The sequence below is a fragment of the Leptospira sarikeiensis genome, from assembly GCF_004769615.1.
Lineage (GTDB): Bacteria > Spirochaetota > Leptospiria > Leptospirales > Leptospiraceae > Leptospira_B > Leptospira_B sarikeiensis.
In genome coordinates this window covers 1-43,609 of sequence record NZ_RQGF01000004.1, presented here as the reverse complement: position 1 = coordinate 43,609, position 43,609 = coordinate 1, and the positions used below count along the sequence as shown (strand labels likewise).

The following is a 43,609-nucleotide window of genomic DNA, read 5'->3' as shown; positions in this document are numbered from 1 at the left end:
AGTTTTGATTACGTGACCACCACAACTCATAAGACACTTAGAGGGCCAAGAGGTGGATTGATCCTATCTAAATTAGAGAACGAAAAGATCTTAAATTCCAGAGTATTCCCTGGGATCCAAGGTGGGCCACTTATGCATGTGATCGCAGCTAAAGCGGTTGCATTCGGAGAAGCATTATCACCGGATTATAAAAAGTATATAGAAACCGTTCTTGCAAACGCGAAAACTCTCGCAGAAGTATTCGTAAAAAGAGGTTTCCGAGTAGTGAGCGGTGGAACAGACAACCACTTAGTATTATTGGATGTTTCCGTAAAAGGACTCACTGGAGCAAAGGCCGCAGACGGATTAGACGAGGTCGGAGTAACAGTAAATAAAAACGCGATCCCATTCGACAAGAATCCACCTGCTGTCGCTTCCGGGATCCGCTTAGGAACTCCTGCACTTACCACAAGAGGGCTCAAACCTTCCGATATAGAAAAAGTAGGACATTTGATCTGCGATTTCTTGGATAATCCTGACGACGAAAAAACGAAAGAGAAGGTTAGAGAGGGAGTGAAAGAGATCACTCAACAATTCCCGATGACTAACTTCCGATTAGATTAAATCATCCGAATATTTCAAGATAGATGAAGTTTTTACCTTTCCTTTTTGAAAAGCGGGAAGATGAACATCCTGCCCTAAACGGACTTAGGGCATTCTCTATCTTTTTAGTGATATTATTCCATATGGGAATAATATTCAAATCGGATGATCCTAGGATCATTTGGTTTCTTCAAAATCTTAGAACTGGCGTAGATCTATTCTTCATGTTGAGTGGATTTTTGATCTACGGAGGTCTATTAAACGAATACAAAAGAACATCCAAATTAGATCTAAAGAGTTTCTACTTAAAACGAACTCTTAGGATCATGCCTGCTTATTATTTCTGCATACTTATAAATTATATTCAGGCAAAGAGCGCATACAAACTCCTCGATAAGATACCTACCCCAACCCAAGCGGAGATCGTTGCACATCAAAAATTAGGCATTACTCTATCGAATACTTGGGGAGACGTTCTATATATCTCCAACTATTTTAAAGAAAGATTATTCCAATTCGGTTGGTCTCTCTCGGTCGAAGAACAATTCTACTTAATCGTTCCTTCTCTTTGTTTGTTCCTACTTTTTAAGGTCAAAGAAAACGTTAGGAGAACGATCTTAGTTATATTATTCTTTATACCTTTGATCATCCGCGTAGTCTATCATTTCATAGGGATCGATAGGATCCTAGTCGAAGTACATACAGAAACCCGTTTTGATTTTTTGATCTTAGGAATGTTGATCGCAGAGTTAACACGCTGGAAGCCCGAATTTTTTCAGAAGAGCACATATAAGACCGGCCTATTATTCAGCGTCGGACTTTTAGCAGTTCTAATATTTACTTTCCAATTAAAACGTACCGGCGCAAATTCCATCTTCATATTCACTCTGTTCCAATTAGGGTACGGATTATTATTTACGATCACCTTGGTAGAAGGAAGTTTTTGGAATAAGATTTTCAGTCTCTCCGTTTTCAGACCGGTAGCACGTACAAGTTATACGATGTATCTATGGCATGACCCATTTATCGGGCTGGCAATATTCACATTATTCGGAAAGAACTTTTCTCCACAGACAAGTATATGGGCGTTCTTGCTCATCGGGATCTATGCAACTGCATTGATATTCTTACTTTGTATTCCTATTTTTTATGCGATCGAAAGACCATTCTTGGCCTTAAAAGATTTTTTAATCAGAAGGTTAAAATCAAAGAAAGAGATAAATATTTAACAGGCCGCCCCCTCGCTTCGCTCGGGCCGGGCTGCTCCGGCTTCGCTAACGCTCATCCCGACAGATTTATACTCGAGATCCGGACCTATCCAGACCCGTCGGGACTAAAGGCCTGCGTATCCCTGGCGGATTTACAAGAATATTTTTCTGTAATCAGATACTTACTAAATTAAAAACAAATTTATAATCGAACAAACCGTTCAATTATAAATGAAAAAACTAGTTTTCAACGAACTCAGATTTTATTTTGTATTTCAAACCGGCAATCTTCCGCCTGTTTACAAAGAGAAAAGAGCAAGAGATTGAAATATTTACTTTCTAAGAATGAATCCGAATTACAGTCGTTAAACGGATTGAGGTCCATATCGATTTTTTTGGTGATAATATATCATTTCTGGCATAACGCAGAGATGAACCATCTTTTGAGCTATGAGAATCCATTAACTAAAATTATTTTTCATAACTTCAGGACCGGTGTGGATCTATTCTTTATATTGAGTGGATTTTTGATCTATAGCGGACTTTTAGCGGAAAAAGATAAAACCGATACGATAGACCTAAAAAAATTCTATCTAAAACGAACTCTTAGGATCATGCCCGCGTATTATATTTGTCTTCTTGTTTCTTATATTCATTCCAAGACATTATTAAAAGTATATACCGCAAATCCTGATATCGCACCAAACGGGGCAGATGGAATTAAAAGATTGGGATTGATGCTCTCCTATTCTTGGACTGATTTTGCATATATCTCCAATTATTTCAAATATCGTCTTTATCTATATGGTTGGTCTCTCTCTATCGAAGAACAATTTTACCTTGTGATTCCGGGATTATGCCTTCTGTTTTTTTTCAAAGTTTCAGATAGAATGCGGAGATATTCCTTACTTCTATTATTTATGGTCCCGTTTATTATACGAATTGTTTATATGCTTCGAAGTTTAGATGAAGGGATCATCTTATATCATACGGAAACTAGATTTGATACATTGATCTGCGGAATGTTGATCGCGGAATTTGTTCGTTGGAAACCTGAATTCTTTCAATCGGAAGATCGTAAACCTGCTTATTTCTTAGGGGCAATTTCCATTTTATTTTTAGGACTCGCATACTCCACAGAAAGGATCGGTTTAGGTTTGATATTCAATTTCACCGCTTTTCATATTGGATATTCCGCGTTATTTATATTAACCTTATGGAAAGGTGGGATCTTAAACCGGTTCTTTAGCCTACCGATCTTTCGCCCGACCGCAAGAACTAGTTATACGATGTATTTATGGCATACCCCCTGCACTGCGCTTGCGTTAGGGATTATTTTTGGGAATAAGGTTCCTGGAATTCTAAGCTGGGATAAATTCTGGCTTTACGGTTCTTTTGCGGTCTTAGTTTCCTTTTTAGTTTGTATTCCTATATTTTATATAACCGAAAAACCGTTTCTAACATTAAGAGACTATCTTACCAGAAGGCTCGGAAAGAAAGAATTGGTAAAAGTTTCCTAAATCAAAAGACCCCGAAAGATCGGGGTCTTCTATTATACGATCTTTCGTATCCTCAAGGGGCCTGAGATTTTATCCAAACTTCTCGATCCAGAACATATACCTTACAGTGATCCGTTCCGAATGTCCTGAATTCCAAAAAACGAAATCCGAATTTTTCATAAAATTTATGGGCCTTTAAATTTTCCAAAAGAGGATCTACAAGCACGGAATGAACGGATGAATTCGAAAAACATTTTCCGATTGCGTCCGCCATGATCTTTGTGCCGTAACCTTTTCCTAAATTCTCCTCATCTCCGAGCCAAATATCCACCGCCATAAAACCAGGACCGATCTCACCCCAATAATGAGAATCCTCCCTTTGAGGATCGATGATCTGAACGAATCCGATCGGGACTCCGTTTTTTTCTGCGATCAATTGTTCTCTCCAATCCGGAAAACGTAGTAGCTCGGTTTCCCAACCCCAGTCGTCGTTAGGGTCAGATTGGATCACATGTTCTTTTTCATCCCATTCTTGCAGGATTTGCAGATCGGAATAATTCGCAGGTCTAAGAGAAATTCCGGATTTCTCCATAAGAAATTTATAAAATTCCGTTAATCTCTAACACGATCATAAAGACGGAGGTAGTAAATCCCGCGAGAAAACATCTGTAACTCCATTTTAAATATCTATATTTCGTAAAGTACAAGGACTTTCCCATCTGATATAGATCCCTGCCCAATGCCTCGTACAAAGTAGAATCCTGTTCTGCGATCTGCTCCATCTTAGTTAAAAACTCCGCTTCTGTGTATGGAGCAAAATTCCCGAAAAACAAAGGATTGGTCTTTCCATTCTTCTTTTGTTTAAAGGTGGGCATAACTGCAAAGATCGCTAAAGTCGCAGCGATCACAATAAATACCATCAATGTCAAAAGACCGGCCCTATAAATCGGCTTTTGTACATAACCGAGAGAAAGAGAAAGCATTACAAACGATGCAGCAATCAGTATATTCGCCTTTTGGTCGGCCATTTGGCTAAGTTGAGAATGATGCTGATGAACGGTCCTAAAAAGATAGTCCACCGAAGAACGGGCCTTGACCGCTTTGAAATAATCGGATTCCATATATTTCCAAGGATTTGGGAAAAATTTTTTAGACAAGACTTAAATTCTTATCTAGGTATAAGAAATACGTTTAATAGGAATATGAGAGCGAAAAGTCTCCGTATTCACCTGGATCGACAGCTATACATCTAAACTGACCGTCGAAGGTATTGATTGTTACGGTCGCAGTTGCTACGTCCGCCGCATCTGCATCATATCGATTTGTAATTGTAGCCGATTTATAGTTTTGTTGGTCCAATATAACGTTTTGGTCTCCGACAAATAAACTAATTTGACCACCTTCTGCAGTCAGTGTAAGATCTATCGGATCCGAAATAAAATTCGTAGTAATCCTATAAAAGTAAACCGGCTTCACGACACCAGATCCGTAAATCGGGGGATCCATAAGAGTTAAATCCTGAACCGAAGGATGCGCGCAAGAAGTTGCAGGGGAAGCAATCACAATAGCAGCTAAAGTCATCACAACCATAGGACTGCCTCCTCCGTCATCCTTACATGCCTGTGTAGAAAATAATAGAAAGCAAAGAATAGATAGTATACCAATATAGCGCTTCAAAAAAAGCCTCTTATCTTAATTTCAAATCCATATCTTTAGGTATAATGCTTCCTGACAAATTCAAATTTAGCCATATGAATATCCCGTTTGGATGATCTATCCGATTCAATCTTTCTTTATAAATTTCAGCACCCTCTGCACCACCTCGTAGGAGTATCTTTATTTGCGAACCTCTATGTTTGAATTCCAACATAGAGAAATACTGTTTTGCATATTTAAACTTCGTTCAAAAGATCGTCCCATATAGCATATATTTTATCCGTAATAACGAACAATATCTTTTCTTATGCCAGGCAGGCAAAATAAGGGATTAAATCCCTCTCCCTTGAATAGGAGAAGGATCGCAAATTTGCGGAAGGTAAAAGTCCATGTCGGATCATAAAATGCAAAGAGGAAGCTTAAACGCTCCGAACGATGTTGTTCGTTTCGGTTTAATTAAAAAGGAAGAAGTAGTCTTGGATGGAGTAATCGTGCATAGAGTCACGTTTGATGTAGGAGCAAAATGGTCCAAGGACCTGAAACCGGTTGCGGGAACGGAAAGTTGCCTACTGCCTCATGTCGCTTATGTACAATCAGGACGATTACATGTAGTTATGGATGACGGAAGTGAGGATGAATTCGGCCCTAATGATATTATGCTTCTTCCCCCTGGGCATGATGCCTGGTCCGTGGGTGACGAGGCTTGCGTTTTTATAGAATTCTCCGCAGGCGGAGATATCTACGAACATAATCATTCTCATTAGAATTAAAACGGAATTTCGTTCATTTCGAAATTCCGACCCTATCTCTCTATTATAAATATATAATATATTTAAACATATTCTTTTCGATCTTACATTTCGGATCATAGATCGAGCAAATATAGGATCTTATTCTGTAGGAATTCCGACATAATTCGATTTCGGTCCGAAGTCTAAAATCCTCTTTTTAAGATCCGGCGCCAGCCAAATCACTTTACAATTTTTAACATATCGTATATATAGTATATATGCATTTAGGTCCTTTAGAAGGTTTCCAAGAGCAGTTATATAAACCTATCTTAAGTTGGAATAGGGAAAATATCGGACTTTTAACTGGGAGAGAGGGGATCTATAAATTGGCCTTGGGCTGGGAGTATGCATTTGCAGTTTCCGGATTCCAGGTATTCAATTTGGACTGCGCGATCCGTTTCGATGTATTCAGGATCACAGAAGAGACCAGAAAACACGGGATCTCTCCCGAGGAAATTTTAGAAAGGATCCTAGTCCAAAGAGCATTTACTCCATATCAAATTCTAGATTCGCTTCGAGAAATTTCGTCTTCTAAAAGAGAAAATACAGTCTATTTCATCTTAGCTCCTTGCAAACAATTCTTCGACGGAGATGTGCAAGAAGACGAAGGGCTTTTCCTTTTAGAAAAACTAGTATTACTTTTACAATATATACGAAGCCAACAGATCCCGATCCTTCTTGTGGAATCCACAAAATATCCTCACCCGAATTTTCAAAAAATTTTCCCTAAGCTGATCGAACTCTCGGAAGATCTTTGGGAATTAAGGATCGTAGAAGGTCATTCTTATCTGAAGGTCAGAAAAGCGAAACAGATCACAACTATAGATTCGAATATAGAAGAGGAGTTTACATGGGCAGGACAGTAATTCCTTATTCCAGACAAATGCAATATGTGGAGTCCAGCTTAGGACAATACAGAAGGGGTTTAAGAAAACCGGACCAAGAAATTTTCGATGAATTGATACGAACCGCAAAACTTCAGGTACAAGCTGGGGTAATGGCGTCCTCTCCATATCCTATAGACATTATGCTTCTCACCATGATGATTGATCTAAAAAAGGAAATATCCAGGCTAAAAAAAGAATTGGAAACTTTAAAGGGATCATAGTGAACCTTTTAAAAGCAAAAGGCCATTTGTTCGATGTGTATCATGCGGAAGATACGGTATATCTTTGGTTAAAAACGGAAGACGGGGCCCAATTATTATTTCTAGACAAATTTTATCCGATCATATACGTTAAAGGAGAAGATAAATACCTAAAAAAACTAGTCAAACGACTATACGAATTGGATGCAATCTACGAAGTTCCCAGATATGAGAACAGGACTTTATTCTATGAGAATAGATCTGTACCTGTCCTAAGGATCGTTATCTCCAGACCCTCTATCCTTCCCAAGATCAGCCGCAAACTATACGCTCTATACGGAAAATTCGAGATCTATCATTCGGACCTGGATCTACCTACGAGTTATATGTTTCATAAAGGTTTATTTCCATTATGCAAAATGGAAATCGATTATATCGAGGATCCTGGAGGAAGAAGGATCCAAAAAGTCCAGTCCAAAGATTCTCCCTCTGAAATGGACTATGAAGTCCCTAAATTCAGGATTATGAGATTAAAACTATCCAAAAGCCATAGGATCTCTCTCGAAAATAACCCTCTTATAATAAAAACTGATACTGACTATCATGAATTATCCGGAAAAAATCCCAGAATTTTATTAGAAAAACTTGATACACTTTTAAAACAAGAGGACCCGGATATCCTTCTTACTACTCATGGAGATCAGGTCATTCTACCTTATATCTTTTACCAATCTCAAAAAGCCGGGTTTTTGCCGGCATTGGACAGGGACAGAAGCACTCCTATCCGCAGGAATATCACTACCAAGGGAACCAGTTATTTTACTTACGGGAATATAGTGTTTAGAGCCCCTTCTTATCCGTTATTCGGAAGATGGCATATAGATTCTAAGAACAGCTTCGTATATAAAGAAGCGGATCTAATGGGAGTCATAGAACTAGCTAGATTATCCAGACTCCCCATGCAAAAAATGGCAAGAGCATCCACAGGAAAAGCGCTTACGTATATAGAAACGGACGTGGCATTAAGAAGAGGTTATCTAGTTCCTTGGCAAAAGAGCGCGGTAGAATCTCCAAAAACAGCATTACAATTATTAGAAGCGGATAAAGGAGGGTTGGTATTCCAACCGGATATTACTCAGGGAAAAACCGCCGAAAATGTAGCTCAACTAGACTTCGCACAAATGTATCCTAGCATCATGGCAAATCATAATATTTCTCCTGAATGTGTGAACTGCCTATGCTGCGAATCGGATAATTCAGTTCCTAAAGTCCCCGACATAGGTTATCGTATATGCGATAAACGTATAGGAGTAGTATCGGAAGCCCTCCAACATGTCTTACAGAGAAGAGCATATTATAAACAACAGTCCAAAGTTTCCGAAGGAAAGCGCCTTAAAGAATACGAATCTAAACAAGCTAGTTTAAAATGGATGCTTGTCACTTCATTCGGATATTTAGGATATAGAAATGCAAAATTCGGAAGATTAGAAAGCCATGAAAGTGTGAACGCTTTCGGAAGACAGATACTTCTACTCGCAAAAGAAACAGCTGAAAACTTCGGATACGAATTTGTACACGCGATCACTGATAGTATCTTTATCAAAAAATACGATTCCAGTCCTTTCAAAATAGATGAATTAGATTCTCTATGTATGGAGATCCAAAAACAAACGGGTATAAAGATGGAAGTGGATGGGGTTTATACTTGGTTACTTTTTCCCCCGTCTAGCCAAGATACGGAAATGCCTGTAGCAAATCGTTACATGGGACGATTTCAATCCGGAAAATTAAAATGTAGAGGGATAGGAGCAAGAAGAAAGGACCTACCCTACTTTATAACATATGCTCAAACCGAAATGTTGGAATGGATGCAATCCAAGGTAACGATCAAAGAACTAAAAGAAGGAGAAGAGGAGATTCTATCCATATATAAAAAATATGATTCTATGATCACCTTAAACTGCATCCCTCCCGAAAAACTATTACTTACTAAATCGAGCTCCAGAGATTTAGAAGAATACGAAGTAATGGGGGCGACTGCGCTCTCCATGCTAAAACTGAAAGAATTCGGAATGGGTGTGCAGGCAGGAGAAAAAATCAAATATTTGGTATTAAATCAAAGATCCAAAAATAAGGATAAACGTTACATGCCTGAAGAAGAACTGCAATTATATCCAAATAAGATCAAAGGATCCGGACCGGATACGGAATATTATAGAAAAATGTTAGTAGGCGTATTTAGGGAAGTATGGGCCGAATTTGCTTCTTTCAAGGATTTTGACGCACTTATAGATCCGCAAGGGAGATTTGATTTTTAGATCAAAGTGCTCCTTTCTGCATTAATTCTAAATTTTTAATATACCTTTCCCTTTCCCCAGGGTTATCCGACTTACTCTTAAACTCTAGTCCTAAGACCAAATGCCCGTCCTCATCCTTACTCCACCAACGGATCGTTCCGGAAACGGTAAGAGGAGCCTGCATTTTAAATAAGACATCAAACACAAAATCTTCCTGTTTTGGTAATGTATCTATCAAATTCGGATCATGGATCTTTACCTTGATCCCTTTTGCAGACGCATCTAAAACCCTAAATCTTTCCGTAGTTTTGATCGTATTAGATTCTTTGATCCGATCTACAACTTCTTTAGAAAGTTTTCCAAGCTCGGCAAGATACTCAGAGCTTAGTTTTTTATCCTTACTTTGGATCCAAATATATCCGATCGGGATCATCTCATTAGAATGATTTTTATAAATGATCGGCCGAATAAGTTCCGAAATGATCTTTTGGTCCTTAAACTTGCGGACAACAGTACCGATATCGTCATCGATCTCTTTGGTATAATTCAATCGATCAGGATCCATGGCAGTAGAATAGGACTCTGTATTTTGAGTATCTTCTAAGAGTAAGGATTTACGGGTTCGTTTTACGATCTCGAATTTCCTATCCAAACCGGGTTTAAAAGCATCGATTACTATATTATCCGAACTATTCTTCTTTAAACGATTTTTATAATCCTCGAAGTTGACTTTTACAAGGGTAGGAATATTGAACATATTCGCATCGATTACCGTTTTGGAAGAAATCACATTAGTCACAAAAGTTTTGCCGTTCGGCACTACAATCCTCGGAGCTTCACGATTCATTTTCGCGATCGCCAACCGTTCCACCTTAAGAAGATAAAGGCCCTTTTCTATTTTCTGAAGTAAGAGGCAATCTAACTCTATAAATTTAGCTAAGATCTTATATAGAGAGACCTTCTTGTCTCCGCTCTCATCCAAACCTTCCGGGACTTGGATCAGGACTTTTTCATCCTCTTCCATGTATTTTTTGATGATTGCTTTTTTATCAAAAGGATCTACCTTGAAAGTGAGTTCCTGATCTAAGAGATATTTAGTAATTACGTGTTTTTTTTGGTCCTTAGAACTGATATAGTCCAAAGCCCGAGGATTCTTTTCGAAATATTGCATAATCTGAGTAGACGGTAATTAATAAGCGAATTGTTTCTTTTGAAATAACTGATTCACAATTAGAGCAAAGAATGTCTCTCGTTTTTGTTTTTTTAGGACAAAATACCGAGCTCAGGAAAGAATATTTTGACCGGTCTCCATCCGTTAGGGGCCGATTTAGGATACAAATTATCCCCAAAATTGGGGAGTTACTAAAAAAATAGGAGCTTTTCCGAAGAAAAGGGTCACTAACCGACTCTCGGTCGCTATTTCATTTGATATCTAATCAAATACTAACGTAAGTCCATTCGATAATTAATATCTTGACTATATTTCATTTTGGAAATAAATTATTTATAAATCGAAAGATAATGAAAAAGCTAATTTTAGTCCTTCTATTTATTCTATCGATCCAATCATTCTACGAACTTTCCGCAGACGGTTGTTACTTCTGCGGTTCTGGATCCGGAACGATCTGCAGAGACTACTGCGGTTATTCAGGATCGGATACTTCCGAGAATCGAAAAAAAATGTGAAAAATTGGGCTGTAAGATCGGAGGAACTGCAAGCTGTCCTTCTGCGACCAATTACAAGATTTGTTTTACTGGCATTTTAAATTCTCCTATCCCTCAGAAGAATTTACAAGCATCCCTTCTCGCTAAATAGCTTCGCATCCCGGGGAGAGATCCCCGGGTGTCTTTTCTCATTTAAGAGTATTGATCAAATCACCTAGATCCGCGCTAATCTTATATGAGCTTGCTTCGAATACCATAGCAGGGTTCGTCCCGACAGTCGGACTAAACATTCCTAAACATTCTAGACTTCCTATCCCACATTCTTTAGGATTAGGGGATACCCATAATGCTCTCCATACTGAATAATTATTATCGTAGATCAGTTCTTTTATCGGATTTAGATTTTTATCATACACGATCACTTTGGTATTTGCAGTATATGCTTCATAAGAAGGTAAAATACCTAATGTAGCGACGCTGAATAAGCTGGAAAATATGGTCACAAAATTCAAACCCACATTTCTTGTTTTTTCAAAAACAGGATAATGAAGTCCCATGATATAATAGTCGTAGGGCAAATTTTTAAATGAGTAGATATAATTTTCTCCCGATTTAGAGATCTCTAAAAACTTCTCCAATTCCTTAATACCTGTCGGCCCGGTGACTTCTAAGAAAGATTTTACAAATTTGGAAACTTTCTCCGGATCCAAATCTTTTCGGATCCCATTCGGCTTATTTTCACCCTGGATCGGAAAACTTCCTCCAATCGGATCTTTGATCGTTCTGGAATACGGATCGGATAATGCCTCAAAATCAACAGTCCCGTCCGGGTTTTTTAATTTTGTGGATTTAAACGTATTAAATCCCAAATACGCGATCCTGAATTTTTTGGTTAACTTAGTAGGAGTTCCTACTTCAGTAGTTTGGCTTAGCGAATATCTAGAAGCGCAGGAAATGAATAATATAAGAACTGTTATTAGAAAACTGATCCTGAAAACCATTTGTCGGAAATTTGAACAAACTTTCCAGATTTTGCTACTATTATTTAGTAAAAAAATTTTCGAATTCACTCTACCATGAGGTTTTAAAAAACCTCATGGTAGTCTATATCTATTTGTCTGCCAAAAAACCGGAAAGATCAGATTCAACCTGAGGAATTAAATCCTTATACACTAATCCAGGAACAGCTCCGGACTGCTGTAATCCGCAAGCCCCTCCTTCGCATTCTTTTGGATACGAAGGGGCCCATAATGCTCGTAAAACAGTATAGGACGCGTCATATTCCTTTTCCCAAACTTGATTTAAGTTTTTATCATATACTTTGACTTCCATTTTCGCATTTCCCCATTGGAACGAAGGAAAAATTCCAAGGGACACTACCGAAAATAATGTACTGAACAGATGAGGAAAAACTGTTATAAAATTTGAACTCTGTAAAGCCGGAGATAAATTCCCAACCACATAATAATCCACATCTAAATTCTTTAATTGAGGAGTATAAGTATCTTTTCCGTCTGCGGTTTTCCCACCGTCTTTAACGGCTTCGACCACATGAATAATTTCTTCAGTTCCCGACTTTTTAGTGATCTCAAGATAGTCTGCTACAAACTTGATCACTTTCTCTTTTGGAATATCCTTACGCAAACCGTTGGCTTTTAATTTATAAGCAGGAGTTGCGATCCCTTCCGACAACACTAGGCGGTTCGATTGGTCGATAACTGCGGTATAAGTCCTACTTCTACCATAAGAAGCAGAAAGATAAGATTTGAATGGAACAAACCCGATGTATGCGATTTTCACAGGTTTCTTTAAAGTTACTGGCAGCGTAATGGCCGGATCTGAGGATTTCAGAAAATAATGAGTGTTACAACCGATGAACAATACCCCAATTAGGATAAATGAGCATACTTGAGAAATTCTGAATATTTTAATATTTATCATCAACGGTTCCCCTTGGATTTGCAGACAACAAATCGGTAAGGGGAAATTTTTAAAAGAATAAAAATTGAGATCCGGTCTAAGTTAGCCGGAATCCATCAAAATAACTTTAAACAGTATGTCTTTTTCCGGAAGCTAACACCAAACAGCATAATGCAATTATAATAGTCACGGGAGTAAAAACAATCTGTTCAGTCACGTTCTCCGAATATATATTTCCGACGGTATTTAAGCTAAAAATTAAAACCATAATCCATAACAATCCACGGATCCCAACCATAGGGATTGGAAGACGGATCAGATTTGCTTCTCCAAGTAGAATGATTAAAAAAATAGAATTCAAAACTAGAGATAGCGTTTCAAGAAGAACCATCGACTCCGGGTCGTGAACTCTTCCTCCCCAAACGATCGAATATGGAACCAATCCTGAAAGAACAGAAATATGAAAAAGAATCGATGCAGAAAAAAAGAAGAATAGGATTCCCCTGGCTATCTTATGGATCAGATTCGGTCGATTCATCCTTTCTCCTTTTAAAACTTAAGAACTTCTAAAAGAATTCCTATTACCTGGAAAGATCCAAACCTTTTCAAAAATTTTGGCAAAAAAAATCCCCCAACGAATCAGATTCGGAGGGGGTTTTGTGAATTTTGAAACGGATAAAAGAACTTTAATCTTTTACTTTTTCAGCTCCGGAGCAAGATCCGCAAGCGGAACCTTGTCTTTAGGAAGATTACGATACACATCGTATTCGTATCCGTCTGCAGAATTCCCTTTTGTATTCGGGCCAGCATTCGGATCGTTTTTATGATTGTATCTGTCTCTATCTTCTCTATCCAAGAAAGGTTTGTAATCTGAGCGATAAGCCCATTTGAAAACTGAATTATCAGGATTTTGAGCTACTACCAAACAAACCGGATCGACCCAACCTTCATTCTTTTCGGTTTTGATACGAACTAGTTTTTTAGCTATATAGTAGTGGTTTCTGTAATCGTAAACCTTTACTACTGCACCTACAGGTAAAGATTCCACAATAACCGAGTTAGATTGATCGTCGGAAAGAACTCCAACTTTCGGATCTAATTTACCTTTTTCTAAAGTAGGACAATTAATATTCCCTACCACTTGAGCGGTATTGGAGCAAGCTCCCAACATGAGAGCCGCAATTCCAAGGATCGTAATATTTAATGCTAATTTTCTCATGATCCCTTTCCTTATTGATGATGGTGGAGACAATCTTCTAATCTAGGATCTCCGACCGGAATCAAAGGCGCTTTTTCCAATCTTTTCAGAACTACAAGAGCGAATAAACCGATCACTCCTACTACGGATCCTAAAGATGCAAGGTATCCTCCGAAAGAGAAATCCACGAAATTCGCAGGATATACTAACCAGAAAATTTCAGTCGCTTGAGTGAAAAGGACCCAAACAGCCACTTTTACTAAGAAATCGATATCTCTTTTGTTCGGACGATTTAGCAATAACAAGAACGGAACCGCAAATTTGATCGCAGGTAATGCCAGAGTTAGGTATTGCCATCCGCCGGTAAGTCTTTGTTCGTAGAAGAAAGTTTCTTCCGGAATGGAAGCATACCAGATCAACATGAACTGAGAGAAACCTACATAAGCCCAGAATACTGTAAATCCGAGCATGAATTTTCCTAAGTCATGGATATGGTTTTCGTTAACCAAATTTCCTAAGAACCCTCGTTTCTTGAGGTAATAGGACATGATCACAAAGGAAGAAAGTGCCGCCTGATAAGCTCCTGCGAAACAATACACTCCGAACATAGTAGAGAACCAGTGAGGAGTCAAAGACATGATCAGCATGATCGAAACCAAAGAGAAGGAAAGCGCGAAGAAGATGATATATCCTCCGGCTAACTTCGCATTGAATTGTGTATGCTTAACGTCTTTGTCGCTATCCTGAGTTACGGATTTTTTATGGAAAATATATCCGAAAGTAGACCAAGCAGCGCCTAAAACGATCACCATTCCGGTGAAGAACCCAATGTTTAATAATGGTTTCTTATGTTTTAAGAGTTTATCTGCTTCTACTACTTCAGCGTGAGTCCACTCATATAGATCATGAGATCCTAAGATCAGGACCAGAAGTAAAACTGCAGCCACAGGTACGAATAATCCGTATGTTTCGGAAATTCTACGAAGAGTTACAGGCCAATGAGCTCCCGTAATATGAGCTAAAGATGTGAAAAAGATCCCAGTGAGAGTAATCCCTAAAATGAAGAATGCTCCCACAAGATATGCGGACCAAACAGGATTGGAATGGCCACCTTCATGACGAAGGTTTTCATGTCCAAGACCAAAGGCCGCAAACCCTAGGCTTGCTAAACCTACCAGGATCATCCCGACCAGAGCGTTTCTGGTTTTGGAATCCAGTTTAAAGTTGATTAGGTTTTGTTCTACCTTAACTTCCATTATTTACCAGCCGTTCTATTGGTCTTATTGTCGTATTCTTGTAGTTTACGAACATATAATATGATTTTCCAACGATCTTCGGAAGGAACTTGAGAAGCGTAACTTTTCATCGCTCCCTTTCCTTCAGTGATGATATGATAGATCTGTCCGTCGGAATAACCTTTTGCAGATGCAGAAGTAAGAGCAGCCATCGGGCTTCCATCGGATTGAGCCATGTTCAAACGAGGAGCGGGACCTACTACGGTTCCGTTTCCAAGTCCTCTCACTCCGTGGCAAGGGCTACAATAGGTTTGGTATTTGATCTCTCCTTTTTGAAGGGTAGCCAAATCACCTTTTAGAGGATTAGCTAAACCTTTATTTGGAAGAGCATCCAAACTCTGAGTCCAACCAGCATACTCGTAAGGGAAATATCCCTGAGGAACTGCTCCTACAGGAGGAAGGCGTAAGGAAGTATTGTTCGGAAAATTCGCATCCGCTTCCTGTGCCTCTCTTGCTGGAGAATCCGCCATGTCAGGCATATACTCCATAGGAGGAGTCTTAGACTCGCAGTTCCATAGGATCAAACCTGCGAGAGAAAGAGCAAAAATTCTTTGCAGTGAAATCATCAAGGTTCTCCTATTTCACCGTCTCGACATGTTTAGAGCCGAGGCCTTTGATAAAGTCGGTCACTGAACCTTCGGAATAATTCGCAGAGTTGGAAGGGATCCAAAGAGCGAATTTGTCCGAGGTGATATCCGGATGCAAAACTTTGCGTCCGGTTCTTGGAAGTTTAGCAAGGAAGAACAAAGCTGCAGCAGTAGAAAGTCCAGCCATGAACACTGTAAACTCGAATGTGATTGGAATATATGCAAACCAAGCGTTGAAACTTTTTCCGGAAATATTGATCGGCCAATCGTATTTATGAGTTAAATACTGCATGGAGAAACCGGTAATACATCCAAAAAGACCCATGAAAAAGGTCACCCAAGGAAGTCCGGAACGAGCAAGTCCCATCGCATCATCCAATCCGTGGACAGGATACGGAGTAAAACAATCGAAGTTGGTGTAACCCTTCTCCTTTGTTTTTTGAGCCGCGTCTATGATCTGCGCAGGAGTATCGAATAACCCGAATACTCCGTGCTCTGTCTCTTGGAAAGAATGGAATTGTTCTTTTTTAGGAGAATACATTAATGATGACCTCCGTCTTTATGAGGCATTACCGTTTTCACTTCGGCGATCGCCACAACCGGCAATAATCTACAGAAGAGAAGGAACATTGTGAAGAAGATACCGAAGGTTCCGAGTAACATCATGAAGTCGTAAACTGTTGGAATGTATTTATCCCAGCTGGAAGGTAAGAAGTCCGCGTGTAATGTCATTACGATCACGAAACGTTCGAACCACATCCCGATGTTAACGATGATGGAAACGATGAACATCACAGGGATATTGTTTCTGAGTTTTTTGGACCAGAAAACCTGAGGTGCAAATACGTTACAGCTAAACATGATGAAGTAAGCCCAACCGTAAGGACCGAAAGCTCTGTTTACGAAAGTAAATCCTTCGTATTCGTTTCCGGAATACCATGCCATGAAGAACTCTGTGGAGTAAGCAAGACCCACGATCAAACCGGTGACCATGATCACCTTGTTCATGTTCTCCAAGTGTTTCATAGTGATATAATCTTTCAGCTGGAAGACTTCCCTTGCGATCACCATTAGAGTGACCACCATCGCGAATCCGGAGAAGATCGCACCGGCAACGAAGTATGGAGGGAAGATTGTAGTATGCCATCCAGGAACGATGGAAACCGCGAAGTCGAAGGATACGATCGTGTGCACCGAAAGAACCAGAGGTGTAGAAAGTGCAGCGAGGATCATAGCAACAGTCTCTAAGTGGGACCATGCTTTATTGGATCCGACCCATCCGAAGGAAAGAATATCATATACTTTTCTACGAAGAGGGCTTGTAGCTCTATCTCTTACTGCAGCGATATCCGGGATCAAACCGATATACCAGAACACGAGAGAGATACTCAAGTAAGTGGAAACCGCGAAAGTATCCCAGATCAAAGGAGATCTGAAGTTTACCCAAAGTGGTCCTCTTTCATTCGGATAAGGGAATAACCAGAATCCCATCCAAGGTCGTCCGATGTGGATGATCAAGGTGGAAGCTGCGGTTAATACTGCAAAGATCGTCATCGCTTCTGCGGCACGGTTAATACCGGTTCTCCACTCTTGGCGGAACAGATAAAGAACCGCAGAGATCAGAGTTCCGGCGTGACCGATACCGATCCAGAATACGAAGTTAACGATGAAAAATCCCCAACCTACAGGATTGTTAATCCCGAGGATATAAAGACCTTCGTAAACCAGGTATCCAATGATACCTAAATCGATAACAGTAATGGTAAGAGCCAGAAGGAATGCCTTCCACCACAGAGAAGTGGGGAAAGCTTCTACCGGTCTTAGGATATCCTCGGTTACGTCACGGACGGACTTGCCGCCAGTGACTAAGGGTTGGATATCCAGGGCTTCTTTGATTGCGTTAGGTATAGACATAGCGCTTTAATTACTCCGGATTAAGCTCTTACCCTGGTCAGATATGCGACCTGGGGACCGACATTTAAATACTCAAGAACTCGGAAAGATCTAGGGTCTGCACTAAGTTTGGCAACCTTAGAAGTCTTATCGTTGGTGTTACCGAAGCTGATCGCGTCTGCTGCACAGCTTTGTTCACAAGCACAACGAACTTCTCCGTCTTTAAGAGTTCTACCTTCGTTCTTAGCTTGGATTTTCGCCTCTGCGATTTTGTGAGCGCAGAAGTTACATTTTTCCATAACCCCTCTACCGCGAACCGTAACTTCAGGATTGAGTCCAAGATATCTTGGAGTTCTGGATCCTTTTTCGGCTCCGGTCTCGTTATACCAGTGTTGAGCCCAGTTATAACGACGAACTTTGTAAGGACAGTTGTTAGAGCAGTAACGAGTTCCAACGCAACGGTTATATACCATGTCGTTGATCCCTTCCGAACTATGAACAGTTGCAGCAACCGGACAAACTGTCTCGCAAGGAGCGTTATCACATTGTTGGCACATCATAGGTTGGTGAGCGATCTGAAGATCTTCAGGTCTATCAGGGTCGCCGATATAGTAACGGTCGATACGAAGCCAATGCATCTCGCGACCCACTCTTACTTCGTCTCTTCCTACTACAGGAATATTGTTCTCTACTTGGCAAGCGATGACGCAAGAACCGCAACCGGTACAAGCAGTCAGGTCAATTGCCATACCCCATTTATAGCCAGGGTATTCGTGAACCGGATTGGCTCCGGTTGCGTAGACCATCTTACCGTCTTTTTTGATTTTAGGAATTTCGGATTCCTTCACACCGGAAGCAGGATTTTTCTTCCAATCTTCCAGAGAAGTGGACTGAACTAAAGGACGATCCTCATATCCGAATCCAGGAGATAATACGTGGTGATGTTGGGTGCAGGCAAGTTTGTAGGTTTTGCCGGTCTTTTCTAGAGAAGTAATAGAGATCCCTGAGAATACTCCATCTTCTGCCAGAACATACGCGTTCTTACCTACTTCATTTCCTATTTTTCCAGCAGCAGTTCTTCCGTAACCAACAGCGATCCCGATCGTATCCTTATGCACTCCAGGTTGAACCTGTGCAGGAAGTTCGATAGAACCTTTTGTAGTTTTTACGGAAACTACGTCGTTGGATTGGATCCCTTTCTCTTTTGCTAATGCAGGAGAAATAACTACGTAGTTGTCCCAAGTAACTTTAGTTACCGGGTCCGGAAGTTCTTGTAGAAGAGAGTTGTTTGCAACTTTACCGTCACCGATAGAGCTAGTCTCATACAGAGCTAAACGAAGTCCTGCAGGATAACTTGCAGGTCTTTTCAGAGCAGCTTTGTTGAAACCACGAGTAGCACTTGCAGTTTTTCTGCGATCTTTCGCTCTTACGGTAGTTCCAACTCTTAGAAGTTCTTCCCATTTCTGTTTAGAACCAAGTTTTTTAGTCCAAGAGTTCTTTACGTAATCGTAAAATAACTTCTCTCCGCCGAGTGATCCGCCTGCGAAAGCGATCAAGCTGTCCTCGAAAGAACGAGTGTTGAATAGAGGACGGATCGCAGGTTGTTGGATCGAGAAAATTCCCTTAGTTCCTTCCGAATCTCCCCAAGACTCTAAGAAATGAGTCGTAGAAGCCAGATAATTGGAAGCAAGAGCAGTCTCATCCGCTCTGTCGGAAAGACTTACAGTTAGAGCCGCGTTATGAAGGGAACTTTTCCAGGTTTCTCCAGCTTGGTAAACCAAGTTGGTATCATAAAGAAAAAGAACTCCTACCTTCTGCTGGTCTAAAGATTCACGAAGCTTCTTCAGGTTACCGGAGTAATCCGCTAAACCTTCTTTTTTAGGAGAAGCGTAATCGATGGTCTTACCGTCGTTTTCTAATGTAGAGTTTAAGAAGTTTACAAGGATTTGAAGATCTACAGCTTCTTTAGTAGCAGAAGAAACACCGCCCGCAACCACGAGAGATCTTCCTTTGTTTGACCAAAGAGCCTTAGCAGTTTTTCGAATTCCTTCCGCAGTAACACCAAGATCGTTTGCGAGACTTTCTACAGTAGAAGTTCCAGTAACGTCCTTAGTATTTGCTCCTAATTCTCCAAGACCTGCAGCGATCGCAAGAGCCAATTTAGTTTGGTCTCCAGGACGGATCGGAAGTCTTAGATCCGCGTTAGATCCGGACATAGTAGGAACGGATTCTGCAGCGATGAAGTAATTCAGATCTTTAGCGCCGTCTCTCAAGTTTCTGCGTTTCGCAAAATCTTTTTGATGCTCTTCAGGAGATAACCATCCACCCATGAAGTCGCAATCGATAGAGAGGATCGTATTCGCTAATTCGAAATTATAGTTTGGAACAAGGGCTTTTCCATAAGAAGCAACCTGTCCCTTGGAGATCGCGTCTTCTACAGAAGTGATGGAGATCTCTAAATGTTCTCCGCCACCAACTGCTTTTAAGAAGTCAGCGATAATTGCTTTTGTAGAAGGAGAATCTAAAGGTCTTGTTACGATAACAGTTTTACCTTTATTCTTTGCAAGAGCCTCTTGGACTTTAGAATCCAATGTGGACCATTGAAGATCTTCTACTTTTCCGCCGGAAATTGCAGCTGGGCCTTGTGCTCTATCTGGATCATAAAGATCAAAAATAGCAGCTTGGCCGGAAGCGCCTAGAGCACCTTGAGAAATAGGGTGATCTTCGTTTCCTTCTAATTTAAGAGGACGTCCGTCTTTACATCTTACTAAAAATCCGGTTCCGTTAAATACGGTCGCATAGTAATATGCATGTCCGTGTTTTACGTAATCGAAAGTTCCTTCTTCGGTTTTCAGATCCACATATGGAACGATTTTTTCGACAGGCTTGCGAACGCAGTTTAAGGAAGTCATTGCGACTCCCGCACCCATCAACTTTAAGAAGGTTTTACGATCGAACTCGCCGGATTTAATCCTTGCAATGACTGGATCCGGAGAAGTGAAAAATTCAGAGCGTGCTAGATCCTTCGTTTCTTTATCGTTATCTTTCAGTTCGAGGGAGAGCCAGTGAGCTTTCTTTTCTTTCTGGAAATTCTTTTTATCCATCTGTTATGCTATCTCCTGATTATCTGTGACAGGTGGAACAGTCGGTAGGAGCGTTGTTCTCCCGGTGGCAGTTGATACAGTATCCCATGTTCAGAGATGCTACCTGCTTGACCTTGACCATTTCAGCGACATTGCCGTGGCATTGAGAACAATCCACGCCTCTTGAGATATGGCGTGAGTGATTGAACTGAACATGATCCGGAAGGTCGTGGATCTTCACCCACTCGATCGGTTTGTTCTTCGAATAACTCTCGCTCAAAAATTTGATATCTGGGCTGTTCTTTGCAACAAGCGAGTGACAGTTCATACAAGTTGAAGTATTCGGAACCGTTGCGTGAGCGCTTGTTTCTACACCAGTATGACAATAACGACAATCTATCTTATTATCACCTGCGTGAATCTTGTGGTTAAAAGGTATAGGCTGATCCGGAGAGTAGCCTACATATTTGGAGGGAGAAAAAATCAGGTAAGCCACTGCTGCAATAGCAATAAGCGGAACCGAAAGTTTCAAAGCTTTCTTATTCATTCGTGAGAAGTCCCGTGGGTTCCAAAATAAGGTTTGGGAACAAGGATTTTGGCTTAGGTTAAAATTGCAAGTAAACGCGTAAAAACGTGGTTACTTTGGCGATTTCTTGCATTTTTCTTTGAGACTTAGTATCAATTAAGAAGCGTAACTTTATACTAAGTTCGACCCTTTTTATAACGTAAAAGTTCATGAATAGAGAACCTAAGTTTATTGCGGTTATGTTCAGAACGATCGTTCTTATCTATGTAAAAATTTCTGGATTCTACTTTCGTTCTTCTCTACAATATGAAACTAAATATCAAATTCGGAAAGAATGATGCACCGCGCACTGCTTCGATTTCTGGGAATTCCCTTCGCTTTCCTAGTAACAATTTCCATTATTGCGAAAAGTCCCATAAAAAAGCTAAAGATCACTAGCTTCAATTCCTACTTTCTATACGATGAGATTGGAGATTCGTATAAAACTCCTAAAGATAGAAAACATAGAACGGAAGAAGACTTTTCAAAACTGAAAAAAATAATCTTATCCAATCATCCGGATATCATCGGATTCCAAGAAATAGAAAATGAAGAAGCTTTAAAACATATTATAATAAATGAATATGATTGCAGGGCAACGATAACTCGTGGATATTCCCAGGAAGTTGGCCTTTGCTGGAAAAAAGAATTAGGACAGCCATCGATTCGGGAAATCGAAGAATTATCTCTTAGGCCAGGACTTCGAAAAGGACTTTTGGCAGAATTTGCTTTTGAAAATAAAAAGATCTCGGTCTTAGTCGTTCACTTAAAAGCAGGGCGTTCTCCCAAAGATAAAAAGGAAAGAAAAGAGCAGATCCAGGTCTTACATAAAATTTTACCGGACTTGGGCAAATTCGTTCTATTAGGGGATTTTAATGAAATCCTAGAGAGCCGGATCGATCTTTGGAGAATTTTACAAGGAGATCTAAGGCTCAAGTCCGCAAATTACAAACAACAATCAGACTGCTGGCAACACCAGGATGGATTTATAGATTATCTAATTACAAATCTGCATTGGGAAGAAGGTAGTTTTAAACAGATCAAATTCGGATCAGATGATGGGAATTTCGATGGAAATCCGATCGAGGAGAAAGGTCTTTCGGATCATTGCCCGATCACTGCGGATCTTTTGTTATGATTTGATTGAAAGAAACCGTAAAGGGCCGACTCCAAAGTGAAAAATCGAATTTAATTCTACCAAAGCATTTGTAGGCCATGGGCATCGTAATTTTCTAAATATCTATCTTTTGTAAGGAAAACCAAGCCGAAGTTTAAAGCCTGCCAAATCAAAAATCGATCAAATGGATCCGAATGTTTCACAACAGGTAATTTAAAATAATTCGCAAAAACTTCCGGAGAATCGTTTATAAACTCGAATCCGGATTCTCTGATCTTTCTTGGAAGTTGCTCTGGGGTAATACCATTTAGTTCTAACTTTTTTAAGGAGAATTTTAGTGAGATCTCCCATAGGGAAATACTACTGATAAAGATGCGATTTCTACGATTTAAGATTGTTGTCGCGACTCTATAAGATAGTTTTTCCGGCTGAAATAAGACCCAAAGAAGAGTATGTGTATCCAGAAGATAGGTCACAGATCCAAAAACTCTTCCATATTCATTTTAAAATCTTCGGAAATTTTGAAACTTGCCTTGCCTTTTAAGATCCCGAGCTTTCTCACTTTTGAATTATTAGATTTTTCTTTCTTGGGGTTTTTTTCCGAGGTTTGTCCCAACTCATTTCCTGATTTCTTTTCTAGTGAAAGAGGTTTTTGATTGATTCTTTGATTAATTTTCATGATCTTTATTACATAAAAATTTTGGAATATGTCAATGCGATTCTTAGCAAATCAATAAGGGATAAGCGGAATATTGATTCCAAAGGCGCATTACTCTAAATTCCAGAACTAACACGAACTGTAATTCGATCTTACAAATCGATCTTTCTAAAATTATAATTCTTTTTTCAAAACTGAGATATCAGAGTTCAACTCTTCAATCGAAGATCTCATTTTTCCATTATAAATCCCGCGCAACCGGAGCTGGGGGTCGAGCAGATACACATGATCGGAATGTAAAAAATCGTTTTCTGTTAGCTTTTTCTTTGCGTCTTCTTTGGGAATCGCAGTATCCGCGTTAAAGGAATCTCGAGCCAGATTATAAATTTCCTTTTGATTCCCGGTCAGAAGTTTCCATTTTTCATAGCGGATCTTTCTTTTAGCCCCATATTCCTTCAGTACAGTAGGAGAATCCAGATCAGGTGTCGCAGAAAAAGATAAAATTTGCACATTCGGATCTAACCCGAATTCTTTTTGCACAACACTCAGATTATTCGTGATCGTAGGACAGATCCCAGCGCAACGGGTGAAGAAAAAAGAAACAATCGTAATCTTACCCTTGCAGGAATCTTCGGATACATTTTGATTTTCTTGATCCTTCATTATAAATTTAGAAATCACTCTCGGCTGATCGGTGTTCTCCTGTTCCCAAACCGGCTGTAGATCTTTTCCGAAGTAAAGAGGAAGTTTATCTTTTTGAGGGATCGAAAAACTTGTAATCTCCTTAGAATACTCCTCTTGCGGATCTTTTTTACAATCTTGGAAGATCAGAAAACAAGGAAACAATAGATAACAAAACAATTTAAAATTGGATCGTATTTCCATCCTGGTCTCCTCGGACTTGGCTGCATAATTTTCCACCTGTCATTCCGTATGCTCTTCCTTGATGAATGACGAAATTCATATAGATCTGTCCGTTCTCTCTCCACATCTTCTTTCCGATCACTTTTCCATGATCGAATTTAGAATAAGAATACAAGGATCCTGAATTTCTCCATTCCCATTGGGATCCATGAAATTGACCGTCCAAGTATTCATTATGAAAACGTTTTTTTCCGTCCACAAACCAGCCGAGATGAGTTCCGACTTTTTTGCCTTCTGAAAATTCCCTTTCTGCTAAAACTTTACCGTTTGAGTGTATTTCCTTCTCGGCTCCATCCGGAAGTCCGTTTTTATAGGAAGTGATCCTAATGATCTCTAATTCTTCAAACTTAGATTCCAAAAGTCCGTGAAATTTCTCACCCTTATAAAAAACGACCCTTCCATTCCTAGAAACAAAAGGGTCGTCACTTGCGATCCGGATCGGATCACAAGCGGTCAGAAAGATACAAAATAGGAATATAAAAAATTTCAATCAAACTCTCGATCAGTCTACAGAACCTGGAGTTCCCTTAAAGTAACTTCCTATTATATATCCGTTCAACCCTGTATTGTTTTCTACATGATAACAATAGGTCCCGTCAGGGAACTGAGTAGGAGTACATGCTGTTGAATGTGTCGTAGAATCCAAAGTTGGATAAGATCCGGATTGGCTCTTCTTTCCATAAATCGGAAATCCGTCCAACATCAGCCCTATAAAATTACTATCGTCACTCGTGATTTTATAAGGTTCCGTATGATAATGATACTTTCCAGTGTTCTGAGGATGGCCCTGGGATTGATCCATCGTATAATATTCGGTCGCGAAAGAATCTCCAGGTGCCGCTTGGTTATTGAAGATCACAACTCCTAATGTAGTAACTCCTACAGAATCGGTTCCCGCATTCGATTGGGTACAATTCGTAACTGTCGGAGTAGTCGGGATCGTCATGGTGATATTTTGAGAAATGATACTATTCGGGTTTCCATGAAAACCTCCGCCAGTGTCCATTGCTTCGTAATAAGCGGAAGCTCCACCGTAATAATAACTTTTATGAGGAGGCTTATCATTCGTGGTGATCACATAATTAGAGCCTTCCACAGTTACGGTCACGCAGTGAAAATTATCTTTTATCCAACAAGGGGCCTCTGCTGCGATACTAGTTACGCATGTTGGACCTCCAAATCCGAGGTCATCGGTCGCATCGTTCACTGCTCCTGGGCAGGAAGAATTATCCGTAAGAGTGGTAGGCATTGTAGTGCTGCTCGTAGGCGTACACTGAGAAGCGCCTAATAAAACCGCCGCGGCAGAAAGATCCGTCCCTCCACCCGAGCTATCGCAATTCCAGATGAGAGCCGCAAAAAGAGTAAACGATATATATCGTAATCGAAGCATAAATACTCCAAACTTAGTAGTTCAGAATAATTTACGAAATGTTTCGCTTTAATTCGACCGTCCCAATCGGCTCGAACCATATTTTTATATCTTAACCGGAAGAAACTTTGGAAATTTCTTCTAGAAACTGTGTCGGTGTCTTTCCAGTGACTTTCTTAAAGGAAGTATTGAAAGTAGATTTGGAATTAAACCCATACTCAAGGGCTAATCTTAGGAAATTCGGCCTTTCTTCCGAGAGATTTTTTAATACGGAACTGATGTCTTTAATCCTATATTCGTTCACAAAATTATAGAAATTTGTTTCCAATGTTTCACTTAAGATTTGTGTAATATAGAATCTAGGAATTTCAGTATTTTCGGACAATAGATCGATAGAAAATTCTGAATCCTTATAAGGTTTTTCAGACTCCATATAGGCCCTAATCTTTGAAAGATATTCCGGGACCATATCTTCTCTTAATCCGGACTTTTCGTATTTTTTACGCTCTTCTATTTCCTCTTCTTCTAAAGACCTTTCCTTAAACGCATCTAGTTCTCGATGAGTGTATACAACTGTTTGTCGAACTCCAAACCAGCAGAAAAACGAGGAGAACAACATTACTGCGGTTCCTCGAACTATTCTAGGATCATATGCTTCGGGAGGAAGATCCGTAAAATGTAAACCTTCTAAAATAAAATGGACCAAGGTGGAGACTCCGAAAAGAACAAGGCTCCAATACATCCATCTCAAATCCTTAATACTATCTATATTCGAAAAATGATTTACTATATTCTTTCTATGCCTATTTAAAAGAACAAAAATCCAAATGGAATACACTAACATGGAAATAGAAAGTATACCTCCATTCGGATGAAATCCTCTACTCGGCCTATGCCATTCATGAGGAGAAAATTCCTCCGGAGTTTCCAAAAAGAATAATTTTATAAAAAGAATAAGCTGCAAACAGATGAACGGAAGAAAATGAAATATATCTGTTTTTCTAAAAACTTTGCCTTCCGTAGTTAGATTTCTAATATAAAGTAATAATAATGGTCCGTACGTATAAGTGAATAGGATCGCAAAATCCAAAAATTCCGGCCCCCATTCAAATCTATGGACCAACAAATGTCCTAAATGAGGAAATGCTAAAAATATAGCGAATATGGAATATATAGAATCGAAACGATATCTCGGCTGCTTGGTAAAGATCAAAAAACTGGAGAAGATACAGATCGTTAAAGAGATAATCGGAATCGCCGGAACCATATTAAGATTTACGCAAACCGTATCCGAGTCTAGGAAAATGAATATGCACTTTTCCTACCCGATCATTTTCGGAGGACAATATAATCTCGGAAGAAGTAGATCTAAGCAAGATACCCGAAATTGTCTCATGATCATAAAATTCAGGAGAAACAAGGACCTTATCCCCTTCTTTAAATCCGGTATCTAAAACTTCAGGATCTGAAATGGGCAAAGGTTCCGAATTTTTCGAGATCAACAACGCGTCTTCGCTCGTGATCAAACTCGATTCCTCTTGTCCGAATTCTTTCATACGAGAAAACCAGGCCAGGAGATTTTCCCTTCCGCCGGTCAAGGGCTTCATTTTACGGATCGTATTCAAAAACCAGAATATAGTATAGATCGTAAAATCTGCATATGCCGGAACTTCCCCACCGAAATATCGATTTGAAGAGAGAATGGATCCGAATTTCGGAAGATATTTGGATAAAAGCAAATGTAAGTATTCCACATCCTTTTCCAAATTCTCCCGAGTAAAAGGATAATGCGGATGCATTTTTGCACGATCATCGACCAAATCTTGGGGAAGTTTTTGTGCATAAGATCCCATTACGAATCTGGCGACCTTCACAAAAATTTCCGAATCGACTAAATACCCTATAAGTTCAGCACTTTCTGCATTTTGGTCTGAAGAAATAGCAGGATCCGGAAAAATAGAATGAAGTTTTTCTAATATACTTGAAGTATCACAATATATATCTGATCCGATCTGTAGGACAGGCGCCCTTCTGTATCCTCCGGTTAATGGGATCAGATCGGGTTTAGGAAGAATAGAAGGCATGACCACAGAGGACCAGGAAACCTTCTTAAATCCTAAAAATAGCCTGGCCTTTTCCGAATAGGGAGAAGCTGAATAATGATGAAGAATAATTTTTTCAGAAGATCCCATATATTATAAAGTCATTAAATTTAATAAAAGTTAACTAAACTTGCCCTGGAAAATCTCCGGGTTTTGTTCTCCATCTTCTATGTACCCAGAAGTATTGTTCCGGAAAAAGTTTCACTTCTTCCTCTAATGCTTTTGTCCAAACTTCCGTATAATGCCTGATCGCGGCCTCTCTATCCGAGAATGCAGATTTATCCACAAATCCCAGATCTTTGACCCGAACATTTACCTTTCCATTCTCTCCGCATAAAACAGAATACAATAACATTTTTGCTCCGGTAAGATAGGCCATAAGAGCTGGGCCTTGATAAGTGGAAGCCTTTCGATTGAAGAAATCCACGAAAATTCCAACCTTCCCTGCATTTTGGTCTGAACCGAATCCTACCCAATAACCTTGTTTTAACATTTTGGTTACTTGGCTAGACTCTTCAGTCGAAACCAATTTGATCCCGTTTTTACTTCTCAATCTATAAATGAGTTTATCCACGAAAGGATTTCGGACCTTCTTATAGATCCCTCCTCCCTTCATTCTAATTCCCATAAATTGGACTAAGATCTCCCAAGTCCCAAAATGTCCGGAGATCAAAACGACTCCCACTCCATCTTGGATTGTCTTTTGTTCGATGGCCAAAGACTCCGCATCGTATACTAGATACTTATCCATCCATTTGCGGCTTAAACGGGGAGCGAATAATGTTCCTGCGAGCAAGTTCCCGATATGAAGAAAACTTTTCCATACTAGATCTTTCTTTTGAGCTTCCGAATATTCCGGGAACGCATAAGAAATATTATCGTAAGCGATCTTGCGATGTTTCTTAGCTAATGGATAAAGGAGGCATACTAGAAATTTTCCATAAAAAAGACAGGCTCTATACGGAAGAAATCTAAATGGAAGATAAAACGAATATAAAAATAGGTAAGGAATAATATAGCGAACCAAGGTAGATCCAATTCTTGTTTTGGGCCATCGGACTATATCCAAAGCACATGACAAGCAAAAGAAAGACCCTGGTCTAAAGACCGCTTTGCAAAACAAAGCTGCAAAGAAAGAAGAATATAAAACTAACGATTGTTCTTAATTTCCTCGGGCTTTTCTAAGATCACAAACTTACTAATTATAGAATGTCCTTGAGTAGAAAAGATCGATCATTGGCCACACAAAAATCCAATGTAAAGATCCTGTAAGTTATGGCAGTTCCTACAAATTGTTTATAATAATTTCTGATTGCGAACAAGCTGATTTTTTGATATAGGAAAATCTCGCTCTCCCACAAGCCACTCCCCACCACCCGAAGTCGGGAGGGGGCGATCTTTAAATTACTGTAGGAGTTCCAACATAAGCGGATTTTTACGAAATAGATTTTTCCCCGAACGTGAATTTAAGATATAGGAAGTTTATCGTCAGATCTAAAAAACACTCTGCGTCTTTGCGCCTCTGCATTAAAAAATCCTAAGATCTCTTGCGCTTCTTCCATTACTCAATTCATCTGATGCAGGATCTCGAAAATGATCTGAGTTCCTAACTTAAGATTTTCCAAACTTAAACTTTCGTTCTTAGCATGAAGCATAGTAAGTTCTTTTTCGTTTAGAAGAACCGGGATGAGTCCATAACATTCCAATCCGATCTGACGAAAATATGCATTATCCGTTTTTCCGGGAGAGATAAATGGAGCCGCAACACTTCCTGGGATCTTTTTAGTCGCAACTGCGGCAACCGTTTGAAATAAGATAGAATCTAATCTAGATTTGTCCGAAGTTACCGTTGAAGCCGCTTCCACTTCAACATCATATTTTTTAGCGATCTTTCGGATCTCTTCCAAATATTCCAATGGGTCGAAACCGGGCAAAAGACGAACGTCCAGCTTAGCTTCAGCAAGAGAAGAAAGTACATTATGACCTTTTCCTTCTTCCGTTTTTAGCCCTGAAACCGCTTTTGTATTCCGAGTGATCGCGCTTAATTGCCTGTTTCCTCGGATCGGCCCGTATAATAATCTTTTTAAAATAGGAATATTCGAATTTTTTAAAATAAATGAATTCGGGAAAGGACTGATACTTCCCAATTGATAGAAAAATCCTTGGGTTTCTTCAGAGATCCGGATCTCAGTATCATATTCCAATACTTCTTCCAAAAATTTCAAAAGTCTAAGAGAAGGATAATTCTGGCTGGGAGTACTTCCGTGACCTTGGTCTCCTTTAGCTTTTACGTTCAGCCAAAGATTCCCCTTTTCCGCATATTGTACATTGAAGATTATACTTCCGGGGATCGCAACATCCTTAGTTCCGAAACTTCCCTCGTTCAACATATATCCGTATCCTTTGAATAGTTCAGGATGAGCCTTGATCAAAAATCTTGCTCCCCTTTCACTTCCGGACTCTTCGTCCGCAAGTCCAAGAAACATTATTTTTCTCTTAAGTGGAATTCCGGATCTTTTTAATTCTAAAAAGGAAATGATTTGCATCGCAATAAGCCCTTTACAATCCAAAGAACCTCTTCCGTGGATCCTTCCTTCTTTTACGATACCTCCGAAAGGATCTTCCGCCCAATCTTTAGGCTCCGCTTCTACCACATCTAAATGATTTCCTAAGATCAGGCCTTTTTCAGAACTAGGATTTGTAGGTTCCAACTCGGCGACTAGATTGATACGATCAGGATATCCCGGTTCATGAAAGAATCTGGTCTTTATTCCTTCCTTTTCGAAGATAGATTTGATATATTCAGCGACCAACTTTTCATTCCCTCTGACTGATTTAATCCGGATCAGATCAGTCAGGATTTTTACAGTTTCAGTTTCTCTTTTTTCCCAAGAAAAAAGTTTATTCTCTTCCTTTAATGCAGTTTGCTGAATAGGAGAAGTCACACATTGAAACAATACAAAGATCACATAGAGGAGCAGAGAACGGGAAAAATACATTTGTCATTTCTAATAAAAGAATGATCAAAAGTCGAGAATTACTTATGTGGTTTCGTAAAGTAGTTCACAGAGAACACTGAGGTTAGCGTCGCAGAGCTTGTGAAACTCCGTGCTCTCTGTGCGATAGAAATGATTGAAAACAAGTGGGAAAAGTAGCCCCAGGAGAATCCTGGGACCAAAACCAAACCAGGCTCATAACATAGCCTAATTAAAAATTCGGTGGGTTGTGGAAATTTCCCTTAAACTTTTTTTAATATTTTTTAAAAAAATACAGCAAACCCTATTTGCCCGTAATTTCTTTCCCAGGTTTAAACCGGATCTTACCCAAGTAAACCTTGGTAGTCAAAGAATCTCTTTTTGCCTTTAAGAAGAATCCTAACTCAGGAGTTGCTACCTTATAACTCTGGTATTCCGCGAAAATATCCAAATCTATACGATTTGCTGTAAACTCATCGAAATGAGGCAGATATTTTTCGGAGATCAGGATCATTCTTTCCTCATCCTTCTGCAGCGCTTCGAATAAAACTTCAGGATCGAATAGGGTTCTGGTTAAACGTTTAGAATAGAATGCATAGGATCTTTTGGATGCAGGAACTCCAAACATCAGAAACTTTTCTTTTCCTGGTTCAGCTTCTTGGATAATTTCCCCTACTTCTTTCGATGGCTGATAGGAAACCAGAAGAGGATACGCATACAAACTTACTAAGGTAAAGAAGAAGGAAACAGAAAGCACAAGTGTTCCAAGTGTCACTTCTAATTTAAAATAAAGAAGCAGGAACGCAGCCAAAGCGATATAAATCCCAACCCAAATATAATAAGAAACAGGAACATCCAAAACTAAGATCGGAAATAAGATCCCAGCAGATACAAAGCCGAAACTAGTCAGATAAACTAAAGCTCTTCCCCAGAAGGAGATCGTATCCGTTTGGTCTTCCACGAGTTTAAGTAAAAATCCGGAACCGATCACTGCACCCGCAGGCAAACACCAATAAATGTATTGAGGCAATTGATATTTGGAAAAACTGATCAGGAACAGAAATAAGAAAAGCCAGAATGCAGGAACAAAGTCTTTTTCCTTCCATTCATTTTTTCGAATGCTTGCAAATACTCCGAAACCTTTCTCTTTAAAAAACTTAGATAGGCTCGTCCCAATAAAAAGCAGAAGAGGAAGAATGAAAATCCCGAAAGCCCAGGAAAAATTAGAATAGAAGAATAGAGGATTGAACTTTTGGTCGTACATCTTCACATAAAAACGACCGAAAGATTGGACCCATAAAAAGAAATAAGGACCGTACGTATTGAATTCGGAATATAAAGGAATAGACCATAATAATGGAGGAAGGATCGCCAAAATCCCTCCCGGAAAAATTTTCATTCCGAGAAGACGTTTCCAATCCCTTCTAAAAAGAATATCTCCTCCGATCCCGATCCCTGGGATCACCACCGCAATCGGTCCCTTGGTAATAAACCCCAGTCCCATCGCGAGATACATCGCGTAATAATAGGCGGAATTTTTCTTAGTCCCCAAATAATAAAACGCAAACACAAGAATGATGTATGGTGTTACATAGACATCTATCTTAGGATCGACCACCATCGCATATAATCCGGGAGAAAGAGCATATAAAAAGACAGCGATCCAAGCACGTTTTATATTTCCTGAATATAATCTGGTGATCGTAAAAATTCCCCAAAGAGAGGCAAGAGTCATCAGGATCGCAGGTAAACGAAAAGCGTAATTATTCTGACCGAAAAGAGTAAAAGAAGAACTGATCTTCCAAAAAGTCAAGATCGGCTTATCCAAATATCTTCTACCATTATCACGGATAAAAAGCCAATTCCCGCTATCTGTCATCTCTCTGCCTATCTCGGCGTATTGAGAAGAATCGATATCGATCACATCCAAAGGAAATGTTAAAAATAAAGGCAGGATAGCAATCGCCAAAAGAAACCAGGTAGAATATTTCACTAAAGGGACGTTCTTTTCATCACGGACGAAATTCATATTTTTATAATGCTCCAAATTAAATCGAAAAACGAAAAGATCAGTCCATCAAACCGGATTCCATCAAACAACGAGTGAAACCGGTACATGTTTTTTCGGATTCGTAACAAGGCATTGCGTATCCTTGTTCCCTTAAACAACCGGATTCACATTCTATCTGCATGAAACTTTTTTGAGAAGGATCGATCGGACCTTTTGCCTGGAACTGCTTCTCCACACAAGAAGTGAAAAACCCGCAGATCTCTTGGCATTTTTGTTGGTAAGGGTCCTTACAATCGGTAATACCGATCAAAATAAAAAGGAATAAGAATAAGGTCGAAAAAAGAGAAGGCCTCATTCCAGCTAAATTATCCTAGGCGAATCTAGGGTCAACTTTTTGCGGCAAGCATTCCACAGGCCCCGTTGATGTCTTTTCCTGGGGATCTTCTGTTTAGGATTGGAACTCCTGCAGGTTCCAAATTCCGTAGGAACTCTTTGATTTCCAGATCTGTGGGTCTTCTCCATCCAAAAAACTCTGTGTTCAGAGGGATTACGTTAATTTTACAATCTAAACGTCTTGCGATCTTCACTAGTTTTTTAGCATCTTCCGGGCTCATATTTACTTCAGGGATCATTACATATTCGAAAGTGATCCTACGCTTCAGGACCTTGGTGTATTCCATTGCAGCATCCAATAATTCAGGAAGAGCAAACTTCTCCTCTATGTCCATGATCTCTTTTCTTCCATTCGGATCAGGGTGATTGAGAGAAATTGCGAGATTATAAGGTTCTTTGTTTTCTATAAATCTACGGATCCCATTTACAACTCCGGAAGTGGAGATGGTAATCCTTTTAGCTCCCATTCCTAAAGCTTCCTGGTCATGCAAAAGTTCTGCGGCACGCATAACGTTAAAATAATTATGCATCGGTTCGCCCATTCCCATGAAGACTATATTCGTAGCCCGATCTCCTACAATCTTCTCCACCTGAAGGATCTGATCTATGATCTCTCCTGCTTTTAAATTCCCTTGGTAAGGAAGTTTTGCAGTCGCACAGAATTTACAATTTAAGGTGCAACCTACTTGAGAAGAAATACAGATCGTCTTTCTTCCCCCATCTCCCGAAGGGATCCAAACGGACTCGAATTCTTTTCCGCTGCCTGGTACGGATTCGAAAGTGAATTTCTGGGTACCGTCTACTGATTTTAAATGTTTCGCCACATGGATTGTGGACAGAGAGAATTTTTCCTGGAGTTTTTCTTTTAGATCTTTTCCGATCGTAGAAAAATCATCCCAGGTCTCGTATCGATTTGCGTACAATCCGTTATAGATCTGCTTTGCTCTAAAAGGTTTTTCCCCTAACTCTAAAATAATTTGAGTAAGTTCCTCTAAAGTGTGTCCCTTGACCGGGATCTTTCCGGAGTGAGTCTCCAAAACTTCGGATTCGGAAAGGGTTTCTTTCACTTGCATAAATCCTTATATTCTTTTTCGGCAGGATCATATCCTAGATCCCAAGCCTTTTTATAATCCAGGCAGGCATTTGCCTTTTGTTTTAATATGGCATATCCTAAACCACGATTAAAATAAGAAATAGAATCATCAGGCAGTATCGCTAAAACCCTGGTATAAGCTCCGATACTCTCTCTATATTTTTTTGCAGAATAATATGCATAACCTTGGGAAAAGATCGCGCGAGCATATTTAGGAGCGAGCTCCACTGCCTTTTCCGCGTCTCGAACACCTTCTCTCGTTTTCCCCGAGGCACTTAACTGGATCGCCCTTTCTGCAAAAACATAGGATTTATTTAAACCGGAATCGATCGCTAGGTCCAGATCTTTGATACCTTCTTCCGATCTTTCCAAAGAGATCTTACTCAGACCTCTATAAGATAATGCATCTAAATTATTTGAATCTAAAGAATATGCGTAATCAAAATCCGTCTCCGCCTCTGCATATCGTTTCAAAGAATATTTCGCCAATCCTCTATTATAAAATGCTGAAGTATTCTTGGAATTGATCGCAATATATCGATCATATTGAGAAATACAGTCTTCATATTTTGCGGAATTATAAGAATCCAAACCTTGTTGAAAAAGTTCTTTTAGCTCTTCTTCCGAAAGAGATTCCGGAATAGCTTGAACTCCGGATTCTTTTTCCAATCCGTCCAACCAAGCGGTAAAGGATGCAAAAATAGAAGAATATTGAGAAGGAGGATCTTCTTGTTTCGTTTCTTCTTCTTTTGGTTCGGGATATGAAAGTTCCCCTGGGGAAAAAAGTTGATACCCCGCTAAAAGAATTCCAACCACAAGGAAGATGCCCAATACTTGCTGCATACGTTTTGTATGACCGGATTTCGGATCGAATGCCAGTCTTTTTCCGGTCAGGAAACCGAAGAATCCGAATGTTCGGAAATAACTTTCCCGTCCTCTAAGATCATTCTTATGAGCCTTGTCATCTCCACAGAGTATTCCACATTTAAGTGTTTCGTCACACCTTCGCAGAAACCGTTGATGATAAGAAGTTTCGCATCGTCTTCGGAAAGTCCTCTGGATTGAAGATAGAAGAGTTGGTCCTCGTCAATACGAGAAACTGTAGCCTCATAATTCAAGGTCCCGTTCTGACCGCTCACATCATTATAAGGATACGCATGGGATTGGGAACGATCATCCATCATAAGACCATCACATTTCACATGGCTATATGCGTTGGAAGAACCTGTCGTAAATTTAACAAGTCCTCTGTAAGAGTTGATCCCACCGTCGAGAGAAACACCTTTTGCAAGAATATTACTGCGAGTGTTTTTTCCCACATGAATGATACGAGCGCCTGTATCTTGGATCTGACCTGAACCGGCAAACGCAAGAGATAGAATATCTCCCGTAGAATTATCACCTTGTAAAACGATACCGGGATACTTGATCGTATTTGCACCGATATTCACATCTGTCCAGGTGATATGAGCAGCTTCATGACAAAGGCCTCGTTTCACTGTCCAGTTGTACATATTCTTTTTCCAGTTTTGGATGGTGGTGTAGAATATTTTGGAATTCTTATGAGCGATCAGTTCCACAACAGCAGTATGGAAATTCGTGCCCTTGTCTTGAACGGAAGAACATCCTTCCGAATATTCCAACTCTGCTCCGTCTTCCGCGATCAAAAGAGTTCTTTCATATTGACCGGAAGAAGCGGCACTGACTTTAAAGTAAGCCTGCAAAGGCATCGGAGTTTTCACACCCTTCGGAACGTAAGCGAATGATCCTCCGGAAAATACTGCTGAGTTTAATGCGGAGAATTTATTGTCCCCGATAGAAACTACTGTTCCTAAATATTTGCGCACGATATCCGGATATTCTCTGATCGCGGTATCAATATCGCAGAATATAATTCCTAGATCGGTAAGTTCCTTTTTAACGTTAGCGTAAACAGTTTCGGAATCTTCCATTGCTTCGATCCCGGCCAGATATTTTCTTTCGTGTTCCGGAATACCTAGTCTTTCAAAACTTTTTAATACTTCAGGATCTACTTCGTCCCAAGATTTTTTCTTTTTATGGTTCGCGCCTATATAATGAACGTATTCGTCTATATCAACTTGGAAGTTTGGAAAAAATCCCCAAGTAGGCATAGGCTTATTCTCATAAACTTTAAATGCTTCGAGGCGGAATTCGGTCAACCAAGCAGGCTCATTTTTAATATGGGAGATGGACTCCACAACTTTACGTGTAAGTCCTTTGGGAAAATTATCCGCACGATAGAATCTCTCTTCGTCTGAAATGATCTCGAGTGCTTGTGCCATACTATTTTCTCCCATATCTTAGACTTTATTAGAAAAGAATGCAATCCTTTCCGATCGTCTAAGTGCGAGTTTTGCCCGATATGAGCTATTATAACCAGATTTTAAGGATAGGGCCCCTTGGACCAGGAGAAATTCTAAGAAAGGAGAATCCGGCCCTAAGACCGGACTCAGTAAAGATTGGATTAGTTTACAGCAGAGAAGTATTCTTTGGACTTTTCTGGATCTGCCTTCATGGTTTTTTTGCCTTCGTCCCAGTTTGCAGGGCAAACTTCGCCGTGTTTTTCCACGTATTGGAAAGCTTTAACCAGACGGATTGCTTCATCAATGTTTCTTCCTACAGGAAGATCATTGATTGTAGACTGACGGATCACTCCAGCTGGATCGATGATGAAAGTTCCTCTTAAAGCCATTCCGCCTTCTAAAAGAACTCCGTAATCTCTAGCGATGGATTTAGTTATGTCCGCAATTAAAGGATACTTGATGTCTCCTAGTCCGCCTTGTTTACGTGGAGTATTTTTCCATGCAAGGTGGGTAAATGCGCTGTCTACGGAAACTCCCAGAACTTCCGCTCCGATTTTTTTGAATTCGTCCAATTTTGCGTCGTACTCGATGATTTCAGTTGGACAAACGAAAGTGAAGTCAAGAGGCCAGAAGAAGAGGACAACCCATTTCCCTTTATAATCGGAAAGTTTGATATCCTTGATTTGCTGGCCGATAACGGCTTCCGCTTTAAAGTCCGGTGCGAGTGAAGTAACTTGAGGCATTTGGCTCTCTCCTATTTAGAATCATTCTAAATTTAGACATCCAGAAAGGAAAGCAGTTTTTCTTTTTTTCCAAAAATCGAAATTTTTACCCAATCTCGATTTCCAGACAGAATTTCAGGTTTTAGGATTTTTTCGCACTGAGTTCACAGAGGGCACTGAGTAGCTTTGTGCGAAGGCAGTTTCCCTTACTCTGTTCTTAACTCTGTGTGCTCCGTGTTCTCTGTGCGAACCTTATCCTTTTGCCATTAGATATTTTTCCATGAACTCTGTGATGTCTTTAATGTTGCGGTTGATCATCTTTCTGAGTTCGGGAGGGATGTTCTGAGATTTAATTACACGATAATAGTTCAATGCATTCTTCAACATCTTTCTACGAGCGAATTCCTGGGCCTTGATCAGCATCGGTTTATACTTATAATATGAGTATTCCATAATACTGTAATTCTTCGAGAGTTTGAAAGAATGAGGGATCTTCCCAAAATCATAAGTTAAGGTCAAGAACGGAGCATCATCCACTTCCGGAGGTTTTAACTCCAGAATACCGTGGATCATCTTAGGCTCGTCGTCCTTATCCGATCCTCCTTGAGATTCAGGTCGATCCTGGTCTAAAGGTTCGAGACCTCCATCCAGAACTTCTATTTCAGGAGCTTCTTCCGCGCCTGGACTTGGAGCCGGAGCAGAAGAAGGAGCACCTGGTCCTGCGAGAGGAGGAATTTCCGGCTTATATTCTTCCTGCCTTTTTTCGTCGATCGCATCCGGAAGATCTATTTTAGGTAAATCTACTGGACCTGCAGGAGCTTGCGTAGCTTCTCCACTAGGTGCGGGTGCCTGTGCAGAACCTGGAGGAGGAGCAGGTTGTGATTCTAGATGTTCTCCTCTTAATAAACGATCTTCCGGATCAGGTAATCTGATCGGAACTAGATCGACTAGAGGTAAAGAAGCAGGAAGATAACCTGGGATCTGATCCGAAAGAGGATATTCAGGTCTCGGCCAATCCTCTGGTAAAGGTTCTTCTAATGCTTGCTCTTCTCTTTCTTGGCGTTTTTCTTCCGCCTTCTTCTTGAGATAATCATCTCTTTGTTGGAATAGATCTTCTTTCCTTCGATCGTCATCACTTCTACGATCCTTACGAGCTCCATCCCCTCCTCTTCTTTCTCCACTGGATCTTCTATCTTCTCCAGTCCTTCTATCTACTAGAGGAAGATCTTTAAACTTATCCCATTCATCCGTGAAGAAAGTATCTTCAGGAAGATCCATTTCGTTCGGATCTAAATGGTCAGGCTCACTAGGTTTTCTAGAAGAAGGTTCCGGAGGAGCAAAATCCTCAGGACCACGCGGGCCTCCACTTGGAGGAGCCCCAGGTCCAGGAGGAAATCCTCCAGGGGGTGGTGCAGTAGGAGCTCCTGCAGAATAAGAGATCGGTGCTCCAGGTGGAGGCGGCGGAAGAGGTCCGGAAGAAGGGGCATAGGAAATAATTTGATAAGAAACTGGACCTGGTGGGAGTTCCGACGGAAGTTTCGGAGCCTCAGTTCCTGGAGGAGCTTGGATCTGGATCGGATTCGAGAAACCTTGGGACATGCTGTTCCCGAGAGCTTGGCTGATATCTTTGATCGCTCTGACCAGGTCTCCCATAGGAATAGGAGGGCCTGTATAATTCGGATCATCCGGAGTATATGTTTCTTCTTCAGGAGGAGCGTTTAAATGATTTTCTATCGCCTCGATATTATCATCGATCTTCTCGTTGATATCCTGATCCGGAATACGAGCATTCGTTCTTTTTAATATTTCAAGAGCGCCTAGGAAATTTTCCTTATCCACCAACGCTTCAGAATGAAGCAATGGTCTTCTATGATGCGCATAACGTGAGTTATTTCGAATGATATCGTCGGTTGCATGAGGAAGTTCTAATTTTTCCTTCTTCTTTAAGCCCGGATAGTCAGGCTTTCCACCCTCTTCTGAAGGAGGACTCCATTCTTGTTTTCCTTTTTGATCCGGTGTAGGAGTTCCACCCCTTTGTGAAGGCGGGGAAGAAGGAGGTTCCTGATCTCCTACATTGACTAACTTCCCTCTATCTGAGGCTCCACTTCCTTCTCCCCCACCTGAACCTGGACCGGCTCCGGGAGAACGACCTCCACCAGGAGAAGGCGCGGGTGATCCGGAAGATCTGTTTGGATCCCGAAATAGTGTGTACGCACCTGCCCCAGCTGAAAGGAGACCTAGTAGTAAAAGAAGTGCCGTCATGGAAAAGATTCTTACCTATTATTTTCGACAGAGTATTACGTCGTTCTTAAACAGAACTCATTAGTAATTTAGGATTGACACCATGAATGTTAAGTAATAACTTGACATATATGAAATCAACGGTTCGGGAAAACCTGAGCTTCGGGTCTAGTCCTGATAATCCGGACGGTCTTCAGTTAAAGATCACCTTTGACGAGGACACCAAAACCGCTTACGGCGACTACACGGTACCTGAAAAGTTCCAAGGGTCACCGGATGTGATCCATCCCGGAATCATCGCTACTATTTTGGACGAAATCATGGCCAAAATCAATGAGGCGATGAATTTTAAAACGACAACCGGCGAATTAACGATCCGCTTTTTGCAGCCTGCCCAAGTGAATCAACCTTTGCATTTACGCGGCTGGTTCGTAAAAAAGAACAAAAAAGTGATCGAAAATAGAGCCGAAATCGAGAACGAGATCGGTAAGATCGTTGCCCGCGGTAAGGGCAAATACATCGAACTCGATTCCTGATCCATTAAGGAATTATTAAACCCGCCGATGTGGTGGAATTGGTAGACGCACTGGATTCAAAATCCAGCGGGGGCAACCCCGTGTCGGTTCGACTCCGACCGTCGGCAGGGTTATTTACCGGATGCTAAGGCGATCGCCTCTTCAAAAGCGTCCTTCTCCACTTGATCGATAGCTTCCAAAATCAGATCCATTTCTTTTCGATCCATTCCGCTAAAGAGCTCTTCTCCCTTTGTAAGAATTCCTGCTCCAAGTTTGATCCCTTCCACTTCTTCCGGGGTATACGTTTTAGGTTTGGATAACATCGTTTTAACTACCGCATCCATAAGTTGTTTAATCTTGGATAAAAGTTCCTTATCCGAAAGTGTAGAGAATAATTTCAGAATATCTTCCCTGAATCGGTCTGCGTCTTTTTTCGGAACGGATGCAAGTACTTTAGAAAATTCGAATGGATCCAAAAGATCTTTTCCTTGGCCGAGCAATTCTTTTGCCTTAGAGAACATTGTCTCTTCGAACCTATGAGCGGTTACATAAGAGTTTAAGGCTGCAAACCCTGCTTGAAATGCGGATTTAAGATGCCTGCCAAGTTTAAACACCGCCATACTAAGGGATCCGAGCAAACCGAAAACTTTGGGAGGAGAATGTACAAAACCGGCAAGAGACTCGAATGCTCCGTCTAATTTTTTTCTTCCTTCCCATTCAGGGTATAAGAGTTCCAAAAAATAACGAACAAGCAGATCCACTTTGTCTTTAGGTATAGAGGAAAATTTTGGATATTTGGAAAGATTTTCCTTAGAATATCTTCTTCTTAAAGCCTCTCTATAAGCGAGTATAAGTTTTGGAAATTCAGGTTCTTCTAATATGGATCCCATAATCTCGGACAATTGACCTGTCACTCAGCCTTGATCCTTTCTTCTTCCAAATCGATCTGGTGAAGAAATTTTCTGATCACAGCTTCTTCTATCTTTCTACCGCTCCGATTCTTTTTCAGCAATAAAGCTCGTTGTTTTTCTAGAACGTTTTTATATATGGACTTTATATGTTCCGGAAGCACCGGAGTTTCGCCCGGTTTTAATTGGATCTCCCATTGTTTAACCAATTTTTGTAAATGAAAACTAACCTTTAATTCTTCCTTATGATTCCCAGTTAAATGATCCAACGATTCTCTCGCTAATTCTTCTCGGATCAGATTCTCCGCTTCATTTTCAGGAAGATGATCGCCATAATCCGGTAATTGTATTTTTTTTATCATGTAAGGAAGAGTTAATCCCTGTAGAACCAAGGTTACTAAGATCACGACGAAAGTAATGAATAAGATCAGATTTCTATGAGGGAATGGAGTTCCATCTGCAAGGGCCACCGGGATGGATAATGCTGCTGCTAAAGAAACCACTCCTCTCATTCCGGCCCATCCGATTATAAGCGGAGCTTTTAATCCCGGATGTTCATCCGCTACTTCGATAAAATGGCTCATGATCCTTGTAGTCATTAACGCTCCGTATCCTACGAGAAGTCTTCCGAATATCAAGAATGCAGTGACTAATAATCCGTATCCTGTCGCTTGATCGAAACTAACTCCTTCTTCCTTTAAGCCGGAAACGATCTCCGGCAAATCTAAACCGATCAGCATAAACACGAGTCCGTTCAGTAGAAAAACAAGGCTTTGCCAAACATTCTCTCCTCTCAAACGAGAAGAACTTCCTAAAAAACGATGTCTATGATAAGATAAAAAAAGCCCTCCACTTACCACTGCTAACACACCCGAAGCGTGAGTTTCTTCCGCGGCTATGTACATTGCATAAGGCGTCACGAAAGTAAGAATTATATCCATGTCCACATCTGTAGGAAGAAGTTGATGTGCCTTCAAAAAAATAAATCCGATCACAAGACCGATCGCTACTCCTCCAATCACCATCCAAACAAAATGAAGTGCAGCTTGATGCCATACGAATTGTCCTGTTGCAACCGCGATCATTGCAAAACGGAAAATGATCAATGAAGAAGCGTCGTTCAAAAGACTTTCTCCTTCTATAATGGAGCTCATTCTTTCAGGTACTTTCACGAATTTCATGATCGCACTCGCGCTCACCGCGTCCGGAGGAGAAATAATTCCTCCCAACAGAAAACCCAATGCTAAAGAAAATCCAGGGATATAAGAATTCGCCACAAGAGCAACCGAGGTCGCAGTCAAAAATACAACGATAAATGCAAAACTCCCGATGATCCTACGCCAATACCAAAGTTCCTTCCATGAATTTGCCCAAGCCGATTCGTATAATAAAGGCGGAAGAAAAATGATAAAAATAAGTTCCGGATCGATTTTCAGGACCGGAATTCCGGGAACAAAACTGATCAAAAGTCCCGCAATCACTAGTAATACTGGATAAGCTACTTTGATCCTGTTACTCAACATGATCACGAGTATGATCAAAACGATCATAGCTAAATAAAAGGGAAAATGTTCCAACATGTCTTAGGCTCGATGCGGTTGTTTCAATTTGATACCAATCGATCCGGGAGGCGGTCCAAAAGTGATATCATTACTGGTTTTTGTGATCGGTATCGAATCTTCCGGTATTTGCAATATTTATTTTTGCTCGGAGTTTTTTATTTCAAGGCTTCCATTCTAAACGAGCAAATTCGTATTTGGAGGAGTTTGCTTCTTCCAAAGCTTTTTTTAAATACGGCAAAACCCAAGGTTTAGTATTTTCCGGAAATGTGTCCTTGAATTTCCAGTTATCTGCAAACATTCTTTTATAATATTCTTTCGGATCTACAGTTACTACGAACTGGATTTTTCGGATTTCCTGAAATTCTTGCCTGGTAAGTTTAGTTTTTAGAAGAGTGGCTTCCCCGGGAGAAAGTCTGGTATCGAAAATTTCAGTTTGTAGTTCTAGGTCCAACATCCATCCTAGAATCTTCTCTGAAATTTTATTTCTTTTGCCGGATTTGGTTTCTGCCCAAACTTCCAAATAAACTTTCGGAACGGAATAGCTAGGAAATAAATGCCCCACTCCACTATTCTTCAATTCGGCAACAACTTCAAAGTTTTCTCCGGATGCCAGAACATTCAAAGAGGTTTGGATCCCGCGGCTCACCATTTCCGGATCTGAGATACCCTTCCATTCATGGTTTCTATCCGGCATATGGCAATTTTGGCAATGGATCTTATTCTTCCCGAACTCGGATCTTTTCCATTGTCCATACGTATCCATCAGGAACTTTCCGTTTACAGGTTTTGCAGTATTTGGAGATTGATGGCAGTTCTTGCAGAATTCGGCCTCTTCGAATTCTTTTTTAGGTATAAAACCTTCGTGAGGAATATTCGAATTTTCTACTATTCTTTCCGATGTTCCATTTTTAGGGATCGGTCCGTAAATTTTCCCGTTCCTAAGATGACAGCTTGCACATTGGATCCCATTCTCTTCTATCCCGGGCTTCCATTTAGGATCTTGGATCTTTTCTTCCCAACCTAAACGGGATAATAATATATTTTTGGTCTCTAAATTAGGGCTATGGCAGTTTGTACATTTTTCGGTACTATGTTTTCCGAGCCTAGGCAATTGCCAAAGAAAGCCCGGGCCTAAGGCCCGGGAGTGAAGAGTCGACTTCCAGGAACCGAATTGTTTGGAATGGCAGCTCCCGCAAGAGGCCGGATCCGGTTCTACTGAAAGCGAGCCTTGGGATTCGAGGGGGAATGCCCAATGCCGTTGGTGAAATTCTTCTTCTTTGCAATATGTTAAGAAGGCATATGGCAATTTTGGCAATGGATCTTATTCTTCCCGAACTCGGATCTTTTCCATTGTCCATACGTATCCATC

41 protein-coding genes, 1 tRNA gene and 2 pseudogenes are annotated in these 43,609 nt (G+C 40.3%); 11 read left to right on the top strand and 33 right to left on the bottom strand.

Annotated features, from left to right (window positions below):
• The 3 genes and pseudogenes from glyA to EHQ64_RS00575 form a co-directional block, all read left to right on the top strand.
• A pseudogene (glyA, locus tag EHQ64_RS00585) lies at positions 1-603 on the top strand (serine hydroxymethyltransferase); the annotation flags it as partial.
• Between the two features lie 23 nt (positions 604-626).
• Positions 627-1,811 carry an acyltransferase family protein gene (locus EHQ64_RS00580; protein ID WP_135647536.1) on the top strand — a complete coding sequence of 395 codons (1,185 nt, stop codon included), beginning with the start codon at positions 627-629 and terminating at the stop codon, positions 1,809-1,811.
• Positions 1,812-2,113: 302 nt separating this feature from the next.
• Positions 2,114-3,310 carry an acyltransferase family protein gene (locus tag EHQ64_RS00575; RefSeq protein ID WP_135647534.1) on the top strand — a complete coding sequence of 399 codons (1,197 nt, stop codon included), beginning with the start codon at positions 2,114-2,116 and terminating at the stop codon, positions 3,308-3,310.
• Between the two features lie 52 nt (positions 3,311-3,362).
• Here the strand turns inward: EHQ64_RS00575 and EHQ64_RS00570 are convergent, their stop codons facing one another.
• The 3 genes from EHQ64_RS00570 to EHQ64_RS00560 all read right to left on the bottom strand — a co-directional run bounded on the left by EHQ64_RS00570 (position 3,363) and on the right by EHQ64_RS00560 (position 4,966).
• Complete coding sequence (locus EHQ64_RS00570) at positions 3,363-3,881, bottom strand: GNAT family N-acetyltransferase (RefSeq protein ID WP_135647532.1); 519 nt, start codon at positions 3,879-3,881, stop codon at positions 3,363-3,365.
• Between the two features lie 7 nt (positions 3,882-3,888).
• Complete coding sequence (locus EHQ64_RS00565; RefSeq protein ID WP_135647544.1) at positions 3,889-4,410, bottom strand: Pycsar system effector family protein; 522 nt, start codon at positions 4,408-4,410, stop codon at positions 3,889-3,891.
• A 70-nt stretch (positions 4,411-4,480) separates the two neighbouring features.
• On the bottom strand, positions 4,481-4,966 hold the full coding sequence (locus EHQ64_RS00560; RefSeq protein WP_135647530.1) for a hypothetical protein: 486 nt from the start codon (positions 4,964-4,966) through the stop codon (positions 4,481-4,483).
• A gap of 368 nt (positions 4,967-5,334) precedes the next feature.
• Here EHQ64_RS00560 and EHQ64_RS00555 point away from each other — a divergent pair, with 368 nt between their 5' ends.
• The 4 genes from EHQ64_RS00555 (at position 5,335) to EHQ64_RS00540 (ending at position 9,141) form a co-directional block, all read left to right on the top strand.
• The gene (locus EHQ64_RS00555) at positions 5,335-5,709 is read left to right on the top strand and encodes a cupin domain-containing protein (protein WP_135647528.1); all 375 of its coding nucleotides are present in this window, start codon (positions 5,335-5,337) and stop codon (positions 5,707-5,709) included.
• Positions 5,710-5,954: 245 nt separating this feature from the next.
• Complete coding sequence (locus tag EHQ64_RS00550) at positions 5,955-6,602, top strand: P-loop NTPase family protein (protein WP_135647526.1); 648 nt, start codon at positions 5,955-5,957, stop codon at positions 6,600-6,602.
• Positions 6,587-6,844 (top strand): DUF8156 family protein, encoded by a 258-nt coding sequence (locus EHQ64_RS00545; RefSeq protein ID WP_135647524.1) that lies wholly within the window; start codon positions 6,587-6,589, stop codon positions 6,842-6,844. Before EHQ64_RS00550 ends, EHQ64_RS00545 begins: the two co-directional genes overlap by 16 nt.
• On the top strand, positions 6,844-9,141 hold the full coding sequence (locus EHQ64_RS00540) for a DNA polymerase domain-containing protein (RefSeq protein ID WP_135647523.1): 2,298 nt from the start codon (positions 6,844-6,846) through the stop codon (positions 9,139-9,141). The genes EHQ64_RS00545 and EHQ64_RS00540 overlap by 1 nt, the downstream gene beginning before the upstream one ends.
• Before the next feature lies 1 nt (position 9,142).
• On the opposite strand, the gene EHQ64_RS00535 is transcribed toward EHQ64_RS00540, so the two are convergent.
• Positions 9,143-10,291, bottom strand: a complete 1,149-nt coding sequence (locus tag EHQ64_RS00535) for a DUF1577 domain-containing protein (RefSeq protein WP_135647521.1) — start codon at positions 10,289-10,291, stop codon at positions 9,143-9,145.
• Positions 10,292-10,641: 350 nt separating this feature from the next.
• Between EHQ64_RS00535 and EHQ64_RS00530 the strand changes: the two are divergent.
• Positions 10,642-10,936, top strand: a pseudogene (locus EHQ64_RS00530) (hypothetical protein).
• 37 nt (positions 10,937-10,973) lie between these two features.
• On the opposite strand, the gene EHQ64_RS00525 reads toward EHQ64_RS00530, so the two are convergent.
• The 10 genes from EHQ64_RS00525 to EHQ64_RS00480 form a co-directional block, all read right to left on the bottom strand.
• A complete protein-coding gene (locus EHQ64_RS00525) occupies positions 10,974-11,786 on the bottom strand; it encodes an Lp29 family lipoprotein (protein ID WP_135647519.1) in 813 nt (270 codons plus the stop codon).
• A gap of 109 nt (positions 11,787-11,895) precedes the next feature.
• Positions 11,896-12,726 (bottom strand): Lp29 family lipoprotein, encoded by an 831-nt coding sequence (locus EHQ64_RS00520; protein WP_425460375.1) that lies wholly within the window; start codon positions 12,724-12,726, stop codon positions 11,896-11,898.
• Positions 12,727-12,832: 106 nt separating this feature from the next.
• Positions 12,833-13,243 (bottom strand): hypothetical protein, encoded by a 411-nt coding sequence (locus EHQ64_RS00515; protein ID WP_135647517.1) that lies wholly within the window; start codon positions 13,241-13,243, stop codon positions 12,833-12,835.
• A gap of 156 nt (positions 13,244-13,399) precedes the next feature.
• A complete protein-coding gene (locus EHQ64_RS00510) occupies positions 13,400-13,924 on the bottom strand; it encodes an Lsa16 family lipoprotein adhesin (RefSeq protein ID WP_135647515.1) in 525 nt (174 codons plus the stop codon).
• 11 nt (positions 13,925-13,935) lie between these two features.
• Complete coding sequence (locus EHQ64_RS00505; RefSeq protein WP_135647513.1) at positions 13,936-15,159, bottom strand: hypothetical protein; 1,224 nt, start codon at positions 15,157-15,159, stop codon at positions 13,936-13,938.
• Entirely contained in the window at positions 15,159-15,764 is a 606-nt protein-coding gene (locus EHQ64_RS00500) for a c-type cytochrome (protein WP_135647511.1), read from the bottom strand. The genes EHQ64_RS00505 and EHQ64_RS00500 overlap by 1 nt, the downstream gene beginning before the upstream one ends.
• Positions 15,765-15,774: 10 nt before the next feature.
• Positions 15,775-16,326 carry a DUF3341 domain-containing protein gene (locus EHQ64_RS00495; RefSeq protein WP_135647509.1) on the bottom strand — a complete coding sequence of 184 codons (552 nt, stop codon included), beginning with the start codon at positions 16,324-16,326 and terminating at the stop codon, positions 15,775-15,777.
• Positions 16,326-17,693 (bottom strand): NrfD/PsrC family molybdoenzyme membrane anchor subunit, encoded by a 1,368-nt coding sequence (gene nrfD, locus EHQ64_RS00490; RefSeq protein WP_135647540.1) that lies wholly within the window; start codon positions 17,691-17,693, stop codon positions 16,326-16,328. The genes EHQ64_RS00495 and nrfD overlap by 1 nt, the downstream gene beginning before the upstream one ends.
• Positions 17,694-17,719: 26 nt before the next feature.
• Complete coding sequence (locus tag EHQ64_RS00485; protein ID WP_135647507.1) at positions 17,720-20,782, bottom strand: TAT-variant-translocated molybdopterin oxidoreductase; 3,063 nt, start codon at positions 20,780-20,782, stop codon at positions 17,720-17,722.
• Between the two features lie 19 nt (positions 20,783-20,801).
• Positions 20,802-21,308, bottom strand: coding sequence for a cytochrome c3 family protein (locus EHQ64_RS00480; protein WP_135647505.1), 507 nt, complete (start codon positions 21,306-21,308; stop codon positions 20,802-20,804).
• Positions 21,309-21,624: 316 nt separating this feature from the next.
• Here EHQ64_RS00480 and EHQ64_RS00475 point away from each other — a divergent pair, with 316 nt between their 5' ends.
• Positions 21,625-22,464 carry an endonuclease/exonuclease/phosphatase family protein gene (locus EHQ64_RS00475; protein WP_135647539.1) on the top strand — a complete coding sequence of 280 codons (840 nt, stop codon included), beginning with the start codon at positions 21,625-21,627 and terminating at the stop codon, positions 22,462-22,464.
• A 56-nt stretch (positions 22,465-22,520) separates the two neighbouring features.
• Here EHQ64_RS00475 and EHQ64_RS00470 read toward each other — a convergent pair whose 3' ends face one another.
• From EHQ64_RS00470 to EHQ64_RS00395, 16 genes are all read right to left on the bottom strand, one after another.
• On the bottom strand, positions 22,521-22,919 hold the full coding sequence (locus EHQ64_RS00470) for a type II toxin-antitoxin system VapC family toxin (protein WP_135647503.1): 399 nt from the start codon (positions 22,917-22,919) through the stop codon (positions 22,521-22,523).
• Positions 22,916-23,122 carry a hypothetical protein gene (locus EHQ64_RS00465; protein ID WP_135647502.1) on the bottom strand — a complete coding sequence of 69 codons (207 nt, stop codon included), beginning with the start codon at positions 23,120-23,122 and terminating at the stop codon, positions 22,916-22,918. The genes EHQ64_RS00470 and EHQ64_RS00465 overlap by 4 nt, the downstream gene beginning before the upstream one ends.
• Positions 23,123-23,275: 153 nt before the next feature.
• Positions 23,276-23,986 (bottom strand): SCO family protein, encoded by a 711-nt coding sequence (locus tag EHQ64_RS00460; RefSeq protein WP_135647500.1) that lies wholly within the window; start codon positions 23,984-23,986, stop codon positions 23,276-23,278.
• Positions 23,964-24,515, bottom strand: a complete 552-nt coding sequence (locus tag EHQ64_RS00455) for a toxin-antitoxin system YwqK family antitoxin (protein ID WP_135647498.1) — start codon at positions 24,513-24,515, stop codon at positions 23,964-23,966. Before EHQ64_RS00455 ends, EHQ64_RS00460 begins: the two co-directional genes overlap by 23 nt.
• Before the next feature lie 12 nt (positions 24,516-24,527).
• Positions 24,528-25,415, bottom strand: coding sequence for a YHYH protein (locus EHQ64_RS00450; RefSeq protein ID WP_135647496.1), 888 nt, complete (start codon positions 25,413-25,415; stop codon positions 24,528-24,530).
• Between the two features lie 91 nt (positions 25,416-25,506).
• Positions 25,507-26,661, bottom strand: a complete 1,155-nt coding sequence (locus EHQ64_RS00445; RefSeq protein ID WP_135647495.1) for a helix-turn-helix domain-containing protein — start codon at positions 26,659-26,661, stop codon at positions 25,507-25,509.
• Position 26,662: 1 nt separating this feature from the next.
• The gene (locus EHQ64_RS00440; RefSeq protein WP_135647493.1) at positions 26,663-27,586 is read right to left on the bottom strand and encodes a glutathione S-transferase; all 924 of its coding nucleotides are present in this window, start codon (positions 27,584-27,586) and stop codon (positions 26,663-26,665) included.
• Between the two features lie 34 nt (positions 27,587-27,620).
• On the bottom strand, positions 27,621-28,523 hold the full coding sequence (locus EHQ64_RS00435) for a lysophospholipid acyltransferase family protein (RefSeq protein ID WP_135647491.1): 903 nt from the start codon (positions 28,521-28,523) through the stop codon (positions 27,621-27,623).
• 538 nt (positions 28,524-29,061) lie between these two features.
• The gene (locus EHQ64_RS00430) at positions 29,062-30,495 is read right to left on the bottom strand and encodes a M20/M25/M40 family metallo-hydrolase (RefSeq protein ID WP_135647489.1); all 1,434 of its coding nucleotides are present in this window, start codon (positions 30,493-30,495) and stop codon (positions 29,062-29,064) included.
• Between the two features lie 280 nt (positions 30,496-30,775).
• The gene (locus tag EHQ64_RS00425) at positions 30,776-32,500 is read right to left on the bottom strand and encodes an ArnT family glycosyltransferase (protein ID WP_135647487.1); all 1,725 of its coding nucleotides are present in this window, start codon (positions 32,498-32,500) and stop codon (positions 30,776-30,778) included.
• A gap of 40 nt (positions 32,501-32,540) precedes the next feature.
• Positions 32,541-32,837: a Cys-rich protein gene (locus EHQ64_RS00420; protein ID WP_135647485.1), complete on the bottom strand. Its 297-nt coding sequence runs from the start codon at positions 32,835-32,837 to the stop codon at positions 32,541-32,543.
• A 31-nt stretch (positions 32,838-32,868) separates the two neighbouring features.
• Positions 32,869-33,942, bottom strand: a complete 1,074-nt coding sequence (gene rlmN, locus EHQ64_RS00415) for a dual-specificity RNA methyltransferase RlmN (RefSeq protein WP_425460374.1) — start codon at positions 33,940-33,942, stop codon at positions 32,869-32,871.
• Complete coding sequence (locus EHQ64_RS00410; protein WP_135647481.1) at positions 33,939-34,811, bottom strand: tetratricopeptide repeat protein; 873 nt, start codon at positions 34,809-34,811, stop codon at positions 33,939-33,941. The genes rlmN and EHQ64_RS00410 overlap by 4 nt, the downstream gene beginning before the upstream one ends.
• A gap of 47 nt (positions 34,812-34,858) precedes the next feature.
• Positions 34,859-36,271: a Fe-S cluster assembly protein SufB gene (sufB, locus tag EHQ64_RS00405; protein WP_135647479.1), complete on the bottom strand. Its 1,413-nt coding sequence runs from the start codon at positions 36,269-36,271 to the stop codon at positions 34,859-34,861.
• A gap of 182 nt (positions 36,272-36,453) precedes the next feature.
• Positions 36,454-37,035, bottom strand: a complete 582-nt coding sequence (locus tag EHQ64_RS00400; protein WP_135647477.1) for a peroxiredoxin — start codon at positions 37,033-37,035, stop codon at positions 36,454-36,456.
• Between the two features lie 231 nt (positions 37,036-37,266).
• On the bottom strand, positions 37,267-39,276 hold the full coding sequence (locus EHQ64_RS00395) for a hypothetical protein (protein ID WP_135647475.1): 2,010 nt from the start codon (positions 39,274-39,276) through the stop codon (positions 37,267-37,269).
• A 110-nt stretch (positions 39,277-39,386) separates the two neighbouring features.
• On the opposite strand from EHQ64_RS00395, the gene EHQ64_RS00390 reads away from it, so the two are divergent.
• Entirely contained in the window at positions 39,387-39,791 is a 405-nt protein-coding gene (locus EHQ64_RS00390) for a PaaI family thioesterase (protein WP_008595600.1), read from the top strand.
• A 23-nt stretch (positions 39,792-39,814) separates the two neighbouring features.
• A tRNA-Leu gene (locus tag EHQ64_RS00385) sits at positions 39,815-39,898 on the top strand.
• A gap of 3 nt (positions 39,899-39,901) precedes the next feature.
• On the opposite strand, the gene EHQ64_RS00380 is transcribed toward EHQ64_RS00385, so the two are convergent.
• The 3 genes from EHQ64_RS00380 to EHQ64_RS00370 all read right to left on the bottom strand — a co-directional run bounded on the left by EHQ64_RS00380 (position 39,902) and on the right by EHQ64_RS00370 (position 43,546).
• Positions 39,902-40,660 carry a hypothetical protein gene (locus EHQ64_RS00380; RefSeq protein ID WP_135647538.1) on the bottom strand — a complete coding sequence of 253 codons (759 nt, stop codon included), beginning with the start codon at positions 40,658-40,660 and terminating at the stop codon, positions 39,902-39,904.
• Positions 40,661-40,680: 20 nt separating this feature from the next.
• On the bottom strand, positions 40,681-42,258 hold the full coding sequence (locus EHQ64_RS00375; RefSeq protein WP_135647474.1) for a Na+/H+ antiporter: 1,578 nt from the start codon (positions 42,256-42,258) through the stop codon (positions 40,681-40,683).
• 142 nt (positions 42,259-42,400) lie between these two features.
• Positions 42,401-43,546, bottom strand: a complete 1,146-nt coding sequence (locus tag EHQ64_RS00370; protein ID WP_246048487.1) for a cytochrome c family protein — start codon at positions 43,544-43,546, stop codon at positions 42,401-42,403.
• Positions 43,547-43,609: the final 63 nt, after the last annotated feature.

Bases quoted from the DNA above. Each gene is read 5' to 3' on its own strand.
- EHQ64_RS00580 (WP_135647536.1), top strand. From the start codon at position 627: ATGAAGTTTTTACCTTTCCTTTTTGAAAAGCGGGAAGATGAACATCCT.
- EHQ64_RS00570 (WP_135647532.1), bottom strand. From the start codon at position 3,881: ATGGAGAAATCCGGAATTTCTCTTAGACCTGCGAATTATTCCGATCTG.
- EHQ64_RS00565 (WP_135647544.1), bottom strand. From the start codon at position 4,410: ATGGAATCCGATTATTTCAAAGCGGTCAAGGCCCGTTCTTCGGTGGAC.
- EHQ64_RS00555 (WP_135647528.1), top strand. From the start codon at position 5,335: ATGTCGGATCATAAAATGCAAAGAGGAAGCTTAAACGCTCCGAACGAT.
- EHQ64_RS00550 (WP_135647526.1), top strand. From the start codon at position 5,955: ATGCATTTAGGTCCTTTAGAAGGTTTCCAAGAGCAGTTATATAAACCT.
- EHQ64_RS00545 (WP_135647524.1), top strand. From the start codon at position 6,587: ATGGGCAGGACAGTAATTCCTTATTCCAGACAAATGCAATATGTGGAG.
- EHQ64_RS00535 (WP_135647521.1), bottom strand. From the start codon at position 10,291: ATGCAATATTTCGAAAAGAATCCTCGGGCTTTGGACTATATCAGTTCT.
- EHQ64_RS00525 (WP_135647519.1), bottom strand. From the start codon at position 11,786: ATGGTTTTCAGGATCAGTTTTCTAATAACAGTTCTTATATTATTCATT.
- EHQ64_RS00520 (WP_425460375.1), bottom strand. From the start codon at position 12,726: ATGATAAATATTAAAATATTCAGAATTTCTCAAGTATGCTCATTTATC.
- EHQ64_RS00515 (WP_135647517.1), bottom strand. From the start codon at position 13,243: ATGAATCGACCGAATCTGATCCATAAGATAGCCAGGGGAATCCTATTC.
- EHQ64_RS00510 (WP_135647515.1), bottom strand. From the start codon at position 13,924: ATGAGAAAATTAGCATTAAATATTACGATCCTTGGAATTGCGGCTCTC.
- EHQ64_RS00505 (WP_135647513.1), bottom strand. From the start codon at position 15,159: ATGGAAGTTAAGGTAGAACAAAACCTAATCAACTTTAAACTGGATTCC.
- EHQ64_RS00500 (WP_135647511.1), bottom strand. From the start codon at position 15,764: ATGATTTCACTGCAAAGAATTTTTGCTCTTTCTCTCGCAGGTTTGATC.
- EHQ64_RS00495 (WP_135647509.1), bottom strand. From the start codon at position 16,326: ATGTATTCTCCTAAAAAAGAACAATTCCATTCTTTCCAAGAGACAGAG.
- EHQ64_RS00485 (WP_135647507.1), bottom strand. From the start codon at position 20,782: ATGGATAAAAAGAATTTCCAGAAAGAAAAGAAAGCTCACTGGCTCTCC.
- EHQ64_RS00480 (WP_135647505.1), bottom strand. From the start codon at position 21,308: ATGAATAAGAAAGCTTTGAAACTTTCGGTTCCGCTTATTGCTATTGCA.
- EHQ64_RS00475 (WP_135647539.1), top strand. From the start codon at position 21,625: ATGCACCGCGCACTGCTTCGATTTCTGGGAATTCCCTTCGCTTTCCTA.
- EHQ64_RS00465 (WP_135647502.1), bottom strand. From the start codon at position 23,122: ATGAAAATTAATCAAAGAATCAATCAAAAACCTCTTTCACTAGAAAAG.
- EHQ64_RS00460 (WP_135647500.1), bottom strand. From the start codon at position 23,986: ATGGAAATACGATCCAATTTTAAATTGTTTTGTTATCTATTGTTTCCT.
- EHQ64_RS00450 (WP_135647496.1), bottom strand. From the start codon at position 25,415: ATGCTTCGATTACGATATATATCGTTTACTCTTTTTGCGGCTCTCATC.
- EHQ64_RS00445 (WP_135647495.1), bottom strand. From the start codon at position 26,661: ATGGTTCCGGCGATTCCGATTATCTCTTTAACGATCTGTATCTTCTCC.
- EHQ64_RS00440 (WP_135647493.1), bottom strand. From the start codon at position 27,586: ATGGGATCTTCTGAAAAAATTATTCTTCATCATTATTCAGCTTCTCCC.
- EHQ64_RS00430 (WP_135647489.1), bottom strand. From the start codon at position 30,495: ATGTATTTTTCCCGTTCTCTGCTCCTCTATGTGATCTTTGTATTGTTT.
- EHQ64_RS00425 (WP_135647487.1), bottom strand. From the start codon at position 32,500: ATGAATTTCGTCCGTGATGAAAAGAACGTCCCTTTAGTGAAATATTCT.
- EHQ64_RS00420 (WP_135647485.1), bottom strand. From the start codon at position 32,837: ATGAGGCCTTCTCTTTTTTCGACCTTATTCTTATTCCTTTTTATTTTG.
- EHQ64_RS00410 (WP_135647481.1), bottom strand. From the start codon at position 34,811: ATGCAGCAAGTATTGGGCATCTTCCTTGTGGTTGGAATTCTTTTAGCG.
- sufB (WP_135647479.1), bottom strand. From the start codon at position 36,271: ATGGCACAAGCACTCGAGATCATTTCAGACGAAGAGAGATTCTATCGT.
- EHQ64_RS00400 (WP_135647477.1), bottom strand. From the start codon at position 37,035: ATGCCTCAAGTTACTTCACTCGCACCGGACTTTAAAGCGGAAGCCGTT.
- EHQ64_RS00395 (WP_135647475.1), bottom strand. From the start codon at position 39,276: ATGACGGCACTTCTTTTACTACTAGGTCTCCTTTCAGCTGGGGCAGGT.
- EHQ64_RS00390 (WP_008595600.1), top strand. From the start codon at position 39,387: ATGAAATCAACGGTTCGGGAAAACCTGAGCTTCGGGTCTAGTCCTGAT.
- EHQ64_RS00380 (WP_135647538.1), bottom strand. From the start codon at position 40,660: ATGGGATCCATATTAGAAGAACCTGAATTTCCAAAACTTATACTCGCT.
- EHQ64_RS00375 (WP_135647474.1), bottom strand. From the start codon at position 42,258: ATGTTGGAACATTTTCCCTTTTATTTAGCTATGATCGTTTTGATCATA.